Source organism: Lactobacillus sp. UMNPBX16 (assembly GCF_002553775.1).
Lineage (GTDB): Bacteria > Bacillota > Bacilli > Lactobacillales > Lactobacillaceae > Lactobacillus > Lactobacillus crispatus.
In genome coordinates this window covers 57,672-109,472 of the sequence record NZ_PCYU01000008.1, presented here as the reverse complement: position 1 = coordinate 109,472, position 51,801 = coordinate 57,672, and the positions used below count along the sequence as shown (strand labels likewise).

At 35.6% G+C, this 51,801-nt stretch carries 50 protein-coding genes, 2 pseudogenes and 1 riboswitch (1 of these 53 cut by a window edge); of the genes and pseudogenes, 8 read left to right on the top strand and 44 right to left on the bottom strand.

Annotated elements, in window-relative coordinates; translation table 11 throughout:
* Positions 1–111 precede the first annotated feature (111 nt).
* From CP367_RS02195 to CP367_RS02140, 12 genes and pseudogenes are all read right to left on the bottom strand, one after another.
* The gene (locus tag CP367_RS02195) at positions 112–507 is read right to left on the bottom strand and encodes a cytidine deaminase (RefSeq protein ID WP_057726934.1); all 396 of its coding nucleotides are present in this window, start codon (positions 505–507) and stop codon (positions 112–114) included.
* 75 nt (positions 508–582) lie between these two features.
* Positions 583–1,272, bottom strand: coding sequence for an MFS transporter (locus CP367_RS02190; RefSeq protein WP_233187502.1), 690 nt, complete (start codon positions 1,270–1,272; stop codon positions 583–585).
* Positions 1,202–1,666: an MFS transporter gene (locus CP367_RS02185; protein WP_089145899.1), complete on the bottom strand. Its 465-nt coding sequence runs from the start codon at positions 1,664–1,666 to the stop codon at positions 1,202–1,204. Before CP367_RS02185 ends, CP367_RS02190 begins: the two co-directional genes overlap by 71 nt.
* 27 nt (positions 1,667–1,693) lie before the next feature.
* A complete protein-coding gene (locus CP367_RS02180) occupies positions 1,694–2,311 on the bottom strand; it encodes an NUDIX hydrolase (protein ID WP_089145421.1) in 618 nt (205 codons plus the stop codon).
* Between the two features lie 49 nt (positions 2,312–2,360).
* The gene (locus tag CP367_RS02175) at positions 2,361–2,882 is read right to left on the bottom strand and encodes a GNAT family N-acetyltransferase (RefSeq protein WP_089145900.1); all 522 of its coding nucleotides are present in this window, start codon (positions 2,880–2,882) and stop codon (positions 2,361–2,363) included.
* 255 nt (positions 2,883–3,137) lie between these two features.
* Positions 3,138–4,520 carry a fibronectin type III domain-containing protein gene (locus CP367_RS02170; RefSeq protein ID WP_089143609.1) on the bottom strand — a complete coding sequence of 461 codons (1,383 nt, stop codon included), beginning with the start codon at positions 4,518–4,520 and terminating at the stop codon, positions 3,138–3,140.
* Positions 4,521–4,569: 49 nt separating this feature from the next.
* A pseudogene (locus tag CP367_RS02165) lies at positions 4,570–5,393 on the bottom strand (glutaminase).
* A gap of 113 nt (positions 5,394–5,506) precedes the next feature.
* A complete protein-coding gene (locus CP367_RS02160; RefSeq protein ID WP_061204678.1) occupies positions 5,507–6,295 on the bottom strand; it encodes a tyrosine-protein phosphatase in 789 nt (262 codons plus the stop codon).
* Between the two features lie 12 nt (positions 6,296–6,307).
* Positions 6,308–6,514 carry a DUF3923 family protein gene (locus CP367_RS02155; protein WP_089145902.1) on the bottom strand — a complete coding sequence of 69 codons (207 nt, stop codon included), beginning with the start codon at positions 6,512–6,514 and terminating at the stop codon, positions 6,308–6,310.
* Positions 6,515–6,871: a DUF6176 family protein gene (locus CP367_RS02150; RefSeq protein ID WP_089145934.1), complete on the bottom strand. Its 357-nt coding sequence runs from the start codon at positions 6,869–6,871 to the stop codon at positions 6,515–6,517.
* A complete protein-coding gene (locus CP367_RS02145) occupies positions 6,864–7,166 on the bottom strand; it encodes a MazG-like family protein (protein WP_060462172.1) in 303 nt (100 codons plus the stop codon). Before CP367_RS02145 ends, CP367_RS02150 begins: the two co-directional genes overlap by 8 nt.
* A gap of 11 nt (positions 7,167–7,177) precedes the next feature.
* Positions 7,178–7,987 (bottom strand): DUF2785 domain-containing protein, encoded by an 810-nt coding sequence (locus CP367_RS02140; protein ID WP_089145903.1) that lies wholly within the window; start codon positions 7,985–7,987, stop codon positions 7,178–7,180.
* A gap of 157 nt (positions 7,988–8,144) precedes the next feature.
* On the opposite strand from CP367_RS02140, the gene CP367_RS02135 reads away from it, so the two are divergent.
* On the top strand, positions 8,145–8,603 hold the full coding sequence (locus tag CP367_RS02135; RefSeq protein WP_013086295.1) for a hypothetical protein: 459 nt from the start codon (positions 8,145–8,147) through the stop codon (positions 8,601–8,603).
* A 3-nt stretch (positions 8,604–8,606) separates the two neighbouring features.
* Complete coding sequence (locus CP367_RS02130; protein ID WP_013086294.1) at positions 8,607–9,146, top strand: GNAT family N-acetyltransferase; 540 nt, start codon at positions 8,607–8,609, stop codon at positions 9,144–9,146.
* Between the two features lie 52 nt (positions 9,147–9,198).
* Here CP367_RS02130 and CP367_RS02125 read toward each other — a convergent pair whose 3' ends face one another.
* Entirely contained in the window at positions 9,199–9,534 is a 336-nt protein-coding gene (locus CP367_RS02125) for a hypothetical protein (protein WP_013086293.1), read from the bottom strand.
* 138 nt (positions 9,535–9,672) lie between these two features.
* On the opposite strand from CP367_RS02125, the pseudogene CP367_RS02120 reads away from it, so the two are divergent.
* Together CP367_RS02120 and cls are read left to right on the top strand one after the other, a co-directional pair.
* Positions 9,673–11,251 (top strand): annotated as a pseudogene (locus tag CP367_RS02120) (ATP-binding cassette domain-containing protein).
* 161 nt (positions 11,252–11,412) lie between these two features.
* On the top strand, positions 11,413–12,903 hold the full coding sequence (gene cls / locus CP367_RS02115; RefSeq protein ID WP_013086291.1) for a cardiolipin synthase: 1,491 nt from the start codon (positions 11,413–11,415) through the stop codon (positions 12,901–12,903).
* Positions 12,904–12,943: 40 nt separating this feature from the next.
* Here the strand turns inward: cls and CP367_RS02110 are convergent, their stop codons facing one another.
* From CP367_RS02110 to CP367_RS02035, 16 genes are all read right to left on the bottom strand, one after another.
* Positions 12,944–14,191 carry a lipopolysaccharide assembly protein LapB gene (locus CP367_RS02110; RefSeq protein WP_023488845.1) on the bottom strand — a complete coding sequence of 416 codons (1,248 nt, stop codon included), beginning with the start codon at positions 14,189–14,191 and terminating at the stop codon, positions 12,944–12,946.
* A gap of 80 nt (positions 14,192–14,271) precedes the next feature.
* Positions 14,272–14,547 (bottom strand): HU family DNA-binding protein, encoded by a 276-nt coding sequence (locus CP367_RS02105; protein WP_005720183.1) that lies wholly within the window; start codon positions 14,545–14,547, stop codon positions 14,272–14,274.
* A gap of 158 nt (positions 14,548–14,705) precedes the next feature.
* Positions 14,706–16,013 carry a ribosome biogenesis GTPase Der gene (gene der, locus CP367_RS02100; protein ID WP_089145904.1) on the bottom strand — a complete coding sequence of 436 codons (1,308 nt, stop codon included), beginning with the start codon at positions 16,011–16,013 and terminating at the stop codon, positions 14,706–14,708.
* Positions 16,014–16,083: 70 nt separating this feature from the next.
* Positions 16,084–17,292, bottom strand: coding sequence for a 30S ribosomal protein S1 (gene rpsA / locus CP367_RS02095; protein ID WP_005720179.1), 1,209 nt, complete (start codon positions 17,290–17,292; stop codon positions 16,084–16,086).
* Positions 17,293–17,364: 72 nt separating this feature from the next.
* Positions 17,365–18,036: a (d)CMP kinase gene (gene cmk / locus CP367_RS02090; RefSeq protein ID WP_089145905.1), complete on the bottom strand. Its 672-nt coding sequence runs from the start codon at positions 18,034–18,036 to the stop codon at positions 17,365–17,367.
* A 51-nt stretch (positions 18,037–18,087) separates the two neighbouring features.
* Entirely contained in the window at positions 18,088–18,549 is a 462-nt protein-coding gene (locus CP367_RS02085) for an SAG1386/EF1546 family surface-associated protein (RefSeq protein ID WP_005725874.1), read from the bottom strand.
* A gap of 101 nt (positions 18,550–18,650) precedes the next feature.
* Entirely contained in the window at positions 18,651–19,340 is a 690-nt protein-coding gene (locus CP367_RS02080) for an ECF transporter S component (RefSeq protein ID WP_005720173.1), read from the bottom strand.
* Positions 19,341–19,416: 76 nt separating this feature from the next.
* Positions 19,417–19,529: riboswitch (FMN riboswitch) on the bottom strand.
* A gap of 28 nt (positions 19,530–19,557) precedes the next feature.
* A complete protein-coding gene (locus tag CP367_RS02075; RefSeq protein ID WP_057726525.1) occupies positions 19,558–20,274 on the bottom strand; it encodes a pseudouridine synthase in 717 nt (238 codons plus the stop codon).
* 3 nt (positions 20,275–20,277) lie between these two features.
* Positions 20,278–20,868: an SMC-Scp complex subunit ScpB gene (scpB, locus tag CP367_RS02070; protein ID WP_005720170.1), complete on the bottom strand. Its 591-nt coding sequence runs from the start codon at positions 20,866–20,868 to the stop codon at positions 20,278–20,280.
* Entirely contained in the window at positions 20,858–21,598 is a 741-nt protein-coding gene (locus CP367_RS02065; RefSeq protein ID WP_005720168.1) for a ScpA family protein, read from the bottom strand. The genes scpB and CP367_RS02065 overlap by 11 nt, the downstream gene beginning before the upstream one ends.
* On the bottom strand, positions 21,585–21,947 hold the full coding sequence (locus CP367_RS02060; RefSeq protein ID WP_005720166.1) for a hypothetical protein: 363 nt from the start codon (positions 21,945–21,947) through the stop codon (positions 21,585–21,587). The genes CP367_RS02065 and CP367_RS02060 overlap by 14 nt, the downstream gene beginning before the upstream one ends.
* 8 nt (positions 21,948–21,955) lie before the next feature.
* Positions 21,956–22,861, bottom strand: coding sequence for a site-specific tyrosine recombinase XerD (xerD, locus tag CP367_RS02055; protein WP_061204671.1), 906 nt, complete (start codon positions 22,859–22,861; stop codon positions 21,956–21,958).
* The gene (locus CP367_RS02050) at positions 22,848–23,741 is read right to left on the bottom strand and encodes a S1 RNA-binding domain-containing protein (protein ID WP_089145906.1); all 894 of its coding nucleotides are present in this window, start codon (positions 23,739–23,741) and stop codon (positions 22,848–22,850) included. Before CP367_RS02050 ends, xerD begins: the two co-directional genes overlap by 14 nt.
* A gap of 126 nt (positions 23,742–23,867) precedes the next feature.
* A complete protein-coding gene (gene pyk / locus CP367_RS02045; RefSeq protein WP_013086285.1) occupies positions 23,868–25,637 on the bottom strand; it encodes a pyruvate kinase in 1,770 nt (589 codons plus the stop codon).
* 33 nt (positions 25,638–25,670) lie between these two features.
* Positions 25,671–26,633, bottom strand: a complete 963-nt coding sequence (gene pfkA, locus CP367_RS02040; protein ID WP_005720158.1) for a 6-phosphofructokinase — start codon at positions 26,631–26,633, stop codon at positions 25,671–25,673.
* A gap of 167 nt (positions 26,634–26,800) precedes the next feature.
* Positions 26,801–29,908 carry a DNA polymerase III subunit alpha gene (locus CP367_RS02035; protein ID WP_089145907.1) on the bottom strand — a complete coding sequence of 1,036 codons (3,108 nt, stop codon included), beginning with the start codon at positions 29,906–29,908 and terminating at the stop codon, positions 26,801–26,803.
* Positions 29,909–30,023: 115 nt separating this feature from the next.
* Here CP367_RS02035 and CP367_RS02030 point away from each other — a divergent pair, with 115 nt between their 5' ends.
* Positions 30,024–30,242, top strand: a complete 219-nt coding sequence (locus CP367_RS02030; RefSeq protein WP_005722935.1) for a DUF2929 family protein — start codon at positions 30,024–30,026, stop codon at positions 30,240–30,242.
* A gap of 61 nt (positions 30,243–30,303) precedes the next feature.
* Here CP367_RS02030 and CP367_RS02025 read toward each other — a convergent pair whose 3' ends face one another.
* The 8 genes from CP367_RS02025 to uvrC all read right to left on the bottom strand — a co-directional run bounded on the left by CP367_RS02025 (position 30,304) and on the right by uvrC (position 39,330).
* Positions 30,304–31,860 (bottom strand): bifunctional UDP-sugar hydrolase/5'-nucleotidase, encoded by a 1,557-nt coding sequence (locus CP367_RS02025; RefSeq protein WP_005722934.1) that lies wholly within the window; start codon positions 31,858–31,860, stop codon positions 30,304–30,306.
* Between the two features lie 59 nt (positions 31,861–31,919).
* The gene (rpmF, locus tag CP367_RS02020) at positions 31,920–32,108 is read right to left on the bottom strand and encodes a 50S ribosomal protein L32 (RefSeq protein ID WP_005720154.1); all 189 of its coding nucleotides are present in this window, start codon (positions 32,106–32,108) and stop codon (positions 31,920–31,922) included.
* A 102-nt stretch (positions 32,109–32,210) separates the two neighbouring features.
* A complete protein-coding gene (locus CP367_RS02015; RefSeq protein ID WP_005720153.1) occupies positions 32,211–32,459 on the bottom strand; it encodes a lipopolysaccharide assembly protein LapA domain-containing protein in 249 nt (82 codons plus the stop codon).
* A 6-nt stretch (positions 32,460–32,465) separates the two neighbouring features.
* A complete protein-coding gene (locus CP367_RS02010; protein WP_089145908.1) occupies positions 32,466–33,260 on the bottom strand; it encodes an SDR family oxidoreductase in 795 nt (264 codons plus the stop codon).
* Complete coding sequence (gene rnz, locus CP367_RS02005; RefSeq protein ID WP_089145909.1) at positions 33,257–34,195, bottom strand: ribonuclease Z; 939 nt, start codon at positions 34,193–34,195, stop codon at positions 33,257–33,259. The genes CP367_RS02010 and rnz overlap by 4 nt, the downstream gene beginning before the upstream one ends.
* A 17-nt stretch (positions 34,196–34,212) precedes the next feature.
* A complete protein-coding gene (locus CP367_RS02000) occupies positions 34,213–36,129 on the bottom strand; it encodes an acyltransferase family protein (RefSeq protein ID WP_089145910.1) in 1,917 nt (638 codons plus the stop codon).
* A 15-nt stretch (positions 36,130–36,144) separates the two neighbouring features.
* On the bottom strand, positions 36,145–37,449 hold the full coding sequence (gene obgE, locus CP367_RS01995; RefSeq protein ID WP_005722345.1) for a GTPase ObgE: 1,305 nt from the start codon (positions 37,447–37,449) through the stop codon (positions 36,145–36,147).
* 78 nt (positions 37,450–37,527) lie between these two features.
* Positions 37,528–39,330 (bottom strand): excinuclease ABC subunit UvrC, encoded by a 1,803-nt coding sequence (gene uvrC / locus CP367_RS01990; RefSeq protein ID WP_023488620.1) that lies wholly within the window; start codon positions 39,328–39,330, stop codon positions 37,528–37,530.
* 139 nt (positions 39,331–39,469) lie between these two features.
* On the opposite strand from uvrC, the gene CP367_RS01985 reads away from it, so the two are divergent.
* Together CP367_RS01985 and CP367_RS01980 are read left to right on the top strand one after the other, a co-directional pair.
* On the top strand, positions 39,470–40,084 hold the full coding sequence (locus CP367_RS01985) for a DedA family protein (protein ID WP_005724638.1): 615 nt from the start codon (positions 39,470–39,472) through the stop codon (positions 40,082–40,084).
* 97 nt (positions 40,085–40,181) lie between these two features.
* Positions 40,182–41,567 (top strand): APC family permease, encoded by a 1,386-nt coding sequence (locus CP367_RS01980; RefSeq protein WP_061204668.1) that lies wholly within the window; start codon positions 40,182–40,184, stop codon positions 41,565–41,567.
* A gap of 66 nt (positions 41,568–41,633) precedes the next feature.
* On the opposite strand, the gene CP367_RS01975 is transcribed toward CP367_RS01980, so the two are convergent.
* From CP367_RS01975 to CP367_RS01950, 5 genes are all read right to left on the bottom strand, one after another.
* Positions 41,634–42,599 (bottom strand): NAD(P)-dependent oxidoreductase, encoded by a 966-nt coding sequence (locus CP367_RS01975; RefSeq protein ID WP_089147739.1) that lies wholly within the window; start codon positions 42,597–42,599, stop codon positions 41,634–41,636.
* A 66-nt stretch (positions 42,600–42,665) separates the two neighbouring features.
* Complete coding sequence (locus tag CP367_RS01970) at positions 42,666–43,478, bottom strand: Cof-type HAD-IIB family hydrolase (protein WP_057726531.1); 813 nt, start codon at positions 43,476–43,478, stop codon at positions 42,666–42,668.
* 48 nt (positions 43,479–43,526) lie between these two features.
* Positions 43,527–44,363 carry an aldo/keto reductase gene (locus CP367_RS01965; RefSeq protein WP_089145913.1) on the bottom strand — a complete coding sequence of 279 codons (837 nt, stop codon included), beginning with the start codon at positions 44,361–44,363 and terminating at the stop codon, positions 43,527–43,529.
* Positions 44,364–44,880: 517 nt separating this feature from the next.
* Positions 44,881–46,071, bottom strand: coding sequence for a bifunctional phosphopantothenoylcysteine decarboxylase/phosphopantothenate--cysteine ligase CoaBC (coaBC, locus tag CP367_RS01960; protein ID WP_089145914.1), 1,191 nt, complete (start codon positions 46,069–46,071; stop codon positions 44,881–44,883).
* A gap of 466 nt (positions 46,072–46,537) precedes the next feature.
* On the bottom strand, positions 46,538–47,587 hold the full coding sequence (locus CP367_RS01950) for an IS30 family transposase (protein WP_089145915.1): 1,050 nt from the start codon (positions 47,585–47,587) through the stop codon (positions 46,538–46,540).
* 161 nt (positions 47,588–47,748) lie between these two features.
* On the opposite strand from CP367_RS01950, the gene CP367_RS01945 reads away from it, so the two are divergent.
* Complete coding sequence (locus CP367_RS01945; RefSeq protein ID WP_005727617.1) at positions 47,749–48,933, top strand: aminotransferase class I/II-fold pyridoxal phosphate-dependent enzyme; 1,185 nt, start codon at positions 47,749–47,751, stop codon at positions 48,931–48,933.
* Between the two features lie 65 nt (positions 48,934–48,998).
* Here CP367_RS01945 and aspS read toward each other — a convergent pair whose 3' ends face one another.
* Positions 48,999–50,852, bottom strand: coding sequence for an aspartate--tRNA ligase (gene aspS / locus CP367_RS01940; RefSeq protein ID WP_060462156.1), 1,854 nt, complete (start codon positions 50,850–50,852; stop codon positions 48,999–49,001).
* A gap of 5 nt (positions 50,853–50,857) precedes the next feature.
* Positions 50,858–51,801, bottom strand: partial view of a histidine--tRNA ligase gene (gene hisS, locus CP367_RS01935; RefSeq protein WP_023488611.1) — the 3' portion only. Its footprint extends 343 nt past the window's final position; 944 of the gene's 1,287 nt are visible here — the last part of the coding sequence; its start codon lies beyond the right edge, outside the window; it ends in the stop codon at positions 50,858–50,860.

The following is a 51,801-nucleotide window of genomic DNA, read 5'->3' as shown; positions in this document are numbered from 1 at the left end:
CTCACAGCCGTTTACACAAGTTTTTATACTGAACCTTAATTATTTCTGCACTTAAATTGCACTTTTTCTCTATCTTTGGAAAATTATGCAATGCTTCAATTGTAATCATGACTATAACCACCAATCAGGAGTTAATTCACCAAGAGTAACAATTTTTTCATTTTCATAATCAAGCATTACTTCAACATCTTGATAGTGTCCCTCCATCAATTGCGCCATAAATTCACGGCAGGCTCCGCATGGTGCACCAGTTTTACCATCTGGCATAATTGCCAATACGCGTGTGATATTTGACTCACCATTAGTAACCATATTAAAAAGTGCATTGCGTTCAGCGCATACTCCTAAAGTACTCGCAGTATCAACACAAACCCCGGTATAGGTTCTACCTGAATCAGATAAGACTGCAGCTGCAACTCCACCAGCTTCCATATGGCTTGATATTTCACGAAATCCTTGAACTGCTTTAGCTTTTTGATACATTTTTTGCCATGTTTTGTCTAACATCTTTGTTCTCCTTTATTAATGGTATGGTTAATAAAACAATTCCAAAATATATTGCTGATACAAAGAACATCACATTTAATTTTCAAATACTTTCATAATGCTATTACTTATGAACAATGAAACACTAACCAAGATCTCTGCAATAAATGAAATAGTCGAAAGCATAGTTGACTTATTGCTTTTTCCATAAATAGCCTCATTACTAGTAGCTGAAATTTGTCCCGACATCATTCCCATCAATAGTTCAATTAATAGAAAAAGACAAAACAGTATATATTTATTTTCTAGAGTTCCACTTAATACAAATGCACCAATCATGCACACAGTATTCAATAAAGTAAGATTCTTTGAATTAACAGAAGTAGAAATTTTACTAAATAAAACTGATCCTAGAATTAATGCACACATAAATAACGTGTAAACCAGTGAAAGATTAAAACCTAATTTTTCAACATAAATAATTGACCAATAGATAAGGATAAATTGCGTTCCACAATCATAGCCTACATTCAGCAACAGTAATATCCAGAAGTTTCTTTTCCTAAAAAAACTAACAATATTTTTAGCGCTACATTCAACTTGTTTTTTATTAGAAGCTCTATTATCTGAAAAGGATAGGATACTTATCATAAACCAAATAAGGGCTGGATATAACGCAAGTCCAAGCATTGCGAACCATATCGGTGCAGTATCTTTAATTCCAAATAGCCAAGTACCAATATTTCCACCGATTAATGTGGTTAAATTCAAAATAATTACTTGCATCCCCATTAGTTTGCTCCTGTAAGTCAGTTACATAGGCAAGTAAAGTACCTGAATTAAGTGCTAAGCCAATACCATATAAAAGCTCTGCCATTGAAAAGAAAAAGAAGTTTCTAAATAGAATTAGAATGAAAAAACTCGTGGCAATAACTAAAGATGATAAAGCTAAAACTTTCAATCTTCCAATTTTATCTGCCAAATATCCAGCTGGAAGGAGTCCAAACATAATACCGATATTTTGAAAAGATTTTATTGAACCAATATTTGCATCCGGGATTCCATTTTTAGCATAAAATAATGAAAAAATTCCTGACATTGATGATCGGAAAAGTGTAAAAACTGCTGTAAAAACTAAAAATAAAATTGCAATTTTAAAACTTACACTCTTTAACCTCATGATCATCAACTCCTATATTAATAATTCCTATTCAAATTCCGCTTGCCAGTTAGGATTACGATATGCCTTAAAGCACATCTCTACTTGCTCTTTTGATCCCTTGTCTTCACTTAATTCAGGCAAATTATCCAATGCAAAATATCCACTAGCAATTGTTTCATCATTTTCTGTGAAACTACCACCTGTTGGTTTACATAAGAAAAATACCGTTGTAATTCCATAAGGATACATTCCCTTATAATGCTTATTACTATCATGAATCGCAATTAATTTCTCAACAGCAATGTCAATTCCGGCTTCTTCCTTTATTTCTTTGATCACATTTTCCTTAACAGAAAGATTCACTTCACACCAACCGCCTGGAATTGACCAAGTACCATCATTTTCCTGAACGAGCAGAATTTTCTCATCCTTAAAGATTGCTGCCCGAGTTCCAAGCTTAGGTGTTTGATAACCAACTTCGTTGCAGAAAAGCTCTTTCACCTTTTCAATTGACAAACCAGATTTTTCTGCCATCATTTCCGCTGAAATATCGCGAATTTCTTGATACCGCTCTAAGTCAAAATTATCTTTTCCATACGTTAAGCCGGCTTGCGCCAAACTTTGAAGTCGCTTTGCCCAATCAATAAGTTTGTCATTTTTCATAACCTATTTCTCCAAATTCAAAACCAAAATTCTTTCTTATTTTTTCACATTAATCATTCCTTAGCACAAACACCTTATGCTCATTTTCATCATCTTTTAAATACACGAAACTACTTCTTTTTGCTACATTCTGACTAGCGAAATTCTTAGGATGAGTTCTTAAAATCAAATAATCAAGCTTCAACTGTTCAAATGCGTATTTCTTAAGAAATTCGACAGATTCAGTCATAATTCCTAAATGTTGAAAATCATTAGAAAGCCAATATCCTACTTCGCCAGATTCATGATTCAAATTATGTAAGTCAATCATGCCAGCTGGCTGTCCATCAACTAAAATAACTAGGTTGAATGCTGTACCATCAACCATTTTTTGTTGAAACATTTTAATTGAATCGGCTTCTTTTTGAACAGAATCAATTTTGTTGGCCCAAACTAACCATTTAGAAAACTCAGTAAGATTTTTTTGAAGTTGATCAAATAAGTCTTTTGCTTGCCAAGTCTCTGGAAGAACTAATTCGATTTCTTTATTTTTAGTTAGAAATTTATGTAAAACAAAAGCAGTATGACACATTTTAAGTATCTCCTTTCCTCCAAAATATGTTGTATTAAATATTACTTAAATATATTTAATATTTCAAGAGGATATTTATAATATTTTCACACAAAAAAAACAAGGAGATAGTATTTCTCCCTGGTTTCTCCAGCATATTCTTAAATTAAATGATTTTCTTTATACCAACTAATAAAATTGGCCAAAAAATAAGCAGAGACCTCTAAAATCTCTGCCTATTAGCCACAAATTTTTCATAGCCAAAAATAATTATACTTAATTACCAGCTGGTGTTACGTTTACCGTTACTGTCTTTATATCAGACCATGGACCAACTATATTACTGTTGAGGCCACGGACACGTATCTCATATGTCTTACCTTTTTCGAAATAGCAAATACTATTTTTATCAGAGCTGGATGTAATTTCATCACCATTACTTGATGATGATAAGAAACTTTGCCATTCACTCTGACCTTTTAAGCGATATTGAACTTCATAACTACTAATATTTTTATTAACCGGCCATTTAATATCGATGTATGGTTCATCACTACCATTATCATCATAATAGCTGACATCAACTGGGATTTTATCTGGCACATTCTTATTATCCGTTACAGCATGATAATCGATCGTCTTTGCATCAGAAAGTTCACCATTAATATCAAATCCGTTCGCACGATTGATAGGTAAAACAGCGACTTGATATGTCTTACCATTAACAAGGCTCTTAGATGGAATTACCGTGCTTAATGATTCACTTGCTTTAATTCTTGGCACAGCAGCAGGAATATAGCCACTGCCACTATTTATATAGATGACATATTCAGTCGCACCTTCAGACTTAGTAAAATCAACTTGCAATCCGTCTTTTACTGGTGTCAACTTTGTAACTTCATTTTTGACTGGTACTTGGTCAGTATTTTCACCTGTTATTTTGAAATTAAATAAACCACGAGTTTGAATGTTTAATTTGTACTCACCTTTTGCGACATACCAAGTTATCTTTTTATTATCTTGTCTACCATTGAACATTGAAGATGGCAGGTAATAACTAAAGCCATTCTTACTTTGCATAGTAATGATTGTTCTATGACCATTGTAATAAACCGGCATCGAGTTCATGCCCATAGTTAATTTTTGTGACTTATCAACTTTTAATGTGTAACTATGATACGTGCTATTTTTATAGCTACTAAACATGTCAGAAAATCCCTTTACCTTTTGTCCTAATGAAATTTCAGGACTATAAGTATAGCTGTTTGTAGTGCGGTAAATTGGATAATCATCTAACTGTTTTCTAAGTTTAGTCAATTTAGTATAACTAATTCTAATTTTTCTTGATCCCGGATTCTTAGCAACTACTTTGTAATTTCCGGATCTAAGATAATACTCTTTAGTATTTTTCTTATCGGTTGAATAAGGAATGGCCTCCCAATCAATACTATTGTAGATTCTGATCTTGGCATTTGTATTAACTGTTACTCTACCAGCTTCTTTTAAATGAAGCTTATAAGTGTTGCCTTTGCGTACATAACTTGTGCCTTGAGTCGGAATTTGGATCGTAGCAGCTTGAACAGTAGAAGAATTTGTATTTAAAAATAGTACAAATGCTCCTGCCAATGAAGTTGCAATCAGATATTTATTAATTTTCATAATTGTTGTCCTTTCATAAGCTATTATAATGCTTTATTGATTTTATACCCTAACTAAAAATATCCCACCTATATTCTTTGCTTACATCCTCGAGCAGACTTAAGCCGGCAATACTATTACCAACTTCATCAAGTGGTGGACTAAAAATGCCAATCCCAGCCTTATTAGGTACTGAAGAAACGAGCCCACTCCAACACCACTCTTAGTAGGAATACCAATTTTAGCTGAATATATTCCTGATGCATTATACAAGCCTGTTGTCATCATTAAAGACTTAGTAAAAGTCGCGGTAGTACTTGAAACGATTCGCTCATTGTCCCATGGCTTAATTCCATCATTGGCTAAAACAGCACCAAAATTAGCTAAGCTACGTGCCGTTACCATCATTGAACATTGTTTGAAGTAAGTAGTTAAACTTTCTTCAACATCGGCTTTCAAAATTTCCTTAGCTTTCATGTAATAAGCTAAAGATCGATTCATATCGCCTGTCTTTTGTTCAGACTTAAAGATCTCTTCATTCAATTTGATTTGGGGATCATTACAAATTTCTCTAGTAAAATTAAGAATTTGTTCAAATGCACTTTTATCTTCAGTATCCTTAATTACTGAAGTCATTAAAATAGCACCAGAGTTAACAAAATCTAAAACCAAAGTTTCAATTGAATAAAGTAATGTAATGACTTTGGAGATGCTTTCAATTGCAAAGTAAGTTTCACTATCACCAGCTACTGAAATTTTTCCATCGTCCAAATTATAAATTGCTATTCCAAGTTGTTCTGGTTCTACTTCCGCCAATGCCGGAATATACGTTGCAACATGACCATTCACTACTTGCGGTAAATTTTTAGTTACTAAGTTTGCTAAATCAGTCATACTCTGCATCCCCTTTCATTCTTATTTTACAAAAAAGACAGATTTCTCCATAAGAATCTGCCTCACGTTCAATATTTAATCTTCAAACTTGTCTAAATTTTAATTCCATGACATTATTTCTCTAAATAAAGTTCGCGTAATTTATCTTCTAATTCAGAAGTCACATTTAAAACATCCCTCACATAGGTTTCAAAATCTCCATACTCTTTCTCAATAGTCAAAAGAATTGTGTCAAAAAGTGAATCCGACGCTGAACTTAAAACCCGCATATTAGCTCTAAAGGTTAAACCTTTACCAGCTTCTTGGAATTCCTTATCCCTAGCTGCGCGATATTCAGTCAAAATTTCATTTGATGCCAGATAATCCTGTCGTATTACTTCTAAGTCAACGCCTAAAATATATAAAACAAATAAGGCAACAAAGCCTGTCCGATCTTTTCCTTCAGTACAGTGAAAAATAACTGCTCCTTTTTCAGTTTCAGACAATATTTTCAATACTTGACGAACAGTTTCTTGATCATGTGCTGCAATAACATGATCTCTATAATGATCACACATCATTTTAAATGCAGCATGTGGATTTTCATTATATGACTTTGCTTCTTGTTTTAAGTTATTTTCTCCCCCTAATGTTCCTTCTTCACTGGAAAGAGGCAGAGAAATATTTTGAATGCCATCAATTTGAGGATCAGGATGAGAAATGCTTTCTGATTTTGAACGTAGGTCAATAATTTTAACAACACCGTAATCCTTTAGAAGTTGCCTGTCTTTTAGCGACATTTTACTAAGATCGCCTGTTCTAAGCAGACGATGCATCTGTATTTTACGATTATTAAGACCAGTTAATCCACCTAGTTCACGCGGATTAATGGCTGTTGTGATTGGTAATAGATTTGAGTACATATTGTTCCTCTGCTATTTGCTATGCTTTAAAACTGCCAGCCAAATTAGATAACAGATTAAAATGATTAATCCAAATACTCCCCAGATAATTAAAGTAATATTTCTCATTTCAGGTGTTTGTACTACACCTGCTCCGTCAACTTTTCTAACGCAAAGAAATATACTAATCACTATAAATAAGATCAATACAATACTGCCACTAATTTTCCATGCTTTCATTTATTTTTCCTTTATAACTTTTTCAACAGCCGGTGCAACCAGACTCTCTTCCAATTCCATATCAACTGGCTTATACTCCATATCGATACATTCGTCCCAATATTCAAGATGTTTCTTATCGATATAACTTTCTGACTCTTCAACGGCATTTCCGCCTTCTCCTTGAACTGAATACCAGTAAAAATATGTATATCCATCTGGATTTTTCTCCTTAAAGACACTTTCCACGTACATCTTTTCACCAGCCATTGTGGCCACAGTATCAGTGTGATGATCACTCAAAAAATCCATCCATTCTTGTGCTTTTTCTTCTTTTCCTTTTTTAATTCTAAAACGCGTTAATTCTACCTTAGTCATCATTGATTATCTTCTTTCCATTAATGTATTTTCGCTTTGCATTAATCGCCATTTTCTTAACAATATCTTCTCCTAGATCACTGCCAAGCATTTCAGAAATTCCTAACAGAAAAATAGCTATATCAGCAAGTTCTTCATCGATGTTTTCTTGATCTTCTTTTAGCCAAGCTTGAAACAGTTCATTTACTTCACCATACAATAATAGCAGTTCAAACTTAACATCAGTGGTATTAAAATTATGTTTTTTCTTGTTCTCAATAACGGCTTTTTGAAGTTTCTTGGTATCAATAATCATAGTTTCAATCCTCAATATTCACTATTAAATTTTTTCTCTACTATTTCTTTTACATTAGGATTAAGCAGTGAAATAGAATTTAATTTTACATATATATCTTGCAATAATGACTTCAAATTATTAAATCGATAGTATTCTAACAATTCATCTGAATAAGGATTAAAAGCAAATGATTTTATCCAATTAACAAAAATATCTGAATTTATCTTATGTGCTTTAAATCCATTTACAAAAACATCGGCTAAACGATATTCTTCCCCGTCAATAAAACGTCCATCAACCTTATTCAACATTTCTTTAGTCGCTAATAAAAAATCGGCTACCATTCTTTGATCAAAATCATCACATAGTATACTATCTGCCAGTGCGTCCGAACAATGCGCAACTGCATGAACCCAACCATATTCCTTGGAAAAGCCAGTAAAATCATGCTCATTGGCTAAATAATGAATTAAGTTTTTAAAAATCTGCTTTTCTTTATTCTTATCTAAGATTTGATAATACTGAGATTTTTTATCATTATTTGTTCGAATAATTAAATCCCACAACAAGCACGTAAAAGACCTTGTTAATGTAGCTTCCCCATTTTCTTGAATTCTATAGAATAAAAGATTTCTTTCTTCAAGTTGATTTATCAAAAATAAAACTTGCTTATTGGTAAATTTTTCTTCGAAAAAGCCAGCACCCAAGCTATTGCATACTAAGTCATCTCGAATTTCACTTTTAGAATTGCCAATATTTTCTAAAAGCCAATTTACTTCTTCATCTAAATATTGAGCGTTAGAATTATTCAATTTTTGTTTTAAGATTTTTAAATCCATTTGCTCACCTTAATTCTTATTGTACCTTGTGCAACACTAAACTATTTATGATTAAAACAAAGTTTTCATATATTCCTATTTACATTAATAAAAATCTTATTTATTATTAATGTACCATAATTTTATAGCTTTTCAATAAACAAATGGAGATGAGCAAATGAAAAAGAAAATCAAATACACTCTTGCACTTATCGCATCCATCAGCTGTGTTGCTTTACTAAGTTTTGCGTCATATTTACAAATTCATGAACATATCTATAAAGGTCTTTTTTGGAATGTTTTATTGATCCTTTTCTTACTTTTTAGTTCATCAATATATCTAAAACAATTAATAAAGGGTCCTAATGATAACCAAGATGATGGTAATGATGCAGAAACAGTTCGTCTTGAGCAAAATGCCAAAGTAAAAACGATGACTATAATAGAAAATATTACTTTTTGGTGTGGCATGATTTTAATGGTTTATGCTTCCAGTCAACTAAAAGAAAATCCACAATTTTCATATGTTCTATTTGCAATTGCTGGCACTTTAACTTTAATTTGGCTATTAAGCTTTGTGATTGAGATTTTTTATATTTGCAAATCTGGAAAGCAACCAGACAAAAGAGAGGATTAAATAATGCTAAATCTGGAAAATTTTAACTCTTCATACTTAAAAGATATTTGGAAAGATGGATTCAAAGCAAACAATCCAGAATGGACTAAATGGAATGCGCCATATTTTAACGATTACATTCCCTATCAGTCTTTTTCTGACTTTAAAGAAAGTCCCATTTCTACCTATCTACTGAGTAAATCATGCAAAGCCATTATTAGTAATGGGCAAGCAATAGGTATGGTGTCGAAAAATTGGATTGATAAAACAACACTTTGGCTTGAAATTGGAATAGTTATTTATAATCCCAATTATTGGCATGGTGGCCTTGGAACAAGAGCTTTAGAAAAATGGATTACTGATATATTTTCTGAATATCCTGATTTAGAACACATTGGTTTAACAACCTGGAGCGGCAATCCAAGAATGATGCATTTAGCTGAAAAAATTGGGCTAAAAAAAGAAGCTCAAATTCGCAGAGTTCGCTATTTTCAAGGCTTTTATTATGACAGCGTAAAATATGGCGTTTTAAGATCTGAGTGGGAAAAATGCAAAAACAAATAAGGATGATATCTTGACAATTTACTGCCAGTTATCATCCTTATTTCAATTTGTATCAAATATTAAAAGTCATTCCTAGCAAAATAAGCAGTACAATTGCCCAAACAAATCCTGCAATCAATCCCAAAATCCAGGCTAACCACCGCTTCATCTTCTTACTCAATATTATTGCAGTCAGAACAAACATCGCGCTTTCAGAGATAATTACTGGATAAGTAACCCAAGATCTTAGATTAAAAATTGGTAAAAGAAAACTAATAATTGTGGCAGTAGCAACTATAATAGCCGGTACCCTTATAGAAATATTTTCATTAAATGAAACTGCAAAGCCAATAACAATTGCAATAAATAATGGTGAGATATTAATAAACGGCATCATACTTTCTTGCATAAGCATCCCCTCTAAATCTTTTTATTAAAATAATATCTAATACTATTTTAATTTTCAACAAAATATGCTATATTATTTTCATCAAAGAAGAAACGACTTAAAATAAGTCACTTTGATGGGGTCTAGAAAGGTATATTTATGTCACTGAAGTTTGCTAACAAAAAGAAGCTAGCACTTTATGTCTTTTTAGCCTGCATAAGTGCTTGTGGTAATGTCGTTATCGCTTATGTCACGAAGATCATGCTTAATAGCGCCCAATATCATCGTGGCTCATTAAAGCAATTAATTTTTATCGCTGCATTAGGAGCAGCATCACTAATCATTATCATGTTTCTCAACTTTGCTTATAGATACTTGCGCTCCGATATTACGCGTGATATTAACTTGAAGTTAAAAGAGAAAACTATTACTTATTTAATTGCTCAACAAAATGACTCGCAAAAAGATGGTCTAAATTTAATGACCAATGACCTAAAGCAAATTGAAACACTTAAAATTACAAATGAATTAATGATTATTTCCGAATTTGCTGCTTTTACAATCTCAATTTTTGTCGGTTTAATCAATTCTTGGCTTCTAACAATAATCTTCGTTATTGCTACGGTCATCCCGGGATTTATCCAAAAAATTTTCATTAAAGATATTCAAAACAAATCCGCTGTCTGGGAAAAGCAAAACGCTGAATATACTCAAGCTACTGTTGATGCTATTAACGAATCAAAAACTGCTATGCTATATGACGCACAGATTTCCGTTGTTTCTTATGTAATTAATCGGGCAAAAGAAATGGAAGATGCCTTGAGAGCATTAAACTACACCCAAAGTGCGATTTCTACATTAATTATTACCATTGCTGATATTTTCAGCTTTATCATTCCATTCCTAATCGGTGCAATTTTGATGTTCAATGGGCAAATTGGTGCTGGTACTTTAGTAATGATTGTTCAGCTTTCAAATGACTTCATTAATCCAATTACAATGATTTTTGACCAGCTCAATCAAATTCGCTCAACTAAACCAATTTGGGATAAAGTCGAACAAGCTCTTAAGTTTAAAGGATCTCCTACTTCAACTGAATCAGCTTCTACTTTTAATGAATTAAAAGTTAAAGACTTATCATACTCAGTAAACAATAAAAACATTTTAAACAAGGTTAACTTTAACGTTAAAGCTGGTGAAAAAATACTACTGATGGCACCAAGTGGTTTTGGCAAAACTACCCTCTTAAAGCTTTTAGCTGGGCAATTAACTCCAAGTACTGGTTCAATTATCATTGACCAAAACAATTTAACCGGCAATTGGCAAAAATCTCATGAACACTTTGGCTACATCAATCAAAAACCATTCATGTTTGATCGCAGTCTTCTCTTCAATTTAACTCTGGGCCAAAAATATTCCAACAATGAGTTACAAAATGCAATTAAATCAGCTGGATTAGCAGAGCTTGTTAAGGAGAAAGGCCTCGATTATCAAATTGGTCAAAATGGTAATAATCTATCCGGTGGTCAAATTCAAAGAGTTGAAATAGCTTCGTCTGCTAGCAAAACGTCCAGTTTTACTAGCAGACGAAGCTACAAGTGCTTTAGATAATGATTTATCTTTGCAAATTCACAAAACTCTACTAGAAAACCCTAATTTTGCAGTAATTGAAGTTGCTCATAAAATTTCCAAACAAGAAAGAGCAATGTTTGATCGAATTATTAACTTAGACAACTAAAATTTAAAAATGACATTGACTGCAAATCATCGTCAATGTCATTTTTTATTATCAGTATTACTTTACATAATTTATATTATTGTTTAACTACAAAGATAGTTTTTTCTTTAGTTTACTGTTAAAATTACATTTGCAATAAACAAAAAATAAGAGGAGTTTTTATGATTTTAACCTGGGATATTATTCGCAGAACAATCGAGATTTTATGGATTATCAATATCGCCTTTGCAGTCTGGACTGTTTTTCGCAGTCATCGTAGCGTTGTTTCTACTTGGGCTTGGATGTTAGTATTAACTATTTTGCCCGGCATTGGCTTTATTCTATATCTTTTCTTTGGGCGTCAACTTTCACATGACGAAATTTTTGCTATTCAAAGTGCTCAAAAAGAGACGCGTAATCGTTATCTCAAAAAACAAAAAGCTATGTTGGCAGAACATGATCTTTTACCCGAAAAAGAGCGCAAACCACGTGCCCGCATGTTATCAGAGCTAAATTTAAACAACGATGATGCTATTTTAACTTTTGCCAATAAAGTTAAGGTTTTCACCAGTGGACCCGAGTTGTTTGACCAAATAATTGCTGATCTTAAGCAAGCTAAAACATCGATTAGTTTAGAGTTCTACACTTTTTATAATGATAATCTAGGAAAGCGTGTCTTACGGGCCTTAGAAGAGGCTTCTGCTAAAGGAGTAAAAGTCAGAGTTATTTATGATGTCTCTGGCTCACGTGGTACTAAACCTGCTTTTTTTAATCATTTAAGAGAGCTTGGTGGCGAAGCACAGCCTTTCATTTCTACTTCTAAAAAGCATTGGTTTACTACACCACGACTAAATTATCATTTACACCGCAAATTAATCGTAATCGACCATCATATTGGCTATATTGGTGGCTTTAACATCGGTGATCAGTACGTTAATCAATCTAAAAAATTTGGTCATTGGCGCGATACACATTTACGTGTTGTGGGTCAATCACCTATCCTAATGGAGACACGCTTTGCCATGGATTGGAATACTTCTATCAGACGAACTGCATTACCTAAATTTGATCTAAGCGAATTACATGCTTTTACTGTCGAACGTAAAGATCTTGACAACGATGATAACGTAGCAATGCAAATCGTTTCTTCAGGTCCCGATAACCAACATTATGGCATTCGCCGAGGATATGAGGGCATCATTGCTGGGGCTAAAAACTATATCTATATTCAAACACCCTATTTAATTCCTGAAGAATCCATTTTAGAAGCATTAATTATTGCTGCTAATAGCGGTGTTGATGTACGCATCATGATCCCTTGCATGCCAGATCATCCCTTTGTTTACCGAGCTACCGAATATTATGCAAAATATTTAGTTGCTCATGGCGTTAAAATTTACAAATATAATGATGGCTTCATCCATGCCAAAACAATGGTTTCTGGCTCCAATATCTCATCTGTTGGTTCAGCCAATCAAGACTTCAGAAGTTATACCTTAAACTTCGAGGTTAACGCTTTTAATTACAATCTTCAATTAACTCAAGAACTTAAACAAATTTTTGAAAAGGACCTAGCTAGTTGCAGTCTTCTAACTAATGAATACTTTAATCAGCAATCTAAATGGCTTAAGTTTAAACAATACTTTTCACGTCTGTTGGCACCTATTTTTTAGAAATAATAAAACCACGAAGCAAAAACTTCGTGGTATTTTTTTACAGATTATTATAAAGATCCTGCATTTCATCATCTTCTGGAGCTAACTTAAGATATCTTTCTAGCAGTTGTTTTGTTATTTCATCATTATTTTGTACATTGAAAAAGATTATCATTTGGCGCAAAAAGTCTGGATTATCCTTGAAATCCGGATAAGCTAGTAAAAATTCGCTCTGTGCTTTCTGAATATCATCCAAATCCTCATATGATAATGCCATATTCCAATGTGCCTGTGGCTCCACGCTTTCCTCATCCAAGTTACTAAATAAGGCAATATTCTCCTTAGCCTGGTGTTCATGAACATATAGGTTAGATAGCTGCATACGTAAATCACTATTGTCTGGCGCTACTTTTAACCCCTTTTCAAGTAAGTCACGAGCTGTATCCAATTCATTCAAATTAGCTGCTGCACGTGCTCCCATTGAATAAAGTGTTTCATCCAATTCATTGTACGCTAATCCTGCTTGAGCAGTCCTCAATACTTGTTCATTGTCATGCTGATGATCATAAGCTTGTGCTAATAATGGATACGCATTTACATAGTCAGGACTTTGCTCAATCACTTCATCTAAGAACTTAATTGCCTGCTTATCATCACCTACAGATAAGAGAACTAATCCTGCTTCATACTTAGAATCAATATCTAAAATACTATTTGCATGTTCACGAATAACTTTGGCAGCTTCTTCATAATTACCTAATTTGGCAAAAGTCGCAAATAATCTTTGGTACAGATTTACTTCACTAAAAGTACTTTGACGTTTGATTAAATCTTGATATAACTCAAGTGCTTGTTCATAATTACCACTTAAATATTCAATCTCTGCTAAACCAAATTTAATAGCATCTTCTTCTGGAGCTAATTGTAGTGCTCGTATTAATTTGTCCTTAGCTGTTTCTATTAAGCCGTTAGTTTGGTAATAATCAGCTTGTACTAATAGACTATCCAAATAAGCTGAAGAGCTCTCAGGGACATTATATAAAAGCGACAGACCATCGTCATCATCGCCATCATTTAACATAATCTCTGCCAAGTAAACTTTAAATAAATCTTCTTTAGGAAATTTAGCTATTAAAGCTCGATATATTTCTTTTGCTAAATCTGTAAAACCTAAGCCAGTTAGGTTTTCTGCTAAAGATGACAAGACCTCGGGATCATCATTATCTAAAGCTTCTTTTAAAAGGTGTTTGTTTTGTGAAAAATCATGATTTTGAATTGCATCTAGTAATTGTTCAGAATAACTCATAATACCTCCAATCAAGTTACCATTGTACTAAAAAAAGACGCCGGAACAAAGTCCAACGTCCTATCACATTAGTTAAGCTATTACTTAACGGCATCCTTAAGAGCTTTACCTGGCTTAAATGCAGGTACTTCACTAGCTGGGATTTCGATTTCATCACCAGTTTGTGGGTTACGGCCCTTACGAGCAGCACGGTGACGTACTTCAAAAGTACCAAAACCGATTAATTGTACCTTTTCACCCTTAGCAAGGTTTTCTTGAATTGAATCAAGGATAGCATCAACAGTATTTGCAACTTGCTTCTTAGTTAACTTAGTTTTTGAAGCAACTTCTGAAACTAATTCAGCCTTATTTGCCATGAATAATTCACCTCCTGAATTTGAACCTAATGTTCAAAAAATTTTTCTTTGTTTAAGCTAAACAAGGAAAAATGATCACAACTAATCATGTTCCCTAAAAACAAAAATATCACAAAAACCTTATAACAACAAGGTTTTTATGATATTTTGCTTATCTTTTATTTACGTTTACGTGGTAAAATCTTGATTGGTGTACCCGTAAAATCAAAGTTTTGTCGTAATTGATTAATCAAAAATCGTTCATATGAGAAGTGCATCAGTTCTGGGTCATTCACAAATACAACAAAAGTCGGTGGATTCGTACTTACTTGGGTCATGTAATAAACACGCAATCTCTTACCCTTCACCATTGGAGTTGGAACTAACTTACTTGCTTCAAGCAACAAGTCATTTAAGACACTAGATTGAATTCTTTGATTTTGATTATCATAGACTTCTTTAACCATATTAGGAATTTGATCTAATCTTTGACCTGTCTTGGCAGAAACAAAAAGAATAGGAGCATAGTCCAAATATTGAAATTCATCTCTAATTTCACGTTCAAATTCTTTAGCGCTTGTACTATTCTTTTTTGGCAAATCCCATTTGTTAACGACAATGATGATTCCACGACCCGCCTCGTGAGCATATCCAGCCACATGCTTGTCTTGTTCTCTAATGCCTGTACTTGCATCGAGGACAAGTAAAACCACGTATGAGCGCTCAATAGCACTCATAGCGCGCATTACAGAGTACTTTTCTGTCTTCTCATACACTTTGCCTCGTCTTCTGATTCCGGCAGTATCAACGACCTTAAATTTTACACCATCATGGGTAAACGGCGTATCGACAGCATCACGAGTTGTTCCTTCTTCATTAGCAACAATTACCCGATCTTCACCAAGTAATTTGTTAACAATTGAAGACTTACCTACATTTGGTCGACCAATCACGCTAAAAGAAATAACATCATCAGCTTCAGTATCTTTATCGTCAGGAAAATCATTAACAATCTGATCAAGCAAATCACCAATACCAGTACCATGACTACTTGAAACAGGAATCGGATCCCCCAATCCTAAACTATAGAAATCATAAATATCGCTTCGCTGTTCAGGATTATCAGCTTTATTTACAGCTAAAATAACTGGCTTTTTAGTACGGTAAAGAAGATGAGCTATTCTTTCGTCTAAATCTGTCACGTGATTTACCACATTGGTTAACATCACGATAACATCTGCTTCTTCAATTGCAATTTCTGCTTGAGCTCTGATTTCTTCTTCGATCTTGCCACCTTCCCAGGTAATACCACCAGTATCGATCAAATCAAACTTATGCCCCATCCATTCGGCTTGAGCATAATTACGATCTCGGGTAACACCCGGTTTGTCCTCAACAATAGCTAAACGTTGATTAATTATTCTATTGAAAAGTGTTGATTTACCAACATTGGGTTGACCAACAATTGCAACAACTGGTAAAACCATTTCTCGCCCTCCTTTACTAATCTAAACATAAATAAAAAAGCCGACTCAAGTCGGCTTTTTTATAAAATGACTACTTACGGTCCTTTAATTGGTCACCAATGATGTCACCTAATGCAAAGCCGTTGTCGTTATCACTCATGTACTTCTTGTTTACTGAATTTTCGTTACGTGAACGACGTGGACGAGAATTATGATTTTCTGAAGAAGCGTTTGAGTCAGCAGCCTTGATTGAAAGTGAAATTCTCCTATCACTTGGGTCAATGTTCAAAACCTTAACCTTAACACTTTGACCAACCTTTAAAACATCGCTTGGCTTGTCAACATGCTTGTTTGAGATTTCTGAAACGTGTACCAAACCTTGAATACCATCAGCAACTTCAACGAAAGCACCAAAGTTAGTTAATGACTTTACTTCACCTTCAAAAATATCGCCTTCGTTTAAGTCAGCTGTAGCTTGTTCAAATGGAGAAGGTTCAGTTTGCTTAATAGACAGGGAAATACGATGTCTGTCATTGTCGATACCAATGACCTTAACCTTAACATCTTGACCAACCTTTAAAACATCGCTTGGCTTGTCAACGTGCTTGTAAGAAATTTCTGAAATATGAACTAAACCGTCAACACCACCAACATCGATGAATGCACCGAAGTTAGTCAAACGTGAAACCTTACCTTCAACAACGTCACCAACAACTAATTGTGATGCAACCTTGTCAAATGCTTCTTCACGTTCTTCTTCAACTAAATCCTTGTGTGAAAGGATTAAGCGGTTCTTGTTAGGATCAATTTCGGTAATCTTAAGTTTCATAGTCTTACCAATGTAAGGCTTAAGATCTGAAACGTAACGGTTTGAAATTAATGAAGCTGGTAAGAAACCACGTGTACCAACATCAACAATTAAACCACCACGAACTGATGAAGTTACAGTACCTTCGACAGCATTTCCGTCTTCGAAGTCTTTTTGTAACTTGTCGTAGGCTTCTCTTTCCTTTAAGCGGGTAACTGAGAAGAAGAATTCACCATTTTCCTTGTCGCCACCGGCTCTTCTTAATACTAAGGCCTTAAACTTGTCACCAGGCTTAACTAAATCACGTAAGTCTGCGTTACGGTCTGAAGTGTATTCACGACGAGTAATGACACCTTCAACACCAGCGTTTTCAACACCAACATCGATTTGGCCGTCTTCAATGTCTAATACTTCGACATCGACAATATCTCCGACCTCAACTCCTTGCATTTGCTTTAATGCGTCTAAAAATTGATTACTGTTTTCTGACATATGTACCTCCCAATATCATGTCCCATTTTATAGGAAACCGAGATATTTTTCTACTATTTTGTGCTATTTTTTCTAATTTTTTTGTTTTTTTTCGATTTGAGCTAAAATTGCCTCTACAACTTCGTCAATCGACATGTTTGTGGTGTCAATTTCAATTGCATCATCTGCCTTTTTTAGCGGTGAAATTTTGCGGTGAGAATCTTTATAATCTCTTGCTGCAATATCTTTTTCAATTTCATCAACTGTTTGGTCAGATTTAATACCACGCTCTTTAAAATCTAATAAACGACGTTCAGCACGTGATCTTGCTGAAGCAACTAAAAAGATCTTAACTTCAGCGTTAGGTAAAACAGTCGTACCAATATCGCGACCATCCATAATGACATTTGTCTTGCCTGCCATTTCACGTTGCAGACTTACCATTTTTTCTCGTACTTTCGGCAAAGCGGATACTTCCGAAACATTAGCTGAAATTTCAGGCGTTCTAATTTCTTTAGAAACGTCCTTTCCAGCTACATATACTTTTTGCTCACCATTTTCAGATTTCAATTCAATTCCATCTTCATCAATGGCATTCAAGATACCCGCTTCATCACCATAATCTAAGTTATGATTACGAGCAATCACTGTACATGCACGATACATTGCCCCTGTGTCTATATAGACACAGGATAATTTACTTGCAATGATTTTAGCAACTGTACTTTTACCTGCTGATGCAGGACCATCTACTGCTACTTGCATTCTAATAAAAAAGAGATCTTAACATCGACCCCTTTTATCCTTTCTGAAAGATTATTTCAACTTAAGTGTCTGACCTGCTTCAATATTTGAAGAGTCTTTAAGATTATTTAATCTGGCTAATTCATCAACAGTCAAGCCATTCTTTTCTGCAATTTCATTTAAAGTATCTCCACTTTGGACTAAATAAGTCTTAGGAGTAGCAGAACTACTAGATGAGCTTGAACTAGCCTTTTCAGACTTTTTCTTGCTAAAAGAAGATGATGAGGTTTTCTTAGTCTTAACAGACTTGGATGATTTAGAAGAAACCTTCTTAACTGTTTGAACTTCTTCAGCTTTTTCTGAATGGCTTGAAGCCAAACGATGAACAACTGGGATAAGTGCAATTAAAATAACCGCTAAAATTATAATAACTGCTATCCAACGTGCTGATCCACTAGGCTGACTATCTTGTGAGCTTCGCTTTTCAGTAGGTCGTTCATAGTGCTGATATGGCCCGGTTGACTTTTTATCCATCAAAAATTCCTCCATTCACTTAACGGATTAATTTTAGCATATTTTAGGATGCTTTGAATATGAAAAATCCCATCAACTTAAAAAATTGATGGGATGATAACTTAATTCAAATTAAATCTCTTACGAACGAATGGCTTAATTGTTTTCAAGGTAGCTTCAAACAATAAGTAAACAGCCACAGCGTTAATTAATCCTTTTAACAAGTTAAAGGGCATGATAATACTAAAAATGTAGGTTGACATTGATGGTAAATGCAATAACTGACCCAAGTAAACTTTCTCAGTAAAGCTTAACAAGGCACTATAGCTATTAATAGCAGGCAAGTTTGGTACCGCTGTTACTGCGTAAATAGGAGTCAAAACGAAGGCATTAGCCAATGACATCACTGCTGCCATTGCGATAATCCCAATTACCAAACCACAAATTGGTTTAACTCTGCCCATCATTGTCTTGCGGTTATCCGCACTCACATTTTTACTTAATAAATAAAATGGAACTGCAAATGACATTGAAGCTAAGAATGCTGCTAGATTTCCAACAAGGCTTGGTAATGCAAAACCACTAAAAATTAAACTAAGCAACATTCGAATTAAAGCAATAATAACTCCCGGTACAATGCCAAAAATAAACATTCCAATTGTAATAATGACATCTGAAAAATCAAACTTTAAGAAGGCAACTCCAGGCATGATTGGAAATTCAAATTTCATAACTACAAAAGCAATACAGCCAATTAAAGCATATGCAATCACATTAGTTAAACTACTATTCTTGGATTTAGCTTGATCCATAACTTACTTTCCTTTCTCAAAACAAAAGGTCTATTGCTTCAGCAACAGACCTTAAAAAGTGTAGTAAGTTTTTTTAGCCTGTCTTCTTCCATCTAGACTTTAACTATCGGTATCTAACGATTCAACCACTGACGTGGGTCGCGGACTTTCACCGCCGGTCGGGACTTTCACCCTGCCCTGAAGACAATAACCTTGAATATTTAATTACAGTTATAATTTAGTTCAATTGCATTAATTTGTCAACTTCATGCTTCGATAATTCCCGATATTGCCCTGATGTAAGCGAATCCAGAGTTAAAAAGGCATATTTTTCACGAGCAAGCTTATCAACTAAGTGACCTACTGCTTTAAACATTCGCTTAACTTGATGATAATGTCCCTCATGAATTGTAATTTGGACAATTTGTGTGTCTTTCTTATAATCAGTTTTCAATACTTTGACCTTGGCAGGCGCAGCCTTAAAATGATCCAACTTTACTCCTTGAGTCAAGGTTTTAATTTCATCAGGAGTTAAAATCCCTTTAATCTTGGCTACATAGACCTTAGCCACTTCATTTTTAGGGTGCATCAATAAATTTGCTAATTTGCCATCGTTAGTCATTAGCAATAAACCTGACGTATCATAATCTAATCTTCCTACTGGATACAAACGATATGGTAAATCTTCGAAATAATCAACTACAGTTTTTCTACCACGATCGTCTTCTGCAGTCGAAACAACGCCGCGAGGCTTATAAAACAAATACGTGTGTAGGCTTTCCCGCTCAATTGGTTCATCATCGACTGTAATATTACTAAAAGTATCGACTTTAGTACCTAGCTTAGTAACAACATGCCCATCTACTTTAACTCGACCGGCTACAATCATTTTTTCAGCTTTTCTTCTTGAAGCGATTCCTGCTTCCGCAATTACTTTTTGTAATCGTTCTGCCATTTTCTATCCCTCTTTTTCTAAATGTTTGTCTGCGCTACCTTTTGAATCGAATAAGTCAATCTCCTCACCATCAGTTGTATCCTCAAAGTCTTCGATTAACGGTAAATCAGCCAAACTTTGATAATTAAAATATTGTAAAAAATAATCAGTTGTAACATACAACTTAGGATGACCTGGAGCATCTTTTTTGCCGTCTTGTTTAATTAATCCTCGCCAAATCAATGTCTGTAAAGCTCCTGATGAATTTACTCCACGAATATCATCAATTTCTATTCTAGTAATTGGTTGTCGATAAGCAATAATTGAGAGAATTTCAAGTGCTGATTGACTCAAATTCTTAGTTAAATCTTTTTGAAAATACTTTTCAATTATCTTAGCTGTCTGTTGACTAGTTGTCATCTTATAAGTATTTGCAATATGAATTATTTGCATTCCCGAGTCTGGATCAGCCTTCATTTTTTGCTGCAAACGAGTGACTAACTGACCTAGCTCTTCACCATCAACTTCAAGTAGTTCAATTAGATTTTGCTCCTCAAGCCCATTGTCACCTGCGACATACAAAAGAGCTTCTAAATTTGCTAGTTTACTTGCCATTCGTATCAATTCTTTCTAAATTTAAATCACCGAATTCACGTGCTTGTGTAATCTGAATTAATTGTTTTTTACACAATTCTAGTGTCGCTAAAAATAAGCCAATAACATCTGAGATATTCTGCATTTTGTCCGCGCAAGCAAAGAAACTAACTTGCCTTTTTCGTTTCAATTGTCCATGCAAAAAATCCATCATCTCATTGATCGGCGTTTCTGCTACTCTAATTGAAGCGGTATCTGGTTGCTGCAACTTCAAACGATGTAAGACCATCGTAAAAGTCGTCGCTAATTCTTGTGCAGTTATCTGACCCTTAGGCAGCGGTTGAACTTTAGCAGTGGTTGATACACTAGCTTCTTTAGCAACTGTAATCGGTACTTCTTCATTACGTTCTTTAAAATAAGCAGATATTTTCTTAAACACAGAATATTGTACCAATTGTTGCACTAATTCGTCTCTTGGATCTTCATCAGGTTGAATATCATCTACAAAATCGTTTTGAGGCAACAAATACTGTGATTTAATTCGCAATAAAGTTGATGACATGACAAAATACTCGCCTGCAATTTGTAAATTTAAGCTTTGCATTTGGCGCAAGTATTCTAAATATTGACTAGTTATTTGGGCAATTGGGATATCATAAATATCAATTTTTTGCGATTGGATCAAATGCAGTAATAAATCAAGTGGTCCTTCAAAATTCGGTAATTCTAAAGTTAAGTTACTTTTGTCCATTATCTTCTTCTACCGTTTTTAATAAATTTGTATATTCTGGTACAGCAGTTATTCGTTTATCTGGATATTCGTGCTTTAGTTCATCAACAATTTTCCGTTCATAACTAATCTCACGAAAACCAGGAGCTAAAGACAAATATCTAATAATTACAAACTGATTAGATACTTGGGTTCCTATTACGCCCACCATATTATTTTGACTATTACGATAAAGATACAAAATAAAGTCATTTTCATCCTGATTAAGCGTGATTTCTTCTTTTAAGTTTTCGATATTTTTAAAATCAGGTAAATAGGATAGTAATCCCATTGCTATCTTCTCATAATCTTTTTTATATTGTATTAGCATTTAATCACCTAAAGACGAGGATGTGTCTTCTGATAAACATTTAAAATTTGCTTTTGTGATAAATTGGTATAGATCTGTGTCGTGCTAATATCAGAATGTCCTAATATTTCTTGCACTACTCGCAAATCTGCGCCGTTTTCTAGCAAATGTGTTGCAAACGTATGACGTAAAGTGTGTGGCGTGACATCTTTAGTAATTGCCGCCATTTGACAATACTTTTTGATCATCTGCCAAATAGCCTGTCGTGTAATCTTTTTTCCTCGATTATTTAAAAAAATATGTTCATCGCTTTTCCCTACTTGTAAAATTAGCGGATCACGAACTTCATTTTCATATTTTTTTATCCAATCAAGAGCAACAGGACTAATTGGAATCAATCGTTCTTTTTCGCCTTTACCAAGAACCCGAACTAAGCCTAAATTGTCATGTAAATCCTGCAACTCCAAATTAATTAATTCGCTTACTCTCATTCCCGTGGCATATAATGTCTCTAAGATAGCACGATCACGTATACCTAACTTTCGTTTAGTATTTGGCTGCTCAAGTAGCCTATTCATTTCAGCTTGAGAGAGAGCTGTCGGCAAACGACGTTCTTTTTTAGGCAAATCGATTTCCAACATTGGATTTAATTTTTGAATATTTTGCCGAGCTAACCATTGATAAAATTTACGCATGCTAGAAATAAGTCGACTAATTGAGCTGGTTGCTTTGTTCAAATCACGCTGCCGAGCTAAAAACGCATCCACATCGCTTGCTTCAGTTGGCCATGAAGCCATACCTTCATTTTCTACAAAAGTTCGAAATTCTTCTAAATCTTGACGATAAGCATTAATTGTATTATCACTTAATCCTCGTTCAACTTGACTATAGCGTAAATAATCATCAATTTGATCTTTTAAATTAATCTTCTCCATTATCGTTCTCTTCTGGATCCTTAATTAAAGTAATCGTACCTGCTGTTTTATCTTCTTCAATTAATCCAGCCTTGAGCAAATGACCGACCGCACGTTTAAAAGCTGATTTTGAAATACCAAAGTATGATTTAATTTCTTGTGCACTTGATTTGTCATAGAAAGGTAGAGTCTTGGTTGCTCTTCTCCGCAAACTCATCAAAATCATTTGCGCATCATCATCAATTTCTTCAAAAGCACGAGGCAAAGCACTCAAATTCAAACGTCCATATTGACTGACACCGACTACTCTACCCTTGAATTGCTCACCTAGTCTCATAGGACGTGGCATCTGCGATTCATGTACAAAGCCAAGATAATAATCACTAGTTAAAACAAATGCTCCTATCTCTCGTGTAGCATAAACCGTTGCAAAGACATTTTCATTATTCATTCCACGTGGAAAGTTAGCAGCTAATTGGTCAAAAATATTTTCATCTGCTAGCTTAGCCCAAATACGATCTTTTTCGTCAGTTTCTAATCTTACTAAAAGTCGATCATCACGTCGAGGCCATCTTTCTTTTTCTCTAGGAAGATCATCCATTGATAAAACAACGTCTTTATCAGGTAGACCTACATCAACAAAGACGCCTAAGCCTGGACGTACCTCGGTTACTTTTCCCAAACCATATTGATCGGGTTGCGCGAATGGCAAAAATTGTGTCATTTCTCGATCATGACTTTTATTATCATAAATAAAACCTTCGACTTCATCTCCAATTTTAGGAATATCATCTTGCGTAATCTCGATCTTCTTCAATTCATAAGTCAGTCCATCAATTTGAACATAATAAGCTTTATCGTTTTCGTCAGTAATTTTTCCTTTACGAACTGTTCCAAGCATTTAAAAATCTCCTACTTTACATATTCTTACATATAAGTATAAGAGATTTTTATGCAAAATAAAATAGCCAGCACTTAAGCTGGCTATTTTTTGATTAGCTAATCTATCTAAATTATATTCTTAAAATTAAAGGTTTGAGATTTCGCCTTGGTAGATAGCACCACGACGAGCGTCAACAGTAATAGTTGAACCATCAGAAATCTTGTCAGTAGCGTCAGTAGCACCAACAACAACTGGGATACCTAATGATAAACCGATAACTGCGGCATGTGAAGTTAAACCTGAAGCTTCAACAACTAAACCTGAAGCCTTCTTGATAGCTGGGTTGTAGTCTGGGTCAGTAGTCTTAGCAACTAAGATGTCGCCTTCCTTAACCTTGCTGTTTGCTTCTTCAGCTGAGTTAGCTACAACAGCCTTGCCGATAACTGAACCGTTACCAACACCTAAGCCTTGAACTAACTTGTTACCGATGATTTGTAACTTCATTAAGTTAGTTGTACCTGAGTCACCAAGTGGAGTACCTGCAACGATAATTACAAGGTCGCCATCCTTTACGTAACCCTTTTCCTTAGCTACCTTAGCAGCCATTTCAAACATGTCATCAGTTGACTTAGGCTTTTCAGTCAATACTGGTTGTACACCCCAAACGATACCCAATGAGTGTTGAATCTTTTCGTCAAAGGTCATAGCAATAATGTCAGCATTTGGACGGTACTTAGAAATCATACGTGCAGTGTAACCTGAGTTAGTTGCAGTAATGATAGTCTTAACACCTAATTCTTGAGCAGTACGTACAACTGATTCACCGATAGCTTCAGTTACGTTTGAACCCTTGTAGGCTTCGAATCTTTGAAGAGCTAAAGTATTACGCTTAAGCATTTGCTTTTCAGTACGTTCGTCAATTTCAGCCATAGCCTTAACAGCCTTAACTGGGTAAAGACCATTTGCTGATTCACCTGAAAGCATAGTTGCGTCAGTACCATCAAGAACAGCGTTAGCAACGTCTGAAACTTCGGCACGAGTTGGACGTGGGTTTTCTTGCATTGAGTCAAGCATTTGAGTAGCAGTAATAACTGGCTTACCAAGTGCGTTAGCCTTGCGGATTAGGCTCTTTTGTACAAATGGAACTTCCATAAATGGAATTTCAACACCCATGTCACCACGAGCAACCATTAAACCATCTGAAACTTGCAAAATTTCGTCTGCGTTGTCGATACCTTCTTGAGATTCAATCTTTGGGAAGATCTTAACGTAGTCTGCACCTGCTTCTTCACAAAGCTTACGGATGTCTAAGATATCTTGAGCCTTACGTGCAAATGAAGCAGTAATGAAGTTAATACCATAGTTCAAACCAAACTTAATGTCATCAGTATCCTTTTCAGTAATACCTGGAAGGCGAATTTCAACACCAGGAGCGTTAACACCCTTCTTTGAACCGATTACACCAGTGTTTTGAGCTTCACAAACAAGTTCTCTCTTTGAGTCGTCCTTTTCCTTGATCAAAAGGTCAACCAAACCATCATCGATTAATACGTGACCACCAACGTGAGTATCATCGTATAAACCGTCGTAGGTAACGTGGATCATGTCCTTGTTACCCTTCTTAGTGGCATCCATTGATACACGGATCATGTCACCAGTATTAATAGTGAACTTACCACCTTCTTGTTCAGTGGTTCTGATTTCAGCACCCTTAGTGTCAAGGTCGATACCAAGAAGTAAACCAGTATCCTTTTCCACTTGACGAACCATCTTCATACGAGCAAGGTGTTCTGGGTGGTCACCGTGTGAGAAGTTGAAACGGAATACGTTTGCACCAGCCTTAGCTAAAGCAGTAATAGTTTCAATATCGTTTGAAGCTGGCCCTAAAGTACTAACAATCTTAGTTTTCTTCATTATTAAAAAAATCCTCTCCAAAAATCAACTAAATTAATATTTAGTCATTTCTTCATTTACATCCAATAACGCATAATCACCTTGGTGTTTACCGTCAAACAAATCAAGAATGTCGTGGGTATTAAGTTCACCATTCTCCATGCCGACAGCTAAACCGCCCTTCCCATCGAGAAGTAACTTAACAGCATAATTACCCATCTTAGTAGCATTAACTCTATCTGTAACAGTAGGTGAGCCACCACGTTGCATATGCGCAAGGACATTAGCACGAGCATCAAAGTCACCATATTTAAGGAGTTCGTCCTTAAACTTATCAGCAGCCATAACGCCTTCTGCTAAAACAATGATACCATGATCTTTGCCATCTGCAAAACCACGAGTAAGAGTTTCTGCAATTTCCTTAACATCGTATGAACGTTCAGGAATTACAATTGCGTCTGCTCCACTTGCTACACCGACACGCATAGCGATATCACCACATTCACGACCCATTACATTAACAACGAATACGCGGTGGTGACTGCTTGCAGTATCACGAATTTTATCGATAGCATCCATAGCAGTACGACAAGCAGAATCAAAGCCGATCGTGTAGTCAGTATAAGGAATATCATTATCGATAGTTCCTGGCAAACCAACTGAGTTTACGCCGTGGCGAGTCAAGGCTAAAGCACCATGGTATGAACCGTCACCGCCAATTACGATAACCGCATCAATACCATGTTTCTTTAATTGCTCAACACCCTTTTGTTGCACTTCTTCTTGTGCAAATTCAGGGAAACGAGCACTGTACAAGAAAGTACCGCCTTCACTAATCTTGTGGTCAACATTTTCCGTGGTAAGCGGAACAAAGTCACCTGCAACCAAACCAGCGAAACCATAACGAATTCCAAAGACTTCAAGCCCATGATGGATAGCAGTCTTTGTCACAGCTCTAATTGCTGCATTCATACCAGGGGCGTCTCCGCCACTAGTTAAAATACCAATCCGTTTCATGAATTCACCTCATCATGATTATTTTGTGTAATTTCTCACATCACATAAATATTAACATTTTTTAGGCAAAAAAGCTCACAAAAATTGGGCTAATTTATGCTTTCTTTCCGTATTTAAGTTTGTTAGCACTTACATCCATCGTCAAAGATAGCTTTGTAATTTGAACTTTATTCTTTAAAATTAACTTTTCGCAAATTGGTTAAGAAATACTGTTTTTTATTTTGGTCAAATCGATCACCTTGAACCTTGACTCCTAGTAAATAAATATCTCCTTCTTTTAAAATAGAGCCAAATTTTTCATAAGCCGGTGGAAAAATAATAATTTCTTGTTCGCTAGATGTATCAGCAAAACTAGCAAAAGCCATTGTTTTTCCATTTTTGGTCCTAATTTGCTTTAACTTCATTAATTTACCCACGCTAATACCACTATCATTTAACTGAAATTGATTCAATGGTCTAGCGTTAAATTTTTGTGCATATTTTTGTACAGCTATTAGAGGAGTAGTTGTTGTAGTAAAGCCTAAAGCTTTCTCTTCCATTTCTGCTTTTTGGGCAGCAGTCGGTGGCTCAGCAGGCTTAAGTGGTGCATCCCCCAGAATCTCAGATAAAGACATATTTTGTCCCGTTAATTGCACATTAGCAATTACATCTTTGCAGTTAAGCAATAACTCATTGCGATTATCTTCGATTGAGTCAAATGCTCCAGCCATAATCAATGCTTCAATTGCGTCTACTTGTAAGAACTTAGCGTCGATTCTACGCAAAAAATCATTAAAAGACTTATACGGTTTAGTATTGGCAGCTATTTCCTTAGCAAAATCAAGACGTAATCCTTTAATTGCTTTTAAACCAACTAAAATCTTGCCATCTTGTAAAGTATAGTCTAATTGGCTGTGATTGATATCAGGCGGCAAAATACGAACTCCAGCTTCCTGAGCTTGCATCGAATAGCTTTGCGCTTTAGCAGACGTTGATGAATTGAGCATCGCTGTGTAAAATGCAGCAGGATAATGAACCTTCAAATAAGCTAGCCAAAAGGCAATCTTGGTATATGCCACCGCGTGTGAACGGTTAAAACCATAGTTAGCAAATTGCTCTATATAATGATAAACTCGCTCACCTACTTCTTTAGGATGACCTTTTTTGACCGTACCAGCAATAAATTTTCCACGTTCTTGCTCAATGACATTCTGATTCTTTTTAGACATCGCACGTCGTAAAATATCGGCTTCACCCAATGAAAATCCTGCCAGGATTTGAGCTGTTTGCATGACTTGTTCCTGATAAACCAAAATTCCATAAGTTGATTGTAAAATTTGCTTTAAACTGGGATCAGGATAATGCACAGTAGCCGTACCATTTTTTCTTGCAACAAATGCGTCAATATTTTGCATTGGACCTGGACGGTATAAAGCGTTCACCGCTACTAGGTCCTCAAAATTGTCGGGATGCAATTTACGCAAAACACCACGAATCCCACCAGATTCGAATTGGAAGACTGCATCTGTTTTACCTTGTTGAAACAGTTCCATTGTTTTGGGATCATTTAACGGAATTGTATTAGGATCTAACTTTACACCTTGCTGCCGCACTAAAGCTAAAATATTGCCTAAAACTGTCAAATTGCGCAATCCCAAAAAGTCGATCTTTAGCAAACCTAATGATTCAACATATTTTTTGGTTTGCTGAGTTACAGGAATGCCGAAAGGACCAGCCTGCAATCCCGAAATGCCAGCAATCGAATCATCACTAATCACCAATCCAGCCGCATGAATAGAATAATGCCTTGGCAATCCCTCAAGTCCTAAAGCAGTCTTAAATAACAATTTATTCTCAGGCGTTGCATCAACCAATAATCTTAGTTCTCTAGACTCTTGATATGCTTTTTTTAATCCCATTTTATCTTTAGAGTACGGGATTGCGTGAGTCCACTTAGTGATTTCTGGTCCTGTTAAGCCAAAAACCCGGCCAACGTCTCTTAATACTTGTTTAGCAGCCATTGTACCAAAAGTCAAAATTTGAGCAGCATGATCCATGCCATACTTTTGATACATATACTTAATTACTGTATTCCGTTGAATATCAGGAATGTCCAGATCAATATCAGGCATCTCATGACGAGCCGGATTTAAAAAACGCTCAAAGAGTAAATTATATTGGATGGGATCAACTTCAGTGATACGCAAAGAGTATGAAACCAGTGAACCACAAGCTGAACCACGTCCTGGACCAGTAGTAATTTTTACTCGGTGACAATAGTTAATTACATCCCATACAATCAAAAAATAATCATCGAACCCCATCTGATTGATGACTCGTAATTCATAATTTAATCTTTTCTGATACTCGGCTGGAATACTTTTTTGACCAAAGCGCGCTTGTAAACCAGTTTGAGCCAAATAACGCAAATATTCTTCTGAAGTCGGAAACTTATCTTGATGATATTTAGGTAAGACCGGTTTTTGAAAGATCACTTCAGCATTACATTTCTGAGCAATTTTCCAAGTATTATTAATTGCATCATCCAAGTCATATTGATGATAGCGTTCTAAAACATTTTGTGCAGAATCTAAATAATGCGAACCAGCTTGCTTAGCTAGTGGCAATATATCTTGCAATTTATCTCCCTTAGCAATCGCACGCAAAGTTTTTTGTAAAAATTGCTCACGTGGCCGTAAATATTGACTATCTTCCACTGCAACTAAAGATAATTCAAATTGCTTAGCTAATCCACGGACATAATCAATGTAATCTATACTTGCTTTTGAAGCATATACACCCAAATAAAGATCAGACGTTAACTTCTTTAGTTGGCGAACATAATCACTGCCTAATGCCTGATTTGTATCATGCAGCGCCATTAATTCACTTTTTAGATTAGCTGGTACGATAATCAACAAATCATCTAAATATTTGGTTAATTCATTCAGCGTTAAGACCTTATCGTTTTGCCCATTTTCCGTTAACAAATTTACCGCGCTAGAAAGTCGCAATAAATTATGATAGCCCTTATTTGTTTTGGCAAAAACTAGCAAATCATATTTTTGGGTGCTATCAACCAAACCATTTAAACGCAGTTGCATCCCAAGAAGTGGTTTAATTCCCGCCTTTTTAGCCAACTCATAAAAATTGACCAAACCATAAGTCACGTTCACGTCGGCTAAACCAACCACAGGATAGCCCTTCTCTTTAGCGTCTTTTATCAAATCACTTACCTTGGTTGGACTACTTAAAAGCGTAAAGGAGCTTATGTTTTGAAGTGCTGCTACTTGCATAAATTAACCACCTTTCGTCATTACAAACATTAAATTAAGTATACCAAATTGAACCAATCAGGTTTGAATTTGCGCTTCATTTTTGATAAAATCTTACACGAAAGAAGGAATCATTATGGGTCGTTATATCATCACAACTGTATGGAGCGTAATCTACATGTTAGTTGTAGGCTTTATTGCTGGTCCTTTAACCCGAAGTGCTTCATTCAACGGCACAGATTTAAGAAATTGTGTAATCGTTGGGATCATTTTTGGTATTCTTTTCTCAGCAATTATTGCGACTATTACTGCTCGTTCACACAAAGATAATAGTAAATACAGTAAGTTAAAATAATTATTCAATCTATTCAAAAAAGACGTGAGATGTTTTTATTCTCACGTCTTTTTCGTTTGGTTTAGTAAAACTTATAATTCTTTTTTGTATCTACTTCGACTGGTCCATGAGTCAAATATTCGCTAAACATTTGTACATAGTCCTTATCCAAAGTGGTTTCAATTTTGTCCATACTATATTCAGGATAAAATCCCCCACCCATAGCACGATAGTTGTTAACTGCTAAATGATAAATCTGATCATCTTTGATTGGCTTACCGTGCAAAGTTAGTTTAGTCAGCCGTTCACCTACTGGTCTGGATAAATCCGCTTCATATTCGACTGGATAAAAGACATCAAAATGATACAACATTGGCTTAGGCTTAATCCATCGATCAATAAAGCCAATGTTTCCTGCTTCATCTTTCTTCAAAAAGCCAGCAGAGTGCTCAATAATATGACGTAATTCTTTACCAGTCAGCTTCACACGACACAACTGATTAGCATACGGATAATTTAACAAAACATCTCTCATAGTAATGGTCTTATCAAATCCCTTAGCTGTCTCACTCATCACTGCAGTTGCCGAAACATCAGCTTTAGTAAACCATAATTGCATTTGCTGGATTAAATTAATAAATGGCGCGCCTTCTATTCTGCCTTTCATTGCATTTTCAATTCGAGCAGGTTTATCTAAATGTGCAATTGGTTGATCTAGCCATTTTTGTGTTCTTTTATCCAAGTCAGATACAATATCAACAATTACAGGATCAGGATCATAATCTTTAGTGTCAATCAACTTAGTGGACATTGATTTGATTTTCTTAGTATCATCATCAATATCAAGAACCACTTCAGCTACAGCTTCACCGCGATAACCTGGTTGAACAATAGCAGTATCGCGTGTAACCAAATTTAAGCGCCGATGCTGGTGACCTGTCAATAGGACATCAACTTCTGGAATTTTGGTTAAAATCTGATAACCTTCATTTTCACCACGATTAGGTTCAGTCGCCTTACCAGTTTCAGGATCACTTTCAAAGCCACCATGATACATCACAGCTAAAATATCAACCTGAGGGCGTAATATTTTGGCATAATGCTTAATTTTTTCGTAAGCAGAGGCAAACTTTAAGCCTTTTACATTTTCTTTAGGTTCCCAATGTGGGATATATTGCGTTGTAATCCCCAATAAACCAATCTTTAAGCCATTTCTCTTGATAATAGTGTATTCTCTACCAAAAAATGGAACCTCTGTTTCTGCATCCAGTACATTATCATTAATGATTGGTGCCTCATTGTTATCAACATAGTAGCTTAAATAATCTAATCCAAAGTTAAAATCATGGTTACCTAAACAGCGAGCATCATACCCCACTGCATTATAAGCTTGCGTAAAAATACGTAAATCACTATAATCACCAGTTGAATGAGCATAGGAAGCAAGTGGTGAGCCTTGCAAACAATCACCTGCATCGGTAACTACAACATTGTTATCACCATACTTTTTCTTTTCAGATTTAATAACTGAGCTAACTCTACTCAAACTAAAAGGAGCATGATAGTCGGTTTTATTTTGGTAATCAGTTGGCAACAAAAATCCATGTGTATCACTAGAATGTAAAAATACTAACTTCATTATTTCTTTTTCCTTTTTCTAGGTATAAAAAAAGACACCATATCAAAGGTGTCCTTTAACTAGTTATTGCTGTTGTCGTTGTTATTTACAACTTGACGACCCTTGTAATAACCCTTTGGTGAAACACGGTGGCTTAAGCGGTATTCACCAGTAGTTGCATCATAGTGCATTGCTGGAACACTCAACTTAATGTGACCACGACGTGAACGTTTCTTTTGTTTAGAAGTATGTCTTGCAGGAACTGCCATTTAATTTGATCTCCTTTATTGTAGTCTTAAGCTTCAGGGTCATATAACCCCGAATCACTCACGTAGTTCAATCATACTATTCAATTGCTAATAAATCAAGATTTATTCTATTTTCTTCTCTTTTTTATTGAAGAAAGTGACCTTGTGATCCGTTTTTTCCTTAGTATCTCGTCCAAAGAACCAAGCAATAATCATCCCGATAATCACCATTACCACTAACACAACAATTAGTGGTAACCTCACCTTAAAAAAGCCAAAATTAATTGCGACAGGTGATGTATTTAAAACAACAAAAATTACTGCAATTAAAGCCACAACTGATCCAATAATTAAATTTCTTTGTTTTTCCATCTTTTTTTACTTTCTAGAAGCAAACTTTAAGGAAATCTCATCACCAATCGATGGAAATAGATTATACAATTTAGCCGCTACAGCTAAACTAAGTGGTAAATTTAATTCACGTTTATCACTGCCAAAGAAGTGAACTACTTGCCAAGCAACATCATCTGGATCCAACATAAATTCTTGAACATTTTTGACATAATTTCCAGTCTTATCTGCTACATTAAGGAAATTAGTATAAACTGGTCCTGGGTTTACAGTCATTACCTTGACACCAAATGGCTTTAATTCTAGCCGTAAGACATTTGAAAATTGAATTACGGCAGCCTTAGATGCACTGTAAGCGGCTGACTTGGTAGTTGGTACCTTGCCAGCAATTGAGCCAAAATTAATAATTTGACCAGTCTTTTGGTCCATCATGACCCTACCTACTAAACGAGTAAAGTACATCAAACCTAAAACATTAACTTGGAACATATTGGTAACGTCTTGCATTTTTTGGTCCATAAATTCTTCGAATTTACCAAAACCAGCACAATTAACTAAAAAGTCAATGTGTTTTACTTGTTTAGTAATTGCATTAAAGGTTTGTTCAATTTCTTCCGGCTTACCCATATCTGTTGGAAAAACATATGCTTCAGCACCGGATAGTTCTTTAGCTTCTGCTGCAATTTCATCTAATTGGTTCTTTCTTCTAGCAATTAAAATTACAGTAGCACCACGACCAGCACTTTCAAGGGCAATGGAACGTCCAATCCCACTTGAAGCACCTGTAATTACAACAACTTTATTTCTTAATGAGTCTTTCATTTTTCTGAGCCTTTCATTGGAATATTAATCTGATCAAAATCATTAACTAATACTGTATTAGAAAATACTTTTTTAGCCTGTTTTTCGAGTTTTTTCCCTTTAGCACCCATATAACGAGCAGAAATATGATTTAGACATAATAATTTAACATTATCTTTCCGAGCAATTTTGGCTGCTTCAACCGAAGTAGAATGATAATAATCATGCGCCAATTTTTGTTCATCCCCTGCAAAAGTTGATTCATGGACTAAAACATCTGCCTCTTTAGCCAAACGAGCAATACTTGGCGTGGAACGTGTGTCATAGATGACCGTCACAATTCTTCCCGGTTTAGTAGGTCCTAAGAAATTTTCACCATCCAAAACAGTACCATCAGCTAAAGTTACTTTTTCGCCATTTTTTAATTTCCCCAAAAGTGGCCCATTAGGAACATTATACTGTGCTAACTTGTCAATTAATAATTCGCCTGGATGTGAAGCCTCCACTACTCTAAAACCAAAACTAGGTATCCGGTGGTCTAGTTGCTCCGTATACACTCGAAAGCCCTTATCCTCACAGATTAACCCTGATTTAGCTAATTCAACAAACCTTATAGGATATGAAATTTTAGTCCGAGATACCTTAAGAGCTGTTCTAACAAATTCTTCAATACCACTGGGACCATAAATAGTAATAGGACCAACATCACCTTGAAAAGAACGAGTTGACAATAACCCTGGTAACCCAAAAATGTGATCACCGTGATTATGTGATATAAAAATTTTGGTAACTTTTCGTAATTTAATATTTGTTCTTAAAATTTGATGCTGAGTTGCTTCACCTACGTCAAAAAGCCAGATTTCATTCAATTCATCCAGCAACTTAAGTGCAACACTAGAAACATTGCGTTGCTTTGAAGGTTGCCCAGCACCAGTACCTAAAAATTGTAATTCCATGAAAATCCTATTCTAATCTAAAATTTTGAATGCTTAACAATTGTTTTGGTAACTAATGCACTATAGTATTTTGAGCCCTCTAAATTAGGGTGAGTATGATCACCGTAGAACCAGTCAGGATGATTCTTCGAGTATGAATACCAATCAATTATTATAAGATTATGATACCGTTTTGCACCTTGCTTTAGCAAATTATTCACTGAATTTTGCCAATCTCTAGTTGGAACGTGAACATTGATCCAGAAAACTTTTCTCTTAGGCCCAGCCTGATGCATTATTCGATCAAGATCTTCCATTGAGAAAGGTCCATTAGTTCCTAACCCTATTAAGATATTATCTGCTAAAACTCCTTGACTTTGATAACTATCTAATAAGCCAAAAGCAACATTCAATTGTCTTGAAACAGCAGCATCAATTAACGCTTTAGGCATTAATTGTTTTAAATCGTTGCTCGAACCGGCCATTACCGAGTCGCCAATCGCAGTTACTTGAACATGTTGAGCCAATTGCAAATCTAACTGGGAAATACCATATTTAACAAAAGATTTGTTAATAGGATGCTTTTTAGTTTGAAGCTCAGCTTCACGAATAATTTTAGATTTTTTTTCTTTTTTCTTTTTTTCTTTTTTTAACTTTTCAATTAATTTAGCATTATCCTTTTTTTGTTTTTTAGAATTCTGATTAATTCGCTGTGCTAATTGGCTTTTATTAAAGTCTTCTGCTTTTACTCCTGGTGAAATAGCAATAGCTGCTGATCCTAAGATTAAAATCAAAGCTGCTAAGGCTGCTTGACCTTTCTTAAAGTAATCTTTTGTTTCAAAATTAAAAATTCGAGTAAAATATTGCTTCGTTTTATCCCAGGTAATCCTACCCATTGGTCTTTCAATCAAACGATAAGTAATTTCTGTAATCACTAAAATTAAAATCACTTCAATAAGGTGATACAGCATTGGATTATCACCAATATTTACCTTATCTTCAAAAAAGATCATTACTGGAAATTGATACAGATAGATGCCATAGCTTCGTGAGCCAATCCAATCAAATAACCTATTAGTTAGGATTTGATTCCAATGACTACCAGGATGAGCAATTACAGCTACTAAAATACATACATCTAAAGTAAATAACAACATCCCGCCAGAGTAAGTAAAGGCTTGTTGTGGATTCATCCACTTAGAGAAAAACATTGCTAACATTAAAGCAAATGAAGCAAGGCCCACCAAGTCCAATATCCAACTTACTTTTCGTTCAACTTGCTGATTTAAACCTTCTATCGGCCAAACAACTGCTAATGCTGCTCCTAATCCTAAAGAAAAGAAACGAGTATCAGTTCCGTAATAAATTCGATTAATATCAGCCTTTAAAAAGTATAGGATTGCCATTTCTAATGCAGAAACAGCTGATAGACCAACTAAAATCCAGAAAATATTTTTTTTCTTTTTAACCAATTTAACTAGTAAATAAATGACAATTGGCCAAACAATATAAAATTGGCCTTCAATTGACATCGTCCATAAATTAGTAAATGGTGATTCATTAGCTGCAAAACGCTCAAAATAGCTTTGACCATTATGAATTTGCCAAAAATTAAATACATTTAATAGATTTGCAAGTACAACCTGATTTAATTTAGCCAGTAAATTTCGTTGAAAGATAAAGATATAGGCTGCACTTAACCATAAAACAGTAATTAATTGTGGATATAACTTTTTTATTCGACTCAAATAAAAATTACGATTATTATATGATCCTGTTTTATCATATGAATTAAGCATATGATCTGTCACCAAATATCCTGAGAACACGAAAAAAATCGGCACTCCCAGATATCCTCCCATAAAGGAATTAGGATCCAAATGATAAAGAATTACTCCGATAACTGCTAAGGCTCTAAGGCCAGAATACCCCGTAATAAACCTATTTTTTTTCATACCCTATCTCTACTCTTATTGTACGAATTCAAAGACAAACTTGCCAATAGCCACATCATCACCATTAACAGCTCCTTTTTCACGTAGTGCGTCATCAACGCCTAAACGCTTAAGCTTTCTTGCTAAACGCATAATACCGTCTTGGTGATCCAAGTTGGTCATTTGAACTAATCTTTCTAATTGTTCACCCTTAACGATAAATTCATGTTCGCCAACTTGCTCAACTGTAAATTCATTCTTTTGTGGTGCCTGATACTTATATTCTTTAATCTTTTGTGCTAGCTTAGGTTGTTCTTCAGCCTGTTCTTGTTCAACTTCAGTTACTAAGTTGGCAGTATCTGACATCAACTTATCTACGCCTTTATGAGTTACACTTGAGATTTCATAAATAGGTTCATTATTTCCTTCTGCTTTTAATGCTTTTTTAAACTCAGCTAGTTTTTCCTCAGCACCAGGAATATCCATTTGTGAAGCTACAATCAATTCTCGCTTCTTTGATAAATCTGTTTCGTAATTTTTGAGTTCTTTTTTAATGGTATGGTAATCATCAATTGCCTCACGACCATTATTAGGATCCATTGAAACTAGATGTAGAATTACTTTGGTTCTTTCAACGTGACGTAAAAATTGAATTCCTAAGCCTACGCCTTGACTAGCTCCTTCAATTAATCCTGGCAAATCCGCCATTGAAAAGTCACGACCATCTGGCAAGATAACCATTCCCAAATTAGGAGTTAAAGTCGTGAATTGATAAGCAGCAATTTTGGGCTTGGCCTTAGTTGTTACTGATAACAGTGTTGATTTACCAACTGACGGAAAACCAACTAAGCCGACATCAGCCAATAATTTTAATTCTAAACGCAAAACGCGATCTTCACCTGGTTCACCATTTTCAGCAATTTCTGGTGCAGTATTAACACTAGTTGCAAAATGGATATTACCACGACCGCCGCGACCGCCTTTAGCAACGACTAGTTCTTGGCCCTTTTCAGTTAAATCACCAATCAATTCATTAGTGTCATAATCATATACAGTAGTACCAACTGGAACTTTTAAATAAAGATCCTTAGCTGCACGGCCATATTGTGATTTAATACGACCATTTTCACCACTATCCGCCTTAAACTTACGCCGATAGCGAAAATCCATCAAAGTTCTTAAGCCGCTGTCAGCAACAAAAATAATACTGCCGCCACGGCCACCATCACCACCGGCTGGACCGCCATTAGGGACGTATTTTTCATGGCGGAAAGCCACCATGCCATCGCCGCCTTTTCCGGCTTGTACTTCGATTTTAGTTTGATCAACAAATGTAGGCATGTATATCTCTTCCTTCCGTCTTAATCTAGCTTTTAATACTATACCACAGAAATACGCATGATATCGCGTTTTCTCGGATTACAATGTTAATTTTACCGTTTGTGCTTGAGTAAGCGTTAATCCTGCTCTACGCAAGTCATCAATTGAAGCTTCTTTAATTTTCTTCAATGAACCAAATTCGCGCAATAATTTGTTACGACTTTTAGGACCAATTCCCTTAATCGAATCTAAACGACTGGACAAAGCATTTTTAGCATGGCGTCTTCTATGAAAAGTAATCGCAAAGCGGTGCACTTCGTCTTGAATGCGCGTCATTAAATAAAAGCCCTCTGATTTGGGATTAAGAGGAATCAGTTTCAAAGGAATACCGTTGATGGGATCGCCAAATAATAAATGGTTTGTTCTGTGCTTATCATCTTTAACCATCCCCGCAACTGGGATATTCAAATTTAATTCATTTCGTAAAACATCTAAACAAGCATCGACCTGAATTTGACCACCATCCATCAAAATCAAATCAGGCATTCTTTTATGCTCGCGCAACAGTCTACCATATCTTCGGCGGACAACTTCCCTCGTGTTGCGTACTTCGTCGCCACCATTCTGATGTTCAACCTCACCTTTTAGCTTATATTTACGATAAGCTGTTTTTTCGGGTTCACCATCTTTAAAAACGACTAAAGCAGAGACTGGGTCAGCACCTTGAATATGGGAGTGATCAAAACTTTCAATAAAGTGTCCATATGGTAAGCCTAAAGCATCAAAAATTTCTTTTTGAGCGCCTTTAGTTTTTCGATTACCTAGTTCTAATAATCTAAACTTATCATCTAGCTTTAACTTAGCATTATCCTTCGCCATGTCTAGCAATGACTTTTTCTGCCCTCGTTGCGGTGTTCTAACAGGTACCTTCAAGACCTCAGCTAAAGTAGCATTATCAAATCCTTCAGGAATCAGAATTTCTTTAGGCAAAACCCTATTTCTTTGCTCATAAAATTGCACAATAAAAGAAGTGAAAGCATCTTCTGGATCTGTGGCATCTGTCAAAGGAAACATTCTAGTTTCTCTACGCAATAACTTTGCTTGCCGTAAAAAGAAGATTTGAACAGAAATCCAAGACTTGTCAACGTAATAATTAAAAATATCACGCTGCGTATTATCATTGGAAATAATTTTTTGTTTTTCAACCGTTTCTTCAATATATTTCAATTGGTCGCGAATTTCGGCTGCTCGTTCAAATTCAAGATTGCTAGCTGCTTGAGCCATTTTTTCGGTCAAACTCTGTTTAACACTAGCAATATCTCCATTCAAAAAGCTCTTGATCTTTTTAATTTGCTCTTCGTATTCTTTTTGTGGCACTTTTTTAAAGCATGCACCTAAGCACTGCCCCATATGATAGTAAAGACAAGGTCTGCCTTGATAACCATGACAGCGCCTTAGTGGAAAAACTTTTTGAATAAACTTCAAAGTGGCCTGGGCAGCATATACATTAGGATAGGGACCAAAATAGTAGCCACCATCCTTATGAACGATACTAGTTAACCGAGTTTGCGGATCGTGTTCACGCGTGATTTCTATGTAAGGATATCCCGTACCCTGCTTTAATTGAACATTATAATAAGGTTGATACTTTTTTATTAATGTAATTTCAAGTAAAAAAGCTTCCTTATCAGTTGATACAGTAATGATGTCATAATCTCGAATTTCACGAACTAATTCAGCACGACGTCCAACCTGTTTACTCTTAAAATATGAGCGAACCCGATTTTTTAAATTTTTAGATTTACCAACATATATAACCGTACCGTTAATATCTTTCATCAAATAACAGCCGGGGTTTTCTGGTAAAAGTTTTAGTTTATTCTCAATTAATTGTGTTGCCATTATCTCATCTCACTGAAAAAATTTGCATTTAATAGTTTAACACAGACTGTTTAAGAAGATCTTAACTTTGCTTATAGAAATAGCTATTCGGTACAAAAGTTGATATATTAAAAGAAATAAAATTTGAGGAGAACTTTTGATGACTAATCTAGTTTTTGACTTAATTAACCAATTTGGCTACCTAGCCATCAGTTTGCTAATTGCAATCGAAAACATCTTTCCCCCTATTCCATCCGAAGTAATTCTATCGTTCGCTGGCTTTGCAACCCATCATTCTCAAATGAATGTCTTCGGTGTAATTATTGCTTCAACAATCGGCGCGGTAGTTGGTGCACTAGTTTTATATTGGATTGGCACTTTACTTAATCCAGATCGATTAGAAAAGTTGTTCGATCATAAGTTATTCAAACTACTTGGCTTTAAAAAGGGTGATGTACAAAAGGCTATCAGATGGTTTGATAAATACGGTACCGGTGCAATCTTCTATGGTCGGTGCATCCCTGTAGTTCGTAGCTTAATTTCAATTCCAGCTGGAATAGCCAAAGTTAAATTACCTAAGTTCCTTATTTACACTAGCTTAGGCAGCTTACTCTGGAATGCTATTCTAGTTGGTCTTGGTTCCTATATGGGTGAAAATTGGGAACAAATTGTGTTAATTTTTGAAGAATACTCATTAATCATTGGAGGACTTATTCTAATTGCTTTAATATATTTCTCCTGTAAATGGTATAAGCAAAAAATTAAAGCTGATTAATTCAAACGCTCTATAAAAAATATAGAGCGTTTTCTTCTTTTAAAAATTAAAAATATCATGTAAAATTAATCTAATCTATAATAAGGGAAGTTTGCGAATGAAATTTAATATTTTTAGGAAACAAAATGTTGAGAGCTATCTCGGTAAAGACATTAAGTTCTCCAAAACAATGAACGCCGTTGATTTAATGTCTCTTGGCGTAGGAGCTGTCATCGGGACCGGTATTTTCATCTTACCCGGAACTGTTGCAGCCACATTAGCTGGACCTGGCGTTAGTTTATCCTTTGTTGTTGCAGCAATTGTTTGTGCTTTAGCTGGAATGTGTTATGCAGAATTTGCTTCAGCGATCCCAGTAGCTGGTTCTGCCTATTCATATGGGAATATCGTTTATGGCGAATTTACAGGCTGGATTATCGGTTGGGCACTGATTCTGGAATACATGCTATCTGTAGCCACTGTGGCAGCAGGTTGGTCATCATACTTCAGTTCTTTCATTGCACCATTTGGTCTAAAAATTCCACACGCTATTTCTGGTCCTATGAATCTTAACAATGGCGTTTATTTTGACTTGGTTTCTGTTTTAATCATTTTACTTATCAGTATCCTGTTGTCACGAGGGATGAAGAACTCAATTAAAATTAATGTCGTAGCTGTTTTTATTAAAATCGCCATTATTTTAATTTTTATTTTTGTAGGCTTACAGTTCATTAAACCTAACAACTATCATCCGTTCTTGCCATATCATTTTTCAGGAGTCATCAAAGGAGCAACCACAGTCTTCTTTGCCTTTCTTGGCTTTGATGTTGTTTCATCATCAGCCGCCGAGGTTAAAAATCCTAAGAAAAATATGCCCCTAGGAATTATTGGCACTTTAGCTATTGCAGCTGTACTTTATTTTGGCGTTTCAATCGTTTTAACGGGTATGGTTAATTATACCAAGCTAAACGTATCTAATCCCGTTGCTTTTGCATTGCAATATGTTCATCAAAACTGGGTAGCAGAGTTATTATCATTTGGTGCTATGCTAGGAATGGCTACCATGATGCTGACAATGATCTATTCAAGCTCTCGCTTAATCTATGCTATGGCACGTGATGGGCTATTGCCTAGTGCATTCAGTAAATTAGATAAAAAACATAACTCTCCTCAAAATGCCTTAGTCGCTGTCACTATTATTATTGCAGCAGGTGCAGCATTCTTCTCCGTTGATCAACTAGCCAATTTGGTCAACTTTGGTACACTTTTTGCCTTTACTCTTGTTTCCTTTGGAATTCTAAAATTAAGAAAAAGAACAGATATTGTTAACGATGGCTTTAAAGTTCCCGGATACCCATATTTGCCAATCATTTCTGGTTTAATTTGTATCTTTATGATTTGCCATTTAAGTTCAGAAGTTTACTTAATGGCAGCTATTTGGTTAATCATCGGTGCTGTAATTTACTTTGTTTATGGCTACCACCATAGTCAGCTTGATCATGATTAACATCAGTAAAAATTATGTAAAGAAAAAGACGATTTGCATGAATCGTCTTTTTTAGCTCTGTTTGAACTAGTTAATTTGATTAATTGCCTGACCATCTTTAAAGAAAGACAAAACATTATTCGCAACTTCTTTAGACAAATTAAATCTAGCAATGTGAGTAGCTGAACCAACGTGAGGCGTCATGATCACATTATCCATTTCAACCAATTCAGGTCTTGGATGCGGTTCGTTTTCGAAAACATCTAAGGCGGCGCCTGCAATTGAACCATTCTTTAACGCAGCAATTAATGCATCCCCGTCAATCAACGATCCACGAGCAACATTAATTAAAAACGCTGTGTCTTTCATTTTCTTTAAAAAGTCTGAATTAACCAGATGATATGTTTCAGCTGTAGCAGGAGTATGTAAACTCACAAAATCAGCTTCTTTTGCCAAAGTATCTAAGTCAACATATTTAGCATCTAATTCTGCTGCAATTTGATCATCTACTTGATGACGATTATGATAAATAATTGTCATACCAAATGCTTTAGCGAACCTAGCAACTTGTTGACCAATTCGACCCATACCTACAATTCCTAAGGTCTTTCCTTCAATGGAGTACCCTTGGTTGTCGTACTCATCGGCATTTAAAAAGACGCCTTCACGCAAAGCATGGTCATAATAATGCAATCTACGAGCTGATGCCATAATCATTGTCCAGGCAAGTTCCGCCGTTGGACGCAACACACTCTTAGGGCAATTTGAAACAACTATTCCTTTTTCTTTAGCGTATTCAACATCAACGTGGTCAAAGCCAACGCCATAAGTTGAAATTATTTTTAAATTTTTCGCAGCATCAATCATTTCTCGATCAAAAGCCATCTTTGCTACGATCACACCATCATATTCTGCAATATGATCAAGCACCCACTCACGATCATCTTCTGGTCGATGTCCTACTGGACCGATATCAACTTGACAAATATTTTTTAAATCAGTTAAGGCCTCATCTCTTAAGCCACCTAAAACTAAAACTTTTGCTTTATTCATTATTTTTAGACCTCTATTCAATTTTCATCTTAAAGTAAAAATACCACTATTTGAAAGAGAAAACATCTACTTTAATATTTTATTGATTGCAACTGCAACACCGTCGTGGTCACAATCAGCCGTAACTTCGTCAGCATGTTGCTTTGTATATTCAACAGCATTTCCCATTGCGATACCTAATCCAGCATAAGTTAACATCGGCATGTCGTTTGCTTGATCGCCTAGGGCCATCACATTACTTCGATCTATTTTTAAGTAGTCACATAGTCTTTTCAGGCCAGTCCCCTTATCGACACCGGCAGCGGTTGCTTCATAATAAAAAGGCTCAGTCTTTGAAAATACAGCTCGATCTTTCATCATTTCAAATAAAGGAGATTCTATTTTCTCATCTAAATAGTCTGGATCATCAACATACATACATTTGATGATTGGTATCTGCTTCATTTCTTCTTGTGTACGATATGAGACTTCTAATTTTACGACCCGTGAATTATAAATTGTATAATGTCCCAAATCACGGTTAGCTGTATAAATTCGATCTAACGATACGCTATGAAAATGTAAGTTTAGCTTTCGCGCAATTGTCTCTAAATCTACATAATCCTCATATTTTAGCCCCTGTTTGAAAATAACCTGCCCCGCGGTTGATTCTACAACTGCACCATTAAAACTAACTACATACTGATTTTCTTGGCCATTAAGCCCTAATTCATCTAAATAACGTTGAGCACCTGACAAAGGCCGACCTGTGCAAATTACGATTTGCTTGCCTTGTTTTTGAGCAGTTAAAATTGCTTTTTTAACTGCTGGTGTAATCTCCTTCTTAGAATTAACTAAGGTTCCATCAATATCTATCGCGATTAGTTTAATTTCTTCCATTACCTTTTCCCTTAAAACAAAGAAAGCACCGCTTATGCGATGCTTCTATTAAACAGCCATGGTCTGCGTATTTTCTTTTAACTTGACCAAATCAGCCATATCATCAGCACTGATCTCAAAATCGATGTTCAAGTTTTCCTGCATTTCTTTAACATTATCACTCTTCGGCAAAACAATACAACCTAGCTGTAAGTCAAATGATAACATTAATTGAGCTGGACTAACATGATACTTTTCAGCGTAAGTCCTGATTCTTGGATCCTTTAACAAACGACCATGTGCAAGTGGAGAATATGCTTCAATCTGAATTCCTAAATTTTTACAGTATTTCATCAAATCAGTTGGCACATTTCCTATATGAACTTCGATTTGATTAACTACTGGCTTAATTGAGCTGTTATTAACAATGTTAGCTACGTCTTCTTGTAAAAAATTTGAAACACCAATTGATCTAACTTTACCGGCTTTAAGTGCTTCTTCCATTGCTCTCCAGTTTTCCAGATTGCCTTCAAAGTGACGATCATTAATTCTATTCACTTCAATCCAAGGTTGTGGTGAATGAATTAACAACATATCAATATATTCCAAACTAAATTGATCTAAAGCGTCATCAATTGCTTTTTTTGTACCTTCATAGTCTTTAATCGAAGTTGGTAATTTAGTTGTTAAAAAAATATCACTACGCTCAACATCAGAGTTCCAAATACCTTTTCCCACACCACTTTCATTGCCATAGTCTTTAGCAGTATCGAAAGCACGGTAACCAACATTAATCGCTTGACGAATTACTTTTCGTACATCATCGTTATTAATTAGCCAAGTTCCTAGTTGAATTCGAGGAACCTCTACTCCGTTATTGAGCATTAAAGTTTTATCAGAGTACATATATACACTTCTACATTTTACTAATATGTCTCTGTTTCTTAATTCCTGTATTTGTATAGCTAATAATAATTATTAAACAATAATTGTTTTTTTCAGCTATCTGTTAATAGCATACAACAAAATTGTTGCAAATCCTATACATACATTTTATTTTTTGTGGTTCTGTTATATTTTCTAATTAAAATAGTAGCATCAATCAATGCTGCTGGGTTTATAAAGATTATCAAATAATTTATTTTATTATTATTCTATACAAAATTAATATTTTCGTATAAAAAAAGAAAGGGCTGATGATGTCCTATCAACTCTTTCTCTTCAGTCTCTTAATTCCCAACACCTATAATACCAGCATTTATCATTTAAACAAGGATAAAAAACATCTTTTACTTACTAAATATTATTTTTAGTTTTCACATTATAGTTTTCATCACATTTTTAAAAAGCTTAGATGTTATATTACAAAATGATTACAAGAGAAATATAGATCATATAGTTCACTATTAGCTATATGCAAATACTATATTTTTTGAGCAATAAGCTGCAACAATTTTTGAGCAATCTTTCGCTTACTCATTTTAGGCCATTTCTTAGTTGACTTATTTTTTTGTAAAATCGTTACCTGGTCTTCATCATTGCCAAAAACATTTTTAGAAACGTCATTTGCTACAATCATATCGGCACCTTTTGAAGATAGCTTTTTTGCAGCATTTTGTAGCAAATTATTCGTTTCTGCCGCAAAGCCGACAACTATCTGCCCTCGCTGCTTGTGGCTAGCAACTTCGCGTAAAATATCTGTCGTTTTAACTAAAGTTAGAGTCAAAGTTTGTTGATCAGCTTGCTTTTTTAATTTATGATCTGCAACTTGTTTCATGCGCCAATCTGCTACTGCAGCAGCCATAATTAAAACGTTACTATGCTTAAATTCTTTTTTGACTGCAACTAACATTTCTTCGCTACTAGAAACATGAATTAATGTAATCCTAGGATTTTGTGGCAAAGGCATACTTACATTACCATATATTAGCTTTACTTTTGCTCCCATCGCTGCTGCTTCTGTAGCTAAGGAAATGCCCATTTTCCCACTAGAGCGGTTACCAATAAAGCGGACGGGATCGATTGCTTCTTCAGTACCACCAGCAGTAATAACAATATTTTTTCCTTGCAAAACGTTCTGTTGTTCAGTGAAATTTTTGATCCACGCCACAATTGCTCCTGGCTCTGGCATTCGTCCTTTAGCAGCATAGCCTTCTGCCAGCATCCCTACTGCAGGCTCCATTATTTCTACACCATGTTCTTTCAGAAAAGCTATATTTCGCTGTGTAGCTGGATTATTCCACATTTGGTCATTCATGGCTGGTACAACCAATTTAGGTGCACTTGTAGCTAAAATTGTAGTGCTAGCTGCATCGTCAGCAATTCCCGTTGCCATTTTAGCAATAAAATTTGCAGTCGCTGGTAAAACCAGAGCTAACTCTGTCCAACGCGCTAGATGAACATGTGGTATGCTAGACTCATTTTCCTTGCTCCATAAATCATCCAAAACAGGATACTTTGTTAAAGCAGCCAGTGTATTAGTAGTTACAAAATGCTCTGCATTTTTAGTCATTACTATTTGAACTTGATGACCCGCTTTTTCTAAATCGCGGATAACGTTAACTGCCTTATAATCAGCGATTCCACCTGTCATATAAATTGTTATTCGACTCATTTTACCATTCCTCGTCATCTAAACTTATTTTTATTTTATCATTGTCCACTTAAATAGTAGAATATTGTGTTGGGAGTTATATTTGGAAAAAAATTGAAAAATATGCAAAAACTACTTTTACTAACTATATTCTTACTTAGCTTATCGGCCTGCACTAAACCACAATCATCCTCTGTACCACGTGATAAAAGTGCCACTACAATCAAGATTGTTGATAGGAAGCTTGAGTTGCATCAGCCCACTAAAAGGCCACTTCAACCTTTAAATGGAATTTTGCCTCATTGGCTGCAAATGCCAGATAAATCTCAGCCTAAGCCAGCAATTTATACTAATTTGAATACTGTTCTTAAAAACAAATAGGGAAATGATTAGTTTCATCTTCCCTATTTTTTGTTCAATTTACAAGTTGCTTTAAAAATAGTTGTTTTATATTCGCAAATTGCAATAATAAATTGAACACTTTTGGTTAAGCTGTTTGATAGATTTGATCCAGTTCTCTTTCAAAGATTTCATCTGGTGTATGATAAGCCAATATCTTTCTTGGCAATGAATTGCACCAAGTTTCAATGTTAATGATTTGTTGGAGAGAGTAGTTATGAATATAGTCACCTTTAGGAATGAATCTGCGAATAAGGCCATTATGCCTCTCTACAGTGCCTTTATCACAAGAAGTATATGGATGAGCATAATAAACTAGTGATTTGGAAATATCTTCCAGCTGAGATAGATCCGCAAATTCAGAACCATTATCAGTCGTAATAGTTTTAAAGATATCGTTCCAATGCTCGCTGTATTGCTTGCGCAGACTTTTAAAGGCATTCATTACACTGGTAGCTGTTTTATCTGGGATTTTAATAATTAGGAACTCACGGCTCATGCGTTCAGACAAAGTTAGCAGCACTTCGTCGTCCTTGGTCTTATGGCCTAAAACAAGATCACATTCCCAATGCCCAAACACATCACGCTTATTAACTTCCTGTGGTCGTTGTTCAATACTGCGGCCCAGCTTCTTCTTGTTTTTACGAATGCGATGAATTTTGGTATTGCGCTTGAGTTTCTCTGGCAAATCATAGTTGTGGATGCTTAGCAGACCTTGATCGACATAATTATAAAGCGTCCTGGTGCAGACAATATCGCTGCTGGCAAATTCACCCACAGCAGTGCAGCGATTACTGCAGACATCGAGTGACCAGCCATCTTCAAAGAAGTGCCGTTGAACGTAATCAATAAATTTGTGCTTTTTGAGAAAGGCAGATTTTCGACCACAGTGCTGACGATGGTTTTGATAAACGCTTTGGCCTTGCTGGGCTTTATAACGTTTGATATTGCCGTGATACAGCTTAACGGTTCCTCGCTTAATCTCATAGTGAATTGTACTAGGAGAACAACCGATTTCTCGTGCAATGGAGCGTAAAGAGCAATGATCTTTCAAACGAGTTTGAATAATGACCCGTTCTTCGAGCGATAAATGAGTTCCTTTTTTGCGCTTGTCCATGATAGAATGTAGTGAGTCCATTTTGACCTCCATAGATGTTTTTGTGGTTATTAACATTCTATCAAACAGGTCCAAATGGACTTTTATTTTCTACAAAGTGTTCAAGTTAATTTTACAATCGGCGGTTGTTTTATATTAATGAGTAATTTAAAATTTATATAATACAGAAAGGAACTTTATATATGCCAAATTTATCCAGTGATTTAACTTCAACTATTAATGAGAGACTAAACAACTTGACCGCATCTAAAATTCGAGCATTTGACCAAAAGGTCTCTGAAATTTCTGGGATTATTAAGTTAACTATTGGTGAACCTGATTTAGCGACACCTGATCATATTAAAGATGCCGCAATTCGTGATATTCAGGCTAATGATTCCCATTATGCTCCTCAAGCTGGTAAGCCAGAACTACTTGAAGCTATTAGCAATTACCTTGACCGCTCAATTGGTGTACATTATGATCCAAAAAGTGAAATCTGTGTCACTGTCGGTGCAACAGGTGCATTAAATGATGTCTTTATGACCTTGCTTAACCCCGGTGACAAAATTTTGGTTCCTACTCCGGTTTGGGCTTTATACTTTCAGCTAATTAAAATGACTGGAGCAATCCCTATTCAAGTCGATACTAAAAAAGATGACTTCATCTTAACAGCTGAACATTTACGTCATGTTCTCAATGGTCGCGGTAAAGGTGCAAAGGCAATTATTTTAACTGATCCTTCTAATCCAACTGGCCGCGTTTATTCTGCCACAGCTCTCAAAGCCTTAGCAGATGTCATTAAGGAATACAAAATCTTTTCTGTAACTGATGAAATTTATGCAGAACTTGTTTATGGCAAAGCCAAACATCACTCACTTTCTGAATACATCCCTGACAGAAATATTTTGATTTCCGGTTTATCCAAGGCTTATGCTATGACTGGCTGGCGTTTAGGCTATATTGCTGCCCCTAAACAAATCATGAAGAGCATCCGCAAGATTAATTCATTTTTAGTTACTTCAGTTACTGATAACGTTCAAATAGCTGCTGTCGAAGCCTTAAACAATGGTCAAAACGATCCTAAAAAAGCACGTGAAATCTACGAAGCACGTTTAAACTTTATGCAATCTGGCTTAGAAAAGTTGGGCTTTGAAATGGCCACACCGCAAGGAGCATTCTACATTTTTGCTAAGATCCCCGAAAAATATGGCACCAATGATGAACAATTCGCTTTTGAGCTGGCTCAAAAAGCAAAAGTCGGTGTCACTCCTGGTCGCTACTTTGGCAAGGGCGGTGAAGGTTATGTCCGTCTTTCTTATGCATCATCAACTGAGCAATTAAAAGAAAGTTTAGCTCGGATTAGTAATTTCGTTAATAATTTATAATTCAGATAAAAAAATAAGTGATCTCAATCAAAGCGAGATCACTTATTTTTTATTATATTGATTTATTACTTATCCCAAGTTGAATTTTCTGCAGCATCTTCAGCAGCCATCTTTTCAAGACGCTCTTCAGTTGCCTTTACACTGTCTTGGTACTTTTCCTCAACTTCGATCCCCAAGTCAGCTAATTGTTGATCAGCTACTGGAGCTGGAGCATGCATCATTGGTTCTGAAGCAGAAGCATTCTTAGGGAATGCTGAAACGTCACGAATATTATCCTTATCAGCAAGCATCATTGCAAATCGATCAAGACCGATAGCTAAACCTGCGTGAGGTGGGAAGCCCATGTCCAAAGCATCCATCAAGTAACCAAATTGTTCATATGCACGTTTCTTAGTGAAACCAAGTGCCTTAAACATATTTTCTTGAATTGAGCGCTTGTGGATACGGATTGAGCCACCGCCCATCTCATCACCATTCATAACAATATCATAACTACGTGCGTGAGCCTTATGAGGTTCAGTAGTTAGCAACTTAACCCCTTCATCATCTGGCATAGTGAATGGGTGGTGAGCTGCTACCCAACGGCCAAGTCCTTCATCGTATTCAAATAATGGCCAATCAACAACCCAAACAAAGTCATAAACACCCTTAGGAACAATACCAGTTTCTTTGGCAAATTCACGACGAAGGTGGTCAAGTGAATCACAACATACCTTCCACTTATCAGCTACGAATACTACTAATTCGCCGCCTTCAAGATCAAATTCCTTCTTCAAAGCTTCTTTGTTCTCATCAGTCAAGAAGCGAGCAACAGGGCCTGAAAATTCGCCATCTTCAAATTTAACCCAAGCCAAACCTTTAGCGTGGAAACGTTTAATAAAGTCAGCCTTCTTGTCAATCTTCTTACGTGAGTATTCTTTTGCACCATTTTTAACAGCAATTCCCTTAACAAAACCGCCATCAGCAATTGCACCGGAGAAGACCTTAAAGTCACTATCCTTGAAAATTGGGCTTAAGTCATGAATCAACATACCGTAACGAGTATCTGGTTTGTCACAGCCATACTTGTTCATTGAATCAGTCCAAGTAATTCGCTTAATTGGAGTTTTAAGATCAATGCCCTTGACATCTTTCATAATTTTCTTCAAAAGACCTTCAGTATAACTCTGAATAGTTTCTTCATCAGCAAATGACATTTCCATATCAATTTGAGTAAATTCTGGTTGGCGGTCACCACGTAGGTCTTCATCACGGAAACAACGAGCTAACTGGTAATACTTGTCAAATCCTGCACCCATTAAAAGCTGCTTGAACAGTTGTGGTGATTGTGGCAAAGCGTAGAAACTACCTGGATAGATTCTTGATGGTACTAAGTAGTCACGTGCACCTTCAGGTGATGACTTACCTAAGATTGGAGTTTCAATATCAATAAAACCATTTTCATCAAAGAATTCATGAGTAGCACGCAAAATCTTTGAACGTAAAATAATTGCTTGTTGAACTTCTGGACGGCGAAGATCAAGATAGCGATACTTTAATCTAGTTTGTTCTGAGACTTCAATTCCATCTTTAATTTCAAATGGAGGGTTCTTAGCCTTGTTTAAAATAATGATTTCAGTTGCATCAACTTCAACTTGACCAGTCTTCATGTCAGGGTTAACTTCTGAACGCTTAACAACTTTTCCCTTAACTTGAACAACATATTCATTACCAAGTGAATCGGCAATATCCATTAACTTCTTACCAGAATCTTTGTTAACAACGATCTGAACCAAGCCTTCACGGTCACGCAAATCGATGAAAACCAAGTTACCTAAGTTACGTACACGTTGTACCCAACCATAGAGATTTACATCTTGACCGATGTATTTTTCAGTAATATTGCCACAATAATCTGTTCTTTTTTCGATCTTTTCCATTGTTACTAGTCCTTCAATTCATCCATTATTTTAGTCATGTTATTTAGATCTTCAAGACTTAAATCGATTGTCTTGCCATCAGCTAAACGTTTAATATTCAAAACGCCGTTCGCCAGTTCCTTTTCACCTAAAGTAATAACATACTTAGCACCTTCACGATCTGCCTTCTTGAATTGGTTCTTTAACTTCTTCTGATTGACATCAAAGTCAGCTTCAAAACCTTGATTACGAAGGCTACGTGCAATTTCAATTGCCTTTTGTGCAGTACCGTCACCAATATTAGTAATAAAGAAATCAATACCGCGTTTCTCGAATAATGCAGGATTTTGCTTTTCAAGCACCAACATCAATCTTTCTTCGCCAATCCCGAAACCAACGGCTGGAGTAGCGGGTCCATTGAATTCTTCTACCAAGTGATCATATCTACCACCACCAAGAATAGTAGTTGCACTTTCCCATAAGCTCTTATCTTCAACCATAAATTCAAAGATAATTCCAGTATAGTAATCAAGTCCGCGTACTAGATCATCATCAATTACATAATCAATACCAAGTTGATCTAGCATCTTCAAGATTGCTTCAAAATTAGCTTTTGAATCGTCATCCAAAAATTCACGAATCTTAGGTGCCTTAGGCAAGAACTTCTTATCACGTTCATCTTTAGAATCTAAAATACGCAATGGATTATCACGCAATCTTCTTTGTGAGTCTTCTGATAACTCATCTTTCAAAGGAGTGAAATAATTAACCAAAGCATCATGATAATCTTGACGTACTTGCTCATTCCCCAAAGTGTTAATGTGAAGTTGGTAATTCTTAACGCCTAACTCACCCAATAAATCATGTCCCATCATGATTGTTTGTACATCACTTAATGGGTTGCTTGAGCCAAAGCTTTCTACCCCAATTTGGTGAAATTCACGTTGACGACCGGCTTGTGGTCTTTCAT

Excerpts from the sequence above, each read along its gene's own strand:
- CP367_RS02195 (WP_057726934.1), bottom strand. The coding sequence starts at position 507 with ATGTTAGACAAAACATGGCAAAAAATGTATCAAAAAGCTAAAGCAGTT.
- CP367_RS02190 (WP_233187502.1), bottom strand. The coding sequence starts at position 1,272 with ATGCAAGTAATTATTTTGAATTTAACCACATTAATCGGTGGAAATATT.
- CP367_RS02185 (WP_089145899.1), bottom strand. The coding sequence starts at position 1,666 with ATGAGGTTAAAGAGTGTAAGTTTTAAAATTGCAATTTTATTTTTAGTT.
- CP367_RS02180 (WP_089145421.1), bottom strand. The coding sequence starts at position 2,311 with ATGAAAAATGACAAACTTATTGATTGGGCAAAGCGACTTCAAAGTTTG.
- CP367_RS02175 (WP_089145900.1), bottom strand. The coding sequence starts at position 2,882 with ATGTGTCATACTGCTTTTGTTTTACATAAATTTCTAACTAAAAATAAA.
- CP367_RS02170 (WP_089143609.1), bottom strand. The coding sequence starts at position 4,520 with ATGAAAATTAATAAATATCTGATTGCAACTTCATTGGCAGGAGCATTT.
- CP367_RS02160 (WP_061204678.1), bottom strand. The coding sequence starts at position 6,295 with ATGTACTCAAATCTATTACCAATCACAACAGCCATTAATCCGCGTGAA.
- CP367_RS02155 (WP_089145902.1), bottom strand. The coding sequence starts at position 6,514 with ATGAAAGCATGGAAAATTAGTGGCAGTATTGTATTGATCTTATTTATA.
- CP367_RS02150 (WP_089145934.1), bottom strand. The coding sequence starts at position 6,871 with ATGACTAAGGTAGAATTAACGCGTTTTAGAATTAAAAAAGGAAAAGAA.
- CP367_RS02145 (WP_060462172.1), bottom strand. The coding sequence starts at position 7,166 with ATGATTATTGATACCAAGAAACTTCAAAAAGCCGTTATTGAGAACAAG.
- CP367_RS02140 (WP_089145903.1), bottom strand. The coding sequence starts at position 7,987 with ATGGATTTAAAAATCTTAAAACAAAAATTGAATAATTCTAACGCTCAA.
- CP367_RS02135 (WP_013086295.1), top strand. The coding sequence starts at position 8,145 with ATGAAAAAGAAAATCAAATACACTCTTGCACTTATCGCATCCATCAGC.
- CP367_RS02130 (WP_013086294.1), top strand. The coding sequence starts at position 8,607 with ATGCTAAATCTGGAAAATTTTAACTCTTCATACTTAAAAGATATTTGG.
- CP367_RS02125 (WP_013086293.1), bottom strand. The coding sequence starts at position 9,534 with ATGCAAGAAAGTATGATGCCGTTTATTAATATCTCACCATTATTTATT.
- cls (WP_013086291.1), top strand. The coding sequence starts at position 11,413 with ATGATTTTAACCTGGGATATTATTCGCAGAACAATCGAGATTTTATGG.
- CP367_RS02110 (WP_023488845.1), bottom strand. The coding sequence starts at position 14,191 with ATGAGTTATTCTGAACAATTACTAGATGCAATTCAAAATCATGATTTT.
- CP367_RS02105 (WP_005720183.1), bottom strand. The coding sequence starts at position 14,547 with ATGGCAAATAAGGCTGAATTAGTTTCAGAAGTTGCTTCAAAAACTAAG.
- der (WP_089145904.1), bottom strand. The coding sequence starts at position 16,013 with ATGGTTTTACCAGTTGTTGCAATTGTTGGTCAACCCAATGTTGGTAAA.
- rpsA (WP_005720179.1), bottom strand. The coding sequence starts at position 17,292 with ATGTCAGAAAACAGTAATCAATTTTTAGACGCATTAAAGCAAATGCAA.
- cmk (WP_089145905.1), bottom strand. The coding sequence starts at position 18,036 with ATGCAAGTAGCAGTAGATGGTCCTGCATCAGCAGGTAAAAGTACAGTT.
- CP367_RS02085 (WP_005725874.1), bottom strand. The coding sequence starts at position 18,549 with ATGGATAAAAAGTCAACCGGGCCATATCAGCACTATGAACGACCTACT.
- CP367_RS02080 (WP_005720173.1), bottom strand. The coding sequence starts at position 19,340 with ATGGATCAAGCTAAATCCAAGAATAGTAGTTTAACTAATGTGATTGCA.
- CP367_RS02075 (WP_057726525.1), bottom strand. The coding sequence starts at position 20,274 with ATGGCAGAACGATTACAAAAAGTAATTGCGGAAGCAGGAATCGCTTCA.
- scpB (WP_005720170.1), bottom strand. The coding sequence starts at position 20,868 with ATGGCAAGTAAACTAGCAAATTTAGAAGCTCTTTTGTATGTCGCAGGT.
- CP367_RS02065 (WP_005720168.1), bottom strand. The coding sequence starts at position 21,598 with ATGGACAAAAGTAACTTAACTTTAGAATTACCGAATTTTGAAGGACCA.
- CP367_RS02060 (WP_005720166.1), bottom strand. The coding sequence starts at position 21,947 with ATGCTAATACAATATAAAAAAGATTATGAGAAGATAGCAATGGGATTA.
- xerD (WP_061204671.1), bottom strand. The coding sequence starts at position 22,861 with ATGGAGAAGATTAATTTAAAAGATCAAATTGATGATTATTTACGCTAT.
- CP367_RS02050 (WP_089145906.1), bottom strand. The coding sequence starts at position 23,741 with ATGCTTGGAACAGTTCGTAAAGGAAAAATTACTGACGAAAACGATAAA.
- pyk (WP_013086285.1), bottom strand. The coding sequence starts at position 25,637 with ATGAAGAAAACTAAGATTGTTAGTACTTTAGGGCCAGCTTCAAACGAT.
- pfkA (WP_005720158.1), bottom strand. The coding sequence starts at position 26,633 with ATGAAACGGATTGGTATTTTAACTAGTGGCGGAGACGCCCCTGGTATG.
- CP367_RS02035 (WP_089145907.1), bottom strand. The coding sequence starts at position 29,908 with ATGCAAGTAGCAGCACTTCAAAACATAAGCTCCTTTACGCTTTTAAGT.
- CP367_RS02030 (WP_005722935.1), top strand. The coding sequence starts at position 30,024 with ATGGGTCGTTATATCATCACAACTGTATGGAGCGTAATCTACATGTTA.
- CP367_RS02025 (WP_005722934.1), bottom strand. The coding sequence starts at position 31,860 with ATGAAGTTAGTATTTTTACATTCTAGTGATACACATGGATTTTTGTTG.
- rpmF (WP_005720154.1), bottom strand. The coding sequence starts at position 32,108 with ATGGCAGTTCCTGCAAGACATACTTCTAAACAAAAGAAACGTTCACGT.
- CP367_RS02015 (WP_005720153.1), bottom strand. The coding sequence starts at position 32,459 with ATGGAAAAACAAAGAAATTTAATTATTGGATCAGTTGTGGCTTTAATT.
- CP367_RS02010 (WP_089145908.1), bottom strand. The coding sequence starts at position 33,260 with ATGAAAGACTCATTAAGAAATAAAGTTGTTGTAATTACAGGTGCTTCA.
- rnz (WP_089145909.1), bottom strand. The coding sequence starts at position 34,195 with ATGGAATTACAATTTTTAGGTACTGGTGCTGGGCAACCTTCAAAGCAA.
- CP367_RS02000 (WP_089145910.1), bottom strand. The coding sequence starts at position 36,129 with ATGAAAAAAAATAGGTTTATTACGGGGTATTCTGGCCTTAGAGCCTTA.
- obgE (WP_005722345.1), bottom strand. The coding sequence starts at position 37,449 with ATGCCTACATTTGTTGATCAAACTAAAATCGAAGTACAAGCCGGAAAA.
- uvrC (WP_023488620.1), bottom strand. The coding sequence starts at position 39,330 with ATGGCAACACAATTAATTGAGAATAAACTAAAACTTTTACCAGAAAAC.
- CP367_RS01985 (WP_005724638.1), top strand. The coding sequence starts at position 39,470 with ATGACTAATCTAGTTTTTGACTTAATTAACCAATTTGGCTACCTAGCC.
- CP367_RS01980 (WP_061204668.1), top strand. The coding sequence starts at position 40,182 with ATGAAATTTAATATTTTTAGGAAACAAAATGTTGAGAGCTATCTCGGT.
- CP367_RS01975 (WP_089147739.1), bottom strand. The coding sequence starts at position 42,599 with ATGAATAAAGCAAAAGTTTTAGTTTTAGGTGGCTTAAGAGATGAGGCC.
- CP367_RS01970 (WP_057726531.1), bottom strand. The coding sequence starts at position 43,478 with ATGGAAGAAATTAAACTAATCGCGATAGATATTGATGGAACCTTAGTT.
- CP367_RS01965 (WP_089145913.1), bottom strand. The coding sequence starts at position 44,363 with ATGTACTCTGATAAAACTTTAATGCTCAATAACGGAGTAGAGGTTCCT.
- coaBC (WP_089145914.1), bottom strand. The coding sequence starts at position 46,071 with ATGAGTCGAATAACAATTTATATGACAGGTGGAATCGCTGATTATAAG.
- CP367_RS01950 (WP_089145915.1), bottom strand. The coding sequence starts at position 47,587 with ATGGACTCACTACATTCTATCATGGACAAGCGCAAAAAAGGAACTCAT.
- CP367_RS01945 (WP_005727617.1), top strand. The coding sequence starts at position 47,749 with ATGCCAAATTTATCCAGTGATTTAACTTCAACTATTAATGAGAGACTA.
- aspS (WP_060462156.1), bottom strand. The coding sequence starts at position 50,852 with ATGGAAAAGATCGAAAAAAGAACAGATTATTGTGGCAATATTACTGAA.